Origin of the sequence: Bradyrhizobium sp. 170 (assembly GCF_023101085.1) — a bacterium.
Classification (GTDB): Bacteria; Pseudomonadota; Alphaproteobacteria; order Rhizobiales; family Xanthobacteraceae; genus Bradyrhizobium.
This window is the reverse complement of record NZ_CP064703.1, coordinates 6269163-6326833: the sequence shown is the minus strand read 5'-3', so window position 1 is coordinate 6326833 and position 57671 is coordinate 6269163. Positions and strand designations below refer to the sequence as shown.

Below are 57671 nucleotides of genomic sequence, written 5' to 3'. Positions count from 1 at the left end.
GAGTTCAGGGGCTGGCGGCGCAAGGTGATGGGTGGGCGGAGCTGGACTGAGCTGTTCTTTCTCGACGAGGCAACCGCATTCGCGGCCGGCCACCGCCCATGCTTCTTCTGCCGCCGCGACGATGCCAACCGGTTTCGCGCAGCGTGGGAGAAGGGCAATGGCGTTGCGGATATTCGCGCGCGGGAGATGGACAGTGTGTTGCATGGCGAGAGGCTGGAGCGCAGGAAGAAGCGGTTGCATCCACTGCCTGTACCGGTGGAGCGTTTGCCCGACGGCGCGATGGTGCAGCGAGGTGAGGAGAGCTTTCTGATGGTGCAGGGCAGGGCGTTGCAATGGTCGATGGGTGGCTATCAGATGGTGGATGGAGCGATCGAGGACGCGATGCTGCTGACGCCACCATCAACGCTGCGCGCACTGGGTGCAGGGTATCGACCGGTGCTGCATCCGAGTGTGGCGGGTTAGATTCTTTCGGTCGTCATTGCCTGCGACAAACGCGAAGCGTTGCGCAAGGGAGCGAAGCGACGAAGCAATCCATACCTCCGCAAGCGGCGATACGGATTGCTTCGCTTCGCTCGCAATGACGGAGCTACCCCAATCGCTCCCTCGCCAGCTTCGCGCCAGCACCCAGCGCCGCCAGCTTTGCTTCCGCGATATCGCGCCGCATCGGCGCCATGCCGCAATTCGTCGTCGCGACGATGTTGCTCTTCGGCACGAATTTCGACACCGCCTCAATGACCTTCACGACATCCTCGGCGGTCTCCACCGTGTCGCTGGCGACGTCGATGACGCCGGCCTGGACGACCTTGCCGGGGAGCAGCGCCAGCAAATCCAGCGGCACCTTCGAATTACGGCACTCGATCGCGACCTGCTGGATCGGGCTTTTCGCGATCGCCGGGAAAATATCCTCGTACTGCCGCCACTCGCTGCCGAGCGTTTCCTTCCAGTCGGTATTGGCCTTGATGCCGTAGCCGTAGCAGATGTGCACGGCGGTGGTGCAGGTCAGGCCTTCGGCGGCACGCTCCAGCGCCTTGATGCCCCAGTCGGAGACTTCATCCATGAACACGTTGAAGGCGGGTTCGTCGAACTGGATCACGTCGACGCCGTCGGCCTGCAGCGCCTTGGCTTCGTTGTTGAGCAACTCGGCGAAGGCGAACGCCATCTTGACCTTGTCGCCGTAATATTTGTCCGCGACGGTGTCGGCGATCGTCATCGGCCCGGGCAGGGTGAATTTCAGCTTGCGGGTGGTGTGGGTGCGGGCGACGCGGGCTTCATCGGCATGGACGCGGCCCTTCAGCGTCAACGGCGCGACCACTTGCGGCACCATCGCCTTGTAGCGGTCTTTCCTTATGCCCATCTCGACCTTGTGGGCGAAATCGATGCCCTCGACCTTCTCCAGAAAACCGTGGACGAAATGCTGCCGGGCCTGCTCGCCCTCGGTGACGATATCGACGCCGGCATCCTCCTGCAGCTTCACCGCCAGCATGGTGGCGTCGCGCTTGGCGCGGGCGAGCTCGTCGCCTTTGGATTTCCAGGGGGCCCAGAGCGTATTGGGCTCGGCCAGCCATTCCGGCTTCGGCAACGAGCCTGCGATGGTGGTTGGAAACAGCATGGGAGCCTCCCGGTCGGTTCTGATTGAGCGCCTGTCTGCCATGTCTTATGATCGAGGTACAGAACAACGAAAGTCGGCATTGTGGGGAATATTCCGCATCGGCAGCTAGGGGAGCCATGATCGACCTGCACTACGCGCCGACGCCCAACGGCTGGAAAATCTCGATCATGCTGGAGGAACTCGGGCTTCCCTATCAGGTCATTCCAGTCAACATCCGGGCCGGCGAGCAGTTCAGGCCGGAATTTTTGGCGATCAGCCCGAACAACCGCATTCCGGCCATCGTCGACCGCGCACCTGGCGATGGCGGCGAGCCGATCCCGGTGTTCGAGACCGGGGCGATCCTGATCTACCTCGCTGACAAGACCGGGCGCTTCCTGCCGAAGGAAACGCGGGGCCGCTCTCGCGTCATGGAATGGCTGATGTGGCAGATGAGTGGGCTCGGGCCCATGCTCGGCCAGCACGGCCATTTCGCGCTCTATGCGGCAGAGAAAATCCCGTACGCGATCGAGCGCTACCGCGACGAGGCGGTGCGGCTCTACCGCGTGCTCGATACCCAATTGGGCAAGACCGGCGCCTATGTCGCCGGCGATTATTCGATCGCCGACATCGCATGCTTCCCATGGACCATGACCCACAAGGCGCAGGGCTTTACGCTTGACGATTACCCGAACGTCAAGCGCTGGTACGCTGACGTGCGCGCGCGGCCGCAGGTGCAAGCGGGGCTCGCGATCGGCAAGTTCGTCAAGGAGCCGTTCGATGAGGAGGCGCGGAAGAATATGTTCGGGGCGCGCGCGAAGGAGTTGGCGGGAAGGAAGTAGAGTGCCGCCGCGTCGTCATTGCCTGCGACAAACGCGAAGCGTTTGCGCAAGGGGAGCGAAGCGACGAAGCAATCCATTCTTTCTTCGGGCGGAGCGATGGATTGCTTCGCTTCGCTCGCAATGACGGTGGAAACGTTAGTCGCAAGAATATAATTGCAATAACAAGGAAAACCCCATGCTCGAATTCTTCTTCGACTGCTCCAGTCCCTGGACCTATCTCGCCTTTCACAACATCCAGCCGCTCGCCAAGGAACTCGGCGTCGAGATCAATTGGCGGCCGATCCTGGTCGGCGGCATCTTCAATACCGTGAACCCGAGCGTCTACGCGCAGCGCGAGACGCCGGTGCCGCTGAAGGCGCGCTACATGAAAAAGGATCTCGCCGACTGGGCGCGCTCTGCGGGGCTTGCGATCAAGATGCCGCCGACGGTATTTCCGGTGAACAGCGTCAAGGCGATGCGCGGCTGCATCTGGCTCGGTAACGACATGGTGCCGTTCGCCACTGCGGTGTTCGAGGCCTATTGGGGTGGCGACAAGGACATCTCGCAGGATTCGGTGCTGACGGAGATATGCAAGAAGGCCGGCATCGACCACGTCAAATTCTTCGAGGGCATCGGCCAGCAGGCGATCAAGGACCAGCTCAAGGCCAATACGGATGAGGTGATGGCGCGCGGCGGCTTTGGTTCGCCGACGATCTTTGTCGACAAGACCGACATGTACTTCGGCAACGACCGCATGCTGCTGATCCGCGAAGCGCTGGAGCGCCTGAAAGCGCGGGCCGCCTGATGCCGAAGGCTGTCGTTTGCCGCGAGCTTGGGCCGCCCGAGAACCTGCGCCTGGAAACGTTTGACGCCGCACCCCTGGCGCCGGGCCAGGTGCGCATCGCCATCCGCGCCGCCGGGTTGAATTTCCCCGACGTTCTGATGGCGGCGGGCGAGTATCAACTCAAGCCGCCGCTGCCGTTTACGCCGGGTATGGAAGCCGCCGGCGATGTCGTCGAGGTCAACGCGGCCGAGGGCGTCGCTGTGGGTGACCGGGTGATCGTCAAGATGCGGCACGGTGCTTATTCCGATGAAGCGGTCGCTACGCCCTCGCAGCTCGTAAAACTGCCGTCGACGTTCGACTACGCCGAGGGCGCGACATTTCTGGCCGGCCACGGCACAGCCTATCATGCGCTGATCGATCGCGGCCGGCTTCAACCGGGCGAGGTGCTGCTGGTGCATGGCGCCGGTGGCGGCGTCGGGCTCGCCGCCGTCGAGATCGGCAAGATGCTGGGGGCGACGGTGATTGCGACGGCGTCAAGCGACGAAAAACTCGCGATTGCGAAAGCGAGGGGCGCCGATCATCTCGTGCGCTACGATCAGGAGCCGTTCCGCGATGCCGTCAAGCGCATCACCGACGGGCAGGGCGCGGACGTGGTGTTCGATCCCGTCGGTGGTGAGGTGTTCGAGAATTCGATGCGCTGCATCAACTGGGGCGCGCGGCTGCTGGTCATCGGCTTCACCGGCGGCATCGGTCTTGCCAAGACCAATCTTCTGATGATCAAGGGTGCGAGCGTGCTCGGTGTTCGTGCCGGTGAAGCGGTGCGGAGAAATCCCGCGCTCGGCGAGGTCAGGATCAAGGCGCTGACGGAATGGGCGGAAGCGGGAAAGGTGCGTCCGAATATCTCGCACCGGTTGCCGTTGGAAGATTACGCGAAAGCGATGCGGCTGCTGATCGATCGAAAGGCGATCGGGCGGGTGGCGCTGACGATGGGGTGAGGTCGCAGGGTGGGCAAAGGCGCGCTTGCGCCGTGCCCACCATTTCCGCGTTGTGCAAGATGGTGGGCACGCTTCGCTTTGCCCACCCTACGATCCAAACTTCCCGTCTTGAAGAAACGAAATCGTCTGCCCGATCGCAACTGAATTCCGCACCAGCCACGGATGCGACGCCCCGACCACGACATGATCCGCCATGCCGTTGAGTTTGGTATTCTCCACCGACACCCGTCCATCATGTGGCTTCGGCAGCATCGTCCCAGCCACTGGATCGATCGACCGGTTTCCGGCGATGATGCCGACGGGATAATCGACCGGAGGGAGCATTGCATCGTCCACTGCGCTCCGCTGCGTGCCAAGCTGCTGTCCGGCAGGTCCGAAAAAAGCGCGATAAGGCTTGAAATGCCTGAGGAGATCGGCGATCTCGCTGCCGCAGTTCGGCGTGCCGAGCATGACGACGCGGCCCAGGCGCTTGGGCCGATATCTGGCAATGTGGACCCGCGCCAACAATCCGCCCATGGAATGGCAAACGAAATGGATGGAGCCATCGATGCTATCCGCAAAACGCTGGATGGAGGGATGGATGTCCTCGGCCAGCGCTTCCAGCGCCTTGTGGCGGCTCGCATAGTCCAGATTGAGCGTTGCGAAACCTGTGCCTTCCAGCGCCGCCTGCATCTTTCGAAACGATCGCGCCGTCCTGCTGATGCCGTGCAGCAGGACGGCGCCGTCTTGCGCCGCGTTGGCCGATGCGGGCCGGCCGCTCACTTATACTCGCGCTCTGGCCACCACGGGAAATAGTCGGGCATGTCGCTGGAAACCTTGTTCTTGAACTCGGCCGGGCGCTTTTCCAGGAACGACACCACGCCTTCCTTGACGTCGTCGCTTCGTCCGCGCGCGTAGATGCCGCGGCTGTCGACCTTGTGGGCTTCCATCGGATCGTCGGCGCCCATCATGCGCCACATCATCTGCCGGATCAGCGCCACCGACACCGGCGCAGTCTTTCCGATGAATTCCTTGGCGAGCGCGCGCGCCGTCGGCGACAGATCATCCGGCGGCACCACCTTGCTGATGAGGCGGCCGGCCAGCGCTTCTTGGGCCGGGAACACGCGCCCCGAATAGCACCATTCCAGCGCCTGCGAGATGCCGACGATGCGCGGCAGGAACCAGCTCGAGGCGGCCTCGGGAACGATGCCGCGCTGGGAAAACACGAAACCGAAGCGCGCGGCTTCGGAGGCGATACGGATATCCATCGCAAGCTGCATGGTGACGCCGATGCCGACGGCGGGGCCGTTCACCGCCGCGATCACGGGCTTCAGGCACTTGAAGATCCGCAGGGTCACCTGGCCGCCGCCGTCGCGCACCATGGGATCGCTGTAGTCGACCGCGCCGCTGGCAAGCCGCTTTACCGGACCACGCCGCGCGTCGCGGTCGAAGGTATTGGCGCCAGACGAGAGGTCGGCGCCGGCGCAAAAGCCGCGGCCTGCGCCGGTGACGATGATGGCGCGGACATTGTCGTCCTTGTCGGCCGCGTCGAAGGCGTCGATCAGTTCCTGCTGCATCGTGCCGTTGAAGGCGTTGAGCTTGTCGGGCCGGTTCAGCGTGATGGTGAGAATCTGATCTTCGACCTCGTACTTGATGGTCTCATACGCCATGGGGTTGTTTCCTTCCTGTGTTCTTTTGTCGGTCATTTCTAACTCGTCATTCCGGGGCGCGCCACTTGGCGCGAACCCGGAATCCATGCATCCACGACTTCGATCGCATGTGTGTGCGCATGGATTCCGGGTTCGCCGCTTCGCGGCGCCCCGGAATGACGGATAGAGGTTACTTCTTCGGCGGCGACGGCCACGGCCGCTGCGGGCCGCGCAGGCCTTCGAACGCCTTGGCCATGCCGAGCACGCCGAGATCGTCGAAGCGGCGGCCGACGATCTGCACGCCGATCGGGAAACCCTTCGCGTCGTAACCGCCATTGAGCGAGATCGCGGGATTTTCGGACATATTCCACGGCACGGTAAAGCCGATGTGCTCGAACGGCTTGTCGGGGTCGTTGATCGGCGCGGCGAATTCGGCCGGGAAGTTCACCACCGGCGACACCGGCGAGATCACGTAGTCAAGGTCGCAGAACAGCTTTGCGGCCGCCGCGCGGATCGCCATCGTGGCGTTGAAGCCCCTGATGACGTCGACGCCGGAAAGTCTTGCTCCGGCTTCCGCCCATGTGTGGATGTAGGGCAGTACCTTGCCGCGTTCCTCGGGCGAAAGTTTTGAGAGATCATCCCACATTCGCGCCCGAAAGAAATTGTCGATCCCATCGAGCATCTCGCGCGTCAGGATGCCGTCGACCTCGGTGACGACGGCGCCGGCGGACTCGAACGCCTTGGCGGCTTTGACGGCAACGCTTCGCACGTCGCTTTCGAGCGCCTGGCCTGCACCGGCATCGAGCATCAGGCCAATGCGCAGCTTGCGCGGTGACTTGTCGAGTGTCTTCCAGTGAATGCTGCTGTCGGCCGGCAGGCTCATGCCGTCGCGGCGGTCCGGCTTCGACAATACGCACATCATCAGCGCCGCATCGTCGACGGTGCGGGTCATCGGCCCGGCGACGCGGCCGACATAGGGCGGATCGTACGGAACGCGCCCAAAACTCGGCTTCAGTGCGACGAGGCCGCACCACGAGGCCGGCAGCCGCACCGAGCCGCCGATGTCGGTGCCGAGATGCAACGGGCCGTAACCGGCCGCGCCTGCCGCGCCCGCGCCGGAAGAGGAGCCGCCGGGATTCTTGGCCAGGTCCCAGGGATTGCGGGTGAGGGGATGGAAACTGGAGAGGCCCGACGACAGCATGCCGTAGTCCGGCATCGTCGTTTTGGCGAAGATGATTGCGCCGGATTCACGCAGCCGCGCGGCGGGCGGCGCATCTTTCTCCGCCGGTACAAGCTTGACGCTGGCGGCACCCAGCGGGATCGGCTGACCTTTGGTGGCGATATTGTCCTTGATGGTGACGGGCACGCCGTCGAGCGTGCCGGTTGGTTCGCCCCTCTGCCAGCGATCGGTCGATACCTTTGCGGCGGCGCGCGCGGCGTCGGGATCGAACAAATAGAGCGCCTTGATGTGCGGTTCCCATGCCGCGACATGCTCAATCACTTCCTCCAGCACTTCCGATGGCGAGAACTGCTTGGCGCGATAGCCGGCGATCAGGTCGACGGCGGAAAGGTCATGCAGCGAGGTGATCTCTTCTTCGGCGGCTGGTTTATGCATGCGAACCTACCGGGAGACGGGTTTCGATGATGCGGGCGAACATGCTGGCGCCGATCGGCAGAATCTTGTCGTCGAGGACGTAGCCGGGATTGTGCACCGGCACCGAGCCGTCATGGCCGATCCAGAAATAGGCGCCGGGCACCACCTGCATCATGTCGGCGAAATCCTCGCTGCCCATTTTGGGCGTCGAGCGCGTCAACACATTGGCCGGATCGACGATCGTCTTCGCCACCTCCTCGACCACCTTGGACTGTTCTTCCTCGTTGACCAGCACGCTGAAACCATCGCGGATATCGACGGATATTTCGCACTGGAAGGTCGCGGCAATGCCGGCGCTGATCGTGCGCATGCGTTCACGGATCAGCGCGCGCACGCCGTCGTCGAACGCGCGCACCGTGCCGCACAGCTTGGCGTCGCCGGGGATTACATTATAGGCGGAGCCCGCGTGAATCTGGGTGATCGACATCACCGCCGCCTTCAAGGGATCGACGTTGCGGCTGACGATGGTCTGCAACGCCTGCGCCAGTGTCGTCGCGATCACCACCGCGTCCTTGGAGCGTTCCGGCATCGCGCCATGTGCGCCGTAGCCCTGGATAGTGATGTCGAAGAAATCGGCGCCGGCCATCGCAGGTCCCGGCAGGATCGCGATCTCGCCGTGGTTGAGGTCGGGCGCGTTGTGCAAGCCATAGACCTCGTCGCAGGGGAATTTCTGGAACAGGCCGTCCTTGATCATGGCGCGTGCACCGCCGAGGCCTTCCTCGGCGGGCTGGAAGATGAAATGCACGGTGCCGTCGAAATTCCTGGTCTCGGCCAGATAGCGCGCGGTGCCGAGCAGTATGGTGGTGTGGCCGTCATGGCCGCAGCCGTGGAAGCGGCCGGGAATGGTCGAACGCCATTTCAGGTTGGTATTCTCTTCCATCGGCAGCGCATCCATGTCGGCGCGCAGGCCGATGCGCTTGCCGCCACTGCCCTTGCCCTTGAGCACGCCGATCACGCCGGTGCCGCCGAGGCCGCGATGCACCTCGATGCCCCATCCCTTCAGCTTCTCCGCGACGATGCCGGAGGTACGCACTTCCTCGAAGCCGATCTCGGGATGGGCGTGCAGGTCGCGTCTGATGGCAGTGAGTTCCTCGGCATAGCCGTCGATGCGGTCGATGGTGGGCATGTCTGTTATCCCGTGACTTTAGATGTTGAGCGAGATGGAGCGGATGGGGTGAAGGCAGGGCCGTTCGGCTTGATGCGGATGCCCGGACGCAGCCGTGTCCAGGGCAGCGCCGCCGTATCGGCCGGCATCGCGCCGGGCGCGGCGCAGATCAGCAGTTTTTCGGCGATCGGTTCGAAATCGGCGCGGAAATGCACCGAGCTCTTGTTGACCAGGATTTTCTGTTCGGTCGGCTCGATGCCGACATAGCGGTACATCGACTGGTCCGCGAGCTGCGCCTTGTAGGAGCCGACGACCACTCTGATATCACCGATGCGCAGGCAGGCGGACAGTCCCATATCCATGTCGCGTCCGCGATAATAGGGGCCGGACGCCACGAATTTGCCGTCGGACAGTTTTTCGACGACGAAAGTTTCCCTGTACGGCGCGTCGCCGGGAATGCCGGACTTGCCGCCGAGATCCAGCGTAACCGTGGCGCCGACGCCGACCGCATGCGCAGCGATAGCCGACTCCGGATCGTAGATCACGCCGGTGGCTGCACCGATTGCCCTGTTGCGAACCAGCGCGCGCAGCATGCCCGTGGTGTCGGAATCGCCGCCGGCGCCGGGATTGTCCTGGGTGTCGGCGATGACGATCGGCTTACTTGCCGATTTCGCCAGATCCATCGCGAGGCGCACGCCATCATCGGGCGAATAGATGCGGCCGTCGAAATCGTCCTCGTGGCTCTCGACCAGCGCCACCAGTTTGTCGGCTGCGGCATCCGCATCGGCCTGCGTCCGGCCGTAGGCAAACACGCTCGGCCCGCAATCCCTGAAGTCCGCCGCCGGGAAGCCCGGCGCAAAGGACAGGGTCGGCACTGCGTCGCTCTCCAGCGCCGCGAGCTTCTGATAGATGCCCTTGGTCGGCTGGTCGTTGGTGCATTGCCAGGAGATCGGGATCAGGAACGGCAATTGCCGGAACGCTTTTGCAAAACGCTGCCCCGTCTTCAGCATCAGCGCGAGGTGTCTTGCACAGGCGCGGCCGGTGTCGGCCATGTCGATGTGGGGGTAGGTACGGTAGGCGATGAGTGCGTCGGCATGCTCCATCATCTCGGGCGAGACATTAGCATGGAGGTCGAGGCTCACGACCAGCGGCAGGTCCTTGCCGATCACCTTGCGCACGCGGGCAAGCGTTTCGCCTTCGCCGTCGTCGTAATGTTCGGTGACCATGGCGCCGTGCAGATCGAGATAGACGGCATCGATCGGTCCAGCCGCCGCGATGCCGTCGACCATCTCCTTCATGACGCGTTCGAAGGCATCGTTGGTGACATGCGCCGATGGGACCGCGGCCGCCGAGATCGTCGGGACCAGCTCCCAGCCATTGGCCTCGGCCTCCTCGACGAAGCCAGCGAGGCCGACATTGATCTTGCGCATGACCTTGAGGACATCGGCGCCATGCGCCATCGACGGCCAGCCGCCGCCATGGACGAAATCCTCGTATGTCGCCTTCGTCGGCGCAAAAGTGTTGGTCTCGTGCAGAAAGGCGCCAACGGCGATGCGGGTCATCAAGTCTCTCGGTCAATGCTTTTCGTTGGGGGGACGTTAAGCGTGACATCGTGGCAAGCGCAAGCTGCGAAGCAATTCCGTTTTGCATGCCGCCCCACCGTCATTGCGAGCGAAGCGACTCGTCCGCCGTAGCTCAATGAGCGAAGGCGGAAGCAATCTATGCTGCGTCTTGCGGTGCGTTAGATCACGTCAGCGTCGCCAGCAATCCGGCCATCAAACGGCCACGCTCGGCGAGGCTGTCGACCTCGATATGTTCGTTGAGCGTATGAGCGTCCGCGCCACGAACACCCAAGCCATCAAGGGTGGGGATGCCCATGGCGCCCGTAAAATTACCGTCGGAGCCGCCACCGGCGCTGCCATGCGGGAGCTCGACGCCCATTTGCCTGGCCACGTTGCGGGCGTGTTCGTAAAGCGCCATCGTGCCGGCATCGGGTTCCCACACCGGCCGGGTCACACCACGGGTGACCCTGAACGTGACATCGTTGCTGCTCCCGGAAAGCGCGAGCATCCGTTCGACGCCGCGATCGAGGTCGGCCTGTCGTTTGGCCATGCTGAGCGCCTCGCCGGTGCAGGTGGTGGCAACGCAATTGACCCATTGGCCGCCATGCACGATGCCGACCGAGAAAGTGCAATCTTCAGTCGTCATGCCGTCGATAGCGATAATCTGGCGTGCCATCTCGCGGATCGCGGAACGGCCGGCGGAGAGCGTGGCGCCGGCATGGCTCGGCTTGCCGACGGCTTCGAGATTGAAGCGCGCAATGGCGTAACGTCCGGTGACGACGCCGTTGTTGAGCCGGCCGGGTTCCGGCACCAGCACATATTTGTTGCGGGCGGCTTCGGCTTCGATGATGTCGCGGGTCGATGGCGTGCCAACCTCTTCGTCCGGCGTGAACAGCACGGTGATCGGCAGCGGCGTCGTGAACGCGGCGCGGGCCAGTTGCCGGATCGCTTCAAGGGTGAGGTAGTTGCCACCCTTCATGTCGAAGATGCCCGGGCCGTAGCATTTGTTGCCTTCGCGCCGCCATGCCAGCTTTTCCAGCGTGCCGACGGGATGGACGGTATCGAGATGGCCCGCGATCAGAATACCAGGCTCGCCCTGCTTCGGGTGAGGGAAGCGCGCGCGGACGCAGCCGGCAAAACCCTGCCGTCCGGCGATGCGTTCGATGGTCGCACCCATGATGGCCATTTCGCGCGCCGCAAGGTCGAGCATACGATCGACCGCACGCGCATCCCAGGTGGGGCTTTCGCATTCCACCCAGGCCCGCAACCCCTGCAGCATGGACTCGGAATCAAAGGGAAGGTTGGCAGGGTTCATATGGGTCCTCCCGGTTGGGCCGGAATGTTTGGGTTCGGTGTGGACCCGTTACGAGAAGGACCGGCGGCGGATTTGTAAAGGGAAAACATGGCACGTTCGGACCTTCCCGGTGCGCGGTAGGGGCAACGGTAATTCTGGCATCATTCTTGATTGTAGGTTTGCGAGAAGGCGTGTTGGCGGAGCTGAACCAGGGCAGCACTCCATCCAATGGCAGGCAGAGGCCGGCCACGGAGGGACCTGTCCGGAGGGCTGTCCTGATTTCTGCCTGAGCGCCGGCGTCACCAGTGTCGTCGGGTCAAAAGGGTGTTGTGAAGCTGAATATCGACCCTATAGTCCGGTCATAAACCGGGCAGGGGCCCGAACAATAGGCGTTCGGGCGTCGAGACGACAACGGAGGTGAAGGAATGAACGCGTTCAGAAAAGCAATTCTTGCTGCGACTTGCGTCGGCAGCTTGATGGTTGTTGCGGCAGCGCCTGCGCTTGCGCAGACCACGTTACGCGCCGTCATGCATTCGGATCTGAAGATCCTGGATCCGATCTGGACCACGGCCTACATCGTCCGCAACCACGGTTACATGATCTACGACACGCTGCTCGCACAGGATGAAAAGGGCGAGATCAAGCCGCAGATGGTGGAGAAGTACGAAGCCGCGGCTGATGGCAAGGGCTACACCTTTACGCTGCGCGACGGCTTGCTGTGGCATGACGGCAAGCCGGTGACGTCGGAAGACTGCATCGCCTCGATCAAGCGCTGGGCGGTCAAGGACTCGCTCGGTCAGAAGATGATGACCTTCGTCGACTCCATCGACGCGGTCGATGCCAAAACTTTCACCATCAAGCTCAAGGAACCGACCGGCCTCGTGTTGCTTGGCCTGTCAAAACCGTCGTCCAACGTGCCGTTCATGATGCCCAAGCGCGTCGCCGAGACGGATCCCAACAAGCAGATCGAGGATTTCACCGGCTCCGGCCCCTTCGTCTTCGTCAGGGATGAATGGAAGCCCGGCGACAAGACCGTCTACGTCAAGTTCGACAAGTACAAGCCGCGCGCCGAGCCGGCCTCGGGTCTTGCCGGCGGCAAGCTCGCCAAGGTGGATCGCGTCGAGTGGCGCGCCATTTCCGACGCGCAGCAGGCGATCAACGCGCTGAGCAAGGGCGAGATCGATTACATCGAGCAGCCCAGTCACGATCTCCTGGGGACTTTGAAGAAAGATCCCAACATCGCGATCGTCCAGGTACCGCAAATCAAGGCGCAGTACGTCTTCCGCCCCAACCACCTGCACAAGCCGTTCGACAATCCGAAAATCCGCCAGGCGCTCTGGTACGCCTTCAACCAGGAAGACTTCCTGATGGCGACCATCGGCGACGAGAATTACATCAAGGCGTGCAAGGCGTTGTTTATTTGCGACACACCGTTTGGCACGACCAAGGGAACAGACGGAATTCTCACCTCGAACGTGAAGAAGGCGCAGGAACTCCTTAAGGAAGCGGGTTACGACGGCACGCCGGTGTTGTTAATGCATTCGACGGACCTGAAGGCCCTGACCAACCTGGCGCCGGTGGCGAAGTCTTTGATGGAGAAGGCCGGCTTCAAGGTCGACATGCAGTCGATGGACTGGCAGACCTTGGTTGCGCGCCGCGCCAAAAAGGATCCGCCGAGCGCCGGCGGCTGGAATGCCTTTCTCACCGCCTGGGTCGTCGCAGACGTGATGAACCCGGTGTCCACCGCCTACGTGAACGCAGCCTGTGACAAGGCGTCGTTCGGCTGGCCGTGTGACGAGACGATGGAGAAGCTGCGCGACGACTTCGCGCGCACGACGGATCTGGCAAAGCAGAAGGACATCGCGGAAGCGGTCCAGAAGCGCAACATCGAGATCACGGCCGAGATTCCGGTGGGCGAGTACGTGCAGCCGATCGCCATCCGCAAGAACGTCAAGGGCTTGCTGATGGCGCCCGTGCCGGTGCATTGGAACATCGAAGTAACGAAGTGATGTGAAGGAAGCGGGCGGCTTCCCGCCGCCCGTTTCGTTTCGGGGATCGATCTATGTATGGCTATTTCTTCCGGCGATTGCTCGGCACGGTCCCCGTGATGCTGGTGGTCGCGGTCTTCATCTTCCTGATGCTGCGGCTGACCCCGTCCGACCCGGCGGCAGTCATCGCCGGCGACAATGCCACCACCGAGCAGGTGGTGCAGATCCGCAGCCAACTCGGCCTCGACCGGCCGATGATCGAGCAATTCGTGATCTGGTCGGGCAGGGTGCTGACCGGTAATTTCGGCGAAAGCTTCTTCTTCAAGAAGACGGTGGCCTCGCTGATCGGCGAGCGGATCGAGCCGACCCTGTCGCTCGCCTTGTTCACGATTCTGATTGCGGTGTTTGTCGCTGTTCCGCTCGGCGTGCTGGCGGCGCACCGGCACGGTTCGTGGATTGACCGCATCGTGATGGGCTTTTCGGTGCTTGGCTTTTCCGTGCCCGTGTTCGTGATCGGCTACCTCCTGATCTACCTGTTCGCGGTCTATTTGAACTGGCTGCCGGTGCAGGGCTATCAGCGAATCTCGGAGGGGGTTGGCGGCTGGGTGCAGCGGCTGATCCTGCCGTCCGTAACCCTGTCGGTGATTTATATCGCGCTGATTGCGCGCATGACCCGCACCAGCGTGCTCGAGGTGCTCTCGGAAGATTACATCCGCACCGCGCGCGCCAAGGGACAGTCCGAGCGAAAGGTGCTGTTCCGCCATGCGCTGCGCAATGCGGCGGTGCCGATCGTCACGGTGATCGGCCTCGGCGTGGCGCTCCTGATCGGCGGCGTCGTCGTGACCGAAAGCGTGTTCACGATCCCCGGCCTTGGCAGGCTCACGGTGGACGCGGTGCTGGCGCGCGATTATCCGACGATCCAGGCCGTGATCCTGCTGTTTTCATTCGTCTACGTCATGATCAACCTGGCGGTTGACATGATCTATACCGTGCTCGATCCCAGGATTCGCTACTGATGGTGGACACGACGATCCTCGAACCCGTGCTGCCGGCGAGCCCAACCAAGCCCGCCGCGTATCGCAAATTGCTGCGCAACCCCAGCGTGGTTTTTGGCGCCGCCGTCATTACGATCGTATTGCTGATGGGGCTATTCGCGTCCTGGCTCGGAACCATCGATCCGACGGCGATCAGCCCGATCGCACGAAACAAGATCCCCGGCGCGGAAATCACAATGCGGACGGACACCGGCGAACGCATCAAGATGATCGCCAAGTTCGGCACGGACAGCCTGGGACGTGACGTCTACAGCCGCGTGGTCTATGGCGCGCGCGTCTCGCTCTTTGTCGGCATCACGGTAGCACTGATCAGCGTCGCCTGCGGCCTGTTCATCGGTCTGCTCGCCGGCTTCTTCCGCTTTCTCGACGCCATCATCATGCGGATCATGGACGGGCTGATGGCGATCCCGGCCATCCTGCTGGCGATCGCCATGGTGTCGCTGTTCCGCTCCAGCGTGTGGACGGTGATCATCGCCATCACGGTTCCGCAGATTCCAGGCGTGGTCCGGCTCGTGCGCTCCATCGTGCTCAGCGTGCGCGAGGAACCCTATGTCGAGGCGGCGGTGACGCTCGGCACTTCGACCCCGAAACTGCTGTGGCGGCATGTGTTGCCCAACACGATCGCGCCCATGATCGTGCAGGGCACCTTCATCTGCGCGTCCGCCATCCTCATCGAGGCGATCCTGTCGTTCCTCGGCATCGGCGTGCCGCCGGAGGTGCCGACCTGGGGCAACATCATGGCCGAGGGCCGGCAGGTCTTCAGCCTGTATCCGCACAACATCATCTATCCCGGCGTGTGCCTTGCGCTCACGATCCTGGCCGTCAACGTTCTCGGCGACGGCTTGCGCGATACGCTCGATCCGAAGATGGCGAAGCGGGTGTGATGTGAGCAGCACTGTTCTCGAAGTCTCGAACCTTTCAGTCGCCATCAACGGAGGCGACAGGACGCATGCGGTGCAGGGCATCAACCTGACCGTCGGTGCCGACGAGATCGTCTGCGTCGTGGGCGAATCCGGTTCCGGCAAATCGGTGACGGCGCAGGCCGTCATGGGCCTGCTGCCGAAGGGGGCGATGCAGGTCGAGAACGGCTCGATCCGGCTGCAGGGCGATCAACTGCTCACCAAGTCCGACGCCGAGTTGCGCGCGATCCGCGGCACCCGCATGGCCATGGTATTCCAGGAACCGATGACCGCGCTCAATCCGGTCGAGCGGGTCGGCGACCAGATCCGCGAAGTGCTGGAGATCCACACCAGCCTCGACCAGAAGGAGCAGCGCGCGCGCGTGCTTGAGATCATGCGCGCGGTACATCTGCCCGATCCAGAACAGATGATCGACGCCTATCCGCACCAACTCTCCGGCGGCCAGCGCCAGCGGATCATGATCGCGGCGGCGCTGGTGCTCGACCCGGCCCTGCTGATTGCCGACGAGCCGACCACCGCGCTCGACGTCACCACGCAGGCGCAGATCCTCAAGCTGGTGCGGGAAATGCAGGGCCGCAAGAAAACCGGCGTTCTGTTCATCACCCATGATTTCGGCGTCGTCTCCGAGATCGCCGACCGCGTCGTGGTGATGCAGATGGGCCGGATCGTGGAGCAGGGCCCCTGCGAGGAGTTGCTGCGGAACCCGCGCGAGGACTATACGCGAATGCTGCTGGCCTCGGTGCCGAGCATGACGCCGCCGAAGCGGTCGCCGGTGATCGGACCGGTGGTTCTGGAGACCGAGAATCTTTTCAAGACCTATGGCAAGCGCTCGCTGTTCCAGCCGAAGGCGCGCGTGGTCGCCGCGGTCAAGGACGTCTCGCTGACGATCCGGCGCGGCGAAACGCTGGGCATCGTCGGCGAGTCCGGGTCCGGCAAGTCGACGGTGGCGCGCTGCGTCGCGCGGCTGGTCGATACGTCAGCCGGCGGCATCAAGATCGACGGCGTCGATATCGCGGCGATGCGGGAAGCAAAATTCCGCCCGATGCGCCGGCGTGTTCAGTTCATCTTCCAGGACCCGTATCGATCGCTCAATCCGCGTCGCACGGTCGGCGAGGCGATCATCGAGGGACCGATGAACTTTGGCCTCAGCCGCAAGGAGGCATTGCAGCGTGCGCGCGACCTGATGGCCGTGGTGCATCTGCCGCCGGCCGCGATCGATCGTTTCCCGCATCAATTCTCCGGCGGCCAACGCCAGCGGATCTGTATTGCGCGGGCGCTGGCGATGGAGCCTGAATTGCTGATCGGCGACGAGCCGGTATCGGCGCTCGACGTCTCCGTGCAGGATCAGGTACTGAAGCTGTTGGACGAGGTGCGCCGCAAGTTCAATCTGGCGGTGCTGTTCATCACCCACGATTTGAGGGTGGCCGCGCAAGTGTGCGACCGGATCGCGGTCATGCAGCGCGGGGTGATTGTCGAGCAGGGCGCCACGGCGGACGTTTTTGCCGCGCCCCAGCACGAATACACCAAGGCATTGTTCGACGCCGCGCCCGGCAGGCATCAGGAATTCGCTGCCAGCGCGTGATGGGTTTCTCAAACCCACTCTCTCGTCAATGCGAACGAAGCGACGTTGTCCGCCGCAGGTTGGGCTGCGGGGCGGACAAGTCGTGGCTTACGCTGGTGATAACGTGGACATCAGCAGTGGCTATCCCGCACCAGTTCCGGACCATCGTTCGCCAGCGGCGAGGGGATTTGCGGTTGTTGCGGCTGGGAGGGCCGCCGATCCGGGGGCGGTTTGCGCCCGGTTGCGGCGGGCTTGTCCGCGGGTTGTTCGCTGGCCATGTCGTCATACTCCTTTTTGTGCATGACAACATTTTTGCGGGCGTTGCGTTCCTCATCCCGGATGCGCGGCAAGATGTTCCAGCAGCAGTTGGCTCACACGTTCCGGCGCCTGATCCGCCGCAAAATGCCCGACGCCCGGAAGCACCTCGAAACGATAGGGGGCGGCGACGAAATCGACCGTGCCTTCGGCGGCGTTGCGGCCGACGGTGTCGTCGGCGTCGCCCCAGATATAAAGCGTCGGCACGCGGATCGGGCCGAGCGGCCCGCGGATCGCGCCGCGGGCGCGATACCACGCGAGCGCCGCTTCCATCGCATCCTTGTTGCCGAGCACGGCGAGATGCATCTCGATCGCGTCGGCAGGGACGCCATTGGCGGTCAGACGATCGCGCAGCCATTTGGCGTCGTCGGCCAGCACGACATCGGCGGCATCCGGTTCCAGAAACGCCTTGTGGTGCTTTGAGCGCTGGGCCTGCTCGCTGTCAGCCGTCAGCGCGCGATTGAATGCGTTCGGATGCGGCCGCGAGAGAATGCTAAGCGAGGCCAGCCGCGCGTGGTGGCGGTCGGCGATGCCCCAGGCGATGCTGCCGCCCCAGTCGTGGCCCACGAGATGGAAGCGGGCCTCGCCATAGCCCGCGACCGCCACGATCGCCATAGCGTCGTCCATCAGGCGGTCGATCAAATAGTGCGAAAACTCGCGCGGATCCGGCCGGGCGCCCGGTGAATAGCCGCGCTGGCTCGGCGCAATGGCGCGATAGCCCATGTCGCCGAGCGCCGTGACCTGGGCGCGCCAGCAATGCATCGATTCCGCAAAGCCGTGCAGCAGCAGCACCAGCGGCGCCCCTGGCGTGCCGGCGGTGATGGCATCGAAGACGAGATGCGGCGCGATGGCGATTTGTTCTGATGCCGGCATGAGGCGATCCTGGATGGGCAATCGGGCCGATCCGTGGTGAGACATATTTCAGTGGGGTGGCCGGAATTGTGCAACCCGGGAAAAGTGCTGTATTGGAAGCGGCATAGAGGCCCGAGGGGACGGACGTTTGCATTATCTGAGGTCTATATTATTCGATGCCGCCGTGGTGATCCTGACGGTCGTCGTTTCGCTATCGGTGCCGTTCATGGCGCTGTTCAATGCGAGCAGCGCGACCGTGCGCGCGGTCTCCCAGGTGTGGGCGAACGGCATCCTGTTCCTGATGAAGTACGTGGTGGGGCTGGATTATCGCGTCGAGGGGCGGGAGCACGTTCCCGATGGACCCTGCATCATCGCCTGCAATCATCAATCTCTGTGGGAGACCGCGGCGCTCTGCGTGATCTTCCCCGATGCCAGCATCGTCGCCAAGAAGGAGTTGAGGAAGCTGCCGCTCGTCGGCTGGTTTCTGGAGCGATACCCGATGATCCTGGTTGATCGGTCGGCGGGCCGCCAAGCGCTGCGTCAGATGGTCGATGAGGCGAGACGCGCGGTCGGCGAGGGGCGCAAGGCGCTGCTGTTTCCGCAAGGCACGCGGCAAGCGATCGACCAGCCCATGACGTTCCAGTCGGCCGGTATCTCCGCGCTCTACACCAACCTCGACGTCCCTGTGGTGCCGGCGGCGTGCAATTCCGGCCTGTTCTGGGGCAAGAAGACCCTGATGATGCATTCAGGCACCATCACCCTCTCTTTTCTTCCGCCGATCCCGCCGGGCCTGCCGCGCAAGGAGTTTCAGGAAAAGATGGAGCGGATGATTGCGGAGGAGGCCAGCCGGTTGCTCACGGTGAGCGAGGCGAAGGTGGCGCGCTAGGTAGCGCGGCGCGCGGCGAGCCAGCCCGCAAGCGGCGCGCCGAACGCCAGGCACCAAGTGAACTGCGCGACTTTCGGTGCGACGAAAGCCATGGCCGTGCCAAGCACGAACACGAACAGCGGAAACAGCGCAGTCGCCAGCAACTGCGGATTGCTCTGGCCCCGCAGCGCAAGGATCCACAACAGCGCGTTCAGCGCGGCGATCACGATCAGGTGGAATCCATAGAGCACCGCGATAACGCCATCGAGCCGATAGACGCCGTAGAGACCATTTGTCACCGGCAGGATGATGATCGCGAGCAGAAAAAACAGATTGAGAAACACTACGCCGCGGCCGCCCTCCGGCGCCACCGCAAGCCGCCGGTGGTGGCTGAACCAGAACAGGCCGGCGACGATGAAGCTGATCGTCAGCGCAATGACGGGTTGCGCGTAGACGTGAACCAGACCCATCCATGTCGGCGCTTGCGTGAAACTGCTGGCCTTCGGCAAATCATAGGCGAGCAGCGTCATGGCAACGCCAAAGATGGTGTTGCTCAGCATCTCCAGCCGGCGCATTTCGAAAAGATGGGTTTGCGGCAATGTGATTCCCCAGCCTCACCAGTCCGTCGTCGCCTTCGCTTCGCTCAGGCTATGCCGGACACGCTCAGACCTGGCGGTCTTCGCGTGGCTGCGCCACGCGTAGCCCGCCAGGGCGAAGCGTGGTGCGGGCGGTGGGACTCGAACCCACACGACGTTGCCATCGAGGGATTTTAAGTCCCTTGCGTCTACCAATTCCGCCACGTCCGCTTAGTCTCAGAAGATCAGATACTTAGCGCGTTTACCGGAGAAGTGGAATTGGGATAATCTCTGGCCAGAACGCTCCCCACCTTTAAGTGAGCGCGCCCGCCAAAGCAAAGCCTCAATGCGGACACTTGGGGTGTTTACCTGCGGCGAGCTTTAGGCAATCTCAACATAATCCACTTAACGAAGGTCCGATGTCCAACTCGCTGTCCTATCGCCGGTTATTCTCGCAGAGCCTTGCCGCGCTGGCGCTGGTTGCGCTCGGGGCCGGCCTGTCCAGCTGCGCCGGGATCAGCGACACCATTTCCCCGGCCTTTGCCGACCCCGCCAAGTACGATCTCTATGATTGCAAGCAGCTCGAACCGGAGCGCAAGAGCCTCGCGGCGCGCACCGCGGAATTGCAGGGGCTGATGACGAAGGCTGAAACCGGCGTTGCCGGTCCCGTGGTGGCGGAGATGGCCTATCGCAATGACTACATTGCGTTGCGCGGACAGTCGAAGCTGGCCGATGAAGCCTGGCAGAAAAACAGGTGCCAGGAATCGAAACCGGAAGCCAGGCCTGCGCCGGTCCCGCCATCGTTCGCGCCGGCTCCCGCCGCCAAGAGCGGCCGTTCGAAGGCCAGCAGCGCGGCGAATTAAGGGACCGTAGCCCGGATGAGCGAAGCGATATCCGGGGCAGTGGTGCTGTGGTCCCGGATGTCTCTTCGCTCATCCGGGCTACAGAATTCCCAGCTCACACCCGCCAATCATAAATCCAGTCCTGCCGCGCCAGCATGCGCTGCGGGCCCATCGCCTTGATGGCGAGGTCGCGCGCCAGCGCCAGCGGTCCGGTGAGATGATAGATCCGCCCCTGTTGCCGCGCGGCGCGCTGCACCCGCAGCACGCGGCCGCGCCGCTGCCGGCCGTAGCGCTTCAGCGCCGCCGGAATGCCCGCGATATTGTCGCCCGGGCTTTCGCTCAAGCATTTGGCGAGCATGGCGGCGTCCTCGATCGCCATTCCCGCGCCCTGCGCGGCAAACGGCAGCATCGCATGCGCGGCGTCACCGAGCAGCGCGATCGCGCCGTCCGTCCATTCGCCGAGATCGGGCAGGGTGAACAGCGCCCACCGCCGCCATTCGTCGACGGCGCCTATCAGCATCCGCGCGGTCGCGGGCCAGCGCTGCGAGGCGAACGCGTTCTTCAGTTCATTGGCGTCGCCCGGTGCGCTCCAGCCCGGCCTGTTCCAGGTTCCCGGCACGATCGCGACCACGTTGATCTGCCGCGCCGCCGAGATCGGGTAGGCGACCAGATGCGCGTCCGGCCCCATCCAGAGCTGGACCCGCGGTGCAGTATGTTCGCGCGGCAGCGTCGTCGCATCGAGGGTTCCGCGCCAGGCGATCAGGCCGGAAAATTGCGGTTGCACCTCCGGGAACAAATGGTTCCGCACCGTGGACCAGATGCCGTCGGCGCCGATCAGCGCCACCGCCAGCTCCTGTTGTCGCGCGTTGCCACGGCGCTGGACCACGGTCAGCCCCTTGGCGTGCGAGGTCACGTCCTCGAACTGGCAGCCGAGCCTGAGATCAATGTCCGGATGGTCATTGACCTGGGCTTGCAGGGCGCCTTGCAGATCGGCGCGGTGCATCACCCAGTAGGGCGCGCCGGCGCGAAGGCTGGCGGCTTCGCCGAGCGGCAGGCGGGCGATCTCGCCGCCCGCTCGGGCGCTCATGATGGCGACGGCCTCGGGCGTCACGGCGCGCGACACAAGCCGCGGCCGCAGGCCGAGGTCGACCAGGATTCGGCTGGCGTTGGGCGAAAGCTGCAGGCCGGCGCCGGCTTCCTCCAGCCGTTCGGCCTTCTCCAGAACGATGACGCGAAAGCCTTTGGCTGCGAGCGAAAGCGCAGCCGTCAGTCCCCCGATCCCGGCACCAGCAACGATGATGGTGCGCGCGGCAGCCACCGAAAGGTCAGGCGACCTTGTCCTTCAGGACGCATTCCGGCGGGCGGGCCTCACCTGCGGCCAGGTCGGCGGCAAAGCGGTACAGCGTGGAGCAATAGGGGCATATGATCTCGTTGTCGTTGCCGAGGTCGAGAAACACGTGCGGATGGTCGAACGGCGGATTGGCGCCCACGCACATGAATTCCTGCGAGCCGATCTCGATCACCGAGACTCCGGCGTCGTTATGGAAATGCGGAACGACATGGTCGGACATCAGTTTCACCTTGGATAGCAACGACGGGCGCACGCAATCAACGCGACGCGGCAATTCCGAAATGCCGCGCACCATCCATAATGGCGGGTGCCGATGATTCCTAGAGCCGATTCGGGAGGTCCCCGCCGCACATTTGCTCATGCAAATTCGACACAATCTTGTCGTGGGAGAAAAGCCCTTCTTTCGTCGGGGCAGTTGTGTCTTAAAAACGGCATACCATCTTGAGAAAGACGAAAACATTGGGCTTTTTGGGATGAGGCGGTTGCGGCTCGGTTCGGCGCTGGCAGGGGCTTTAGGGTGCATGGCGCTCAGCGTGGCGGTGTGCGCGGCGCTGTGGCCGCACGCCCGCGAGGCCACAGCCATTCTGGCGGCACAGGACGACCCTGCGGCGCTGTCCGATATCCACATCAATTCTGCCCTGAGGAGCAATCAGGCGCTGGTCGCCGACCATATCGAGGCCGCGCTCGCAGCTGACGATTCCGATCTCGCCAACAGCTTCGTCGAACTCGCCCGTGACAAGGGCATTGCCGTCAGCGACGAACTGTCGAAGCGCGTCAGCGATGCCGTTACTGACGCGGGTTCGGCGTCGCATTTTGCCAAGCGCTTTGCCACGGGTCTGGTGACCGGCAACGCCGACGACGTTGCGAGCCTGTCGGGCACGGTCGCGGGCGATCTGTTCGTGTTCGGCGACATCAGGGACGTGGTGCGCGAGGGCAAGCACCTGGCGACGGGCGAGGAGGTTGACCGGCTGGTGCTGGGTCTTGCGACGGTGGGCCTCGCGGTGACCGCCGCGACCTATGTATCCGTTGGAGGCATGGGGCCGGTGCGCGCCGGTCTTTCCATGGTCAAGGATGCCCGCAAGGTCGGGCGGCTGGGCGAGGGGCTGACGCAATGGGCCGGCCGCTCGGCGCGCGAGGTCGTCGATACGCCCGTCCTGCAGCAGGCGGTCGCGAAGGGTTCGGTGTTGCGGCCCGGCGAGACCATCAGCGCGATCAAGGCGGCGTTCCGCGCCGAGAAGGCCGGCGCGCTGGTGCGGCTGGCGAAAGACGTCGGACGCGTCGGCGAAAAGGCCGGCACGCGCGGGGCGCTCGATACGCTGCGCATCGCGCAAGGGCCGAAGGACGTCGCGCGCGCCGCACGGCTTGCCGAATCCAAGGGCGGTCAGACCCGCGCGATTCTGAAAGTGCTCGGCCGCGGCGCGCTGCTGCTGGCAACCGGCGCCTTTAATCTGACGATGTGGGTGTTCGGTGCGCTGTTGGCGCTGTTCGGTTTTCTGTCGTCGATCAAGGCGACCACCGAGCGGGCCACTGAAGCATGGCTGCGTCGCAGCAAGGCGCGGCGGTTACGAAAGCAGGCGGCGGCAGGCTTGCCGTCCGGCCCGGCTCTGGCGGGCGCTGTCGCGCAAGGCTAGACTTGCGGTTATTGCAAGCTTGCCCATTCCGATCCCCAAAACATGGAACTGATGATGCCGAGTTTTCACAACGGCGCTGTCGAAATTGCCTATCTCGACGAAGGCGAGGGTGATCCGATCGTTCTCGTGCACGGCTTTGCCTCCAGCAAGAATGTCAACTGGGTCTATCCGACCTGGGTTTCCGATCTGAGGAAAGATGGCCGCCGCGTGATCGCCCTCGATAATCGCGGCCACGGCGAGTCCGAAAAGCTCTACGATTCCGCTGATTACGAAATTGCGATCATGGCAAGCGACGTCATTGCGCTGCTGGATCATCTGGGAATCGAACGCGCCGACATCATGGGCTATTCGCTGGGATCGCGAATGACGGCGATCCTGGCACGCGAGCAGCCGCAGCGGCTGCGCTCGGCGATCCTCGGCGGCATCGGGATCGGGCTGATCGAGGGCGGCGGCCCCGGCGAGAACGTGGCCACAGCGCTGGAGGCGCCGTCGCTGGAGGATGTCACCGATCCGGTCGGTCGGACGTTCCGCGCCTTCGCCGACCAGACCCGCTCCGACCGCCGCGCGCTTGCCGCCTGCCTGCGCGGTTCGCGGCGGCTGATGACATCGGAGGAGGCCGCCGGGATCGGCGTGCCGGTCCTGATCGCGGTCGGCACCAAAGACGAGATCGCGGGCTCAGCCGCGGCGCTCGGGAAAATCATTCCGGGTGCCGAGGTGCTCGACATTCCGAACCGCGATCATATGCGCGCCGTCGGCGACAAGGTCTACAAGGTCGGCGTCACCGACTTCCTGTCGCGGCAGCAATGAGCGCTCGCGCGCGTCACCGGTGAAATGCCTGATAGCCGCGATCAGCACCACCGTGGTCGCAAGCCACGCCATGCGTGCGCCATAGCGATCATGCGGGCCTGATATCACGGCGCAGATGAACGCGTTGCCGAGCAGGGCTGACGTGACCGTGCCGGCGAGCAAAGTGAGATCGTCGAACGGCCGGCGCAGCACGCCATGGCCGAACAGGATCGCGGCCAGCAGCATCGACGCCAGCGCGACGGGAACGTGAATCCGGTTGATTGCGGTGAAATCGAAATGCCAGCGCTGCTGCTGCGCCGCGCGCATCGGCTTCATTTGTGCGGGAAGAAAGCGCTCGACGATGCCGTAGGTATGGCCGAGCCAGACCCCGATGCCTTCACCGGTGGCGACCTGCACCAGTTGCTGCGCAGTTCCCGTCAGTGCCGCCTTGGCCTGCCAGGCCGGATATTCGGCCAGCGAATGCAGCACGATAAAGCCCATCTCGTCGTTCAACCCTCGAAAGCGGCCGAGCGTGTTGAACATGCTGTTGCCCCACAGGAACTGGTCGGCGGTGGCGGGAAGCTGATCGCGATAGGGGCAGAGCTTGAAGCTCTGCTTCGGACAATGATCGCGCAAATACTGCGCGACGATGCCATCCTGCAGCATCCGTCCGAAGGCTACGCCAAAACCGCCGGGCGTCCACGCCAGTTTTCCGGACAATGCGAAATTGGTCGACAGCAATAACGCAGCCCCGGCGACGATGGTGAGGCTGCCCTGCGTCAGTCCGGAAACGGAAATCCGCCCGCGCAGAAAGGGACGCGCGATCCAGCCGATACAGCACAGTCCGAGCAGCACGGCGAGCGTTGCGCTGTGCGTTGCGGCGGCGAAAGCGGTGAGACCGAACAGCAGGCATTTTTCCGGGATCGATGTCCGCTCGGCATGCGCTGCCAAGATGAAGAGTGCCAGCATGGACAGGCCGGCGAAAATGTCGGTCAGCAGCGTGCTGGCGAGCCACGGCAGCGAGGTGGTCAGAACCAGCACGAGGCTCATGGCCAGGAGCCGCGACGGCTGGGACTGGCCTAGCACGCGCAGCGTCAACTGCAGGATCCACAACGTCGCCAGCGCGTTGACCCCGAGGTTGATCCAGAAGCTCGAATCCTCGCCGAAATGAAGATAGAGGCCGAACGTGGTGGAGCGGCTCGGCACCAAATAGCCTTCATACCACCTTGCCAGGTAGCCGCCGGTATCCCATTGGAGCAGGGGATAGCCATTCCACAGGGCGGGGGCCAGCAACATCAATGGGATGGCGATGGCGGCGATCCAGGCCGACCGCGAGTCCGCAGCGGTGCGCGCCCGCAATACCTGCGTGCTGGTGTGGCTTTCCCCCATCAGGGCAGCACCCGTCGAATGGTGGGTCCGCCGAAATTCACCAATAGTCGGACGCCGGCCGGCTTGATTTCCCGAAATCGCTGACCACCTTGAACTGACCCCAGGGGGCATTCGGCGGGGGCTTACTTTTGCCGAAGCCTGCCGGGGACAGCCGTCCGCCCGCCGTGCTATAATATCAACGAAACCAGTGAATTTGCGAGAGCAATCATGGCAGTGCATCAGGTCAATCCGCAAGGTTCGAAGCTCGCCGCACTCGATCCGATCTGGGACCGCGTCCGGGGCGAGGCGGAGGACATCGTCCGCCGCGAGCCCGAACTCGCTTCCTTCATCTATTCGACGGTGCTGCATCACGAACGCCTCGAAGATGCGGTGGTGCATCGTCTCGCCGAGCGGCTCGATCATTCGGCGCTGTCGGGCGACTTGATCCGCCAGACCTATGACGAGGCGCTGCGCGACGAACCCGATCTCGGCAACGCGTTCCGCGCCGACCTGGTCGCGGTCTACGACCGCGATCCCGCAACCTCGCGCTTCATCGATCCGTTACTCTACTTCAAGGGTTTTCACGCGCTGCAGACCCATCGCCTGGCGCACTGGCTCTATCAAAAGGGCCGCAAGGATTTCGCCTACTATCTGCAGAGCCGGTCGTCGGCGGTGTTTCAGACCGACATCAATCCCGCTGCCAAAATCGGCCGCGGCATTTTCCTCGATCACGCGACCGGCTTCGTCTGCGGCGAGACCGCCGTGATCGACGACGACGTTTCGATCCTGCACGGCGTCACGCTGGGCGGCACCGGCAAGGAGAACGAGGACCGTCATCCGAAGATCAGGCGCGGCGTGCTGATCGGGGCGGGCGCAAAGATTCTCGGCAATATCGAGATCGGCCATTGCGCGCGCATCGCCGCGGGCTCGGTGGTGGTCAAGCCGGTGCCTCACAACGTCACGGTGGCCGGCGTCCCCGCAAAGATCGTCGGCGAGGCCGGCTGTGCGGAGCCGTCGCGCACCATGGATCAGATGCTCGGCGCGATCGGCCTTTGATTTTCCACACTTTCTGGCAGCCGTATTTGTGAAGTTACGGCTGGTAGTCTGCGCCGTCTCGTCCTAAAAACCTCCCGGAAATTCAAAGAATCCGATTGGAGACCGCCGTGGACGTTCAGGAAGTCAGGAAGCTCGACGCCTATCTCAAGCGCGTATTCGGCAATCCCAAGATCCGCGTCGTGCCGCGGCCGAAAAAGGACGACTCCGCCGAGGTCTATATCGGCGAGGAGTTCATCGGCGTGCTGTTCGTCGATGACGAGGACGACGATCGCTCGTTCCAGTTTCAGATGGCGATCCTCGAGGAAGATCTGGCCGACGTCGGGTGAGGCGCGCATTCGCGCCACAACGCCGTAACCGCAGTGCTGTAGGGTGGGCAAAGCGAAGCGTGCCCACCATTTCGAAGCGCGATCGGTGATAGATGGTGGGCACGGCGCTTTCGCGCCTTTGCCCACCCTACGGGGCCGGGCCTAACCCTTCGGCCCGCGCATCTGCGCGGTCAGGCGGTCCATCGCATTCGCAACGTCACGCCATTGCGCCAGCCAGCTCCGCGGAAAGCGGAACGTCAGGTCGGCGCCGTCGACGCGGCGCTCGCTCAGGCACATGCCGGGCGTCTGACCGTCGCGCGAGCAGCGCGCATTGAGGCCCGGCGTCGCGGCGGAGAACAGGTCCTCATTGGCGTAGGGCGAGCCGTCGCGAAACGTGCGCATCGTCAATCCGTCTTCCACCAACGTTGAGGCCGGTTCGAGATAGCGCGGATAGATGGTGCGCACCCGCATGTCGGGCGCCAGCGAGTCGTGATGGGCTGATATCGATACGAAGACCCGGTCGATCGGCTGCACCTTCTCCTCGATCGTATCGGCGCTGACGTGCTTCGGCGCATCCGGCGGTTCCAGCGACGGGAAGACGAAGCTCAGATCGACCCGCTCCTGCGGCCCGGAGTGGCGCTGGATCTTCCGGCGGATCGCCGCCGTCGGCACGTTGAAGAGCGTGGCGCCGACGCTGACCGGCAACCGTTCCGGAGCGCTGGCAGGCCGCGCCACCCAGGTCGGCCACAGCAAATAGGCGACCAGCGCAACGGCGCCCGCGGTGATGATTACCGCGACCATGATCAGGACCATGTGCGAGCGCGGGTCCCTGCGGGTGTCGCGGGCGAGGTGCTGGGCCGTCGAAAGCAGGGTCATGAACGAAGGATCGGTCGAGGAAGGAGCCAGGCGAATCATCCGGCGAATATGCCATGGGGCGCGTGATTTCCTCATGATTTCGCGGGGAGTCCGGCCCCGACAGCCATGCGCAAACGAGGTCCCTGCGGCCCGTTGTTAACCCTTCCTTAAGGATGCTGTGGCGGCCGCCGCCCAATTTTGCGAAAGCAGGGCGCGGTTTTTCGAGTAGGGGAAGTTGCCATGTCGCCCGATGCGTTGAATTCCCTGTTCTCCCTGTGCATCGGCTTTGCGTTCGCAGGCGCGCTCGCCAGCGGCTATCAGGCGATGGCGGCGCGGCCGGCCGGGTTCGGGCTGCTTGGCGAAGGCGTGGCGCCGAAGACGTTTGCGGCCGTGCCGTTTCTGGTTTTCGCCGCACCCTTCATCATCATGCGCAACACGTTGCGCGGCGCAAAGATCGAGCGCCGCCGCTTCGAATTCGTGATGATGGCGACCGTGCTTTCAGGCTTCTGGAGCTTGATGTCCGGCACGTTTTTCCTGATGACGCTGCGTGCCACCGGCGTGCTGGCCTGAGGCTTGCGGCCTGCTCGCTTGATCCCGCGCCAGCGGCTGTGCAAAGGTCTCCGCTAGAGCCATTTCCGTTCTGATTGAATCAGAACGGAGCTCTAGCCTTTTGTTTTGACGCGTTTTCTTCACGCGAACCGGGAGCCACTTCGCTCGAAAACGCTCTAACGGAGACCTTTCTGCTATGGCGATCTACGAACTCGACGGACAGGGGCCTGAACTCCCCGGAGACGGAAGCTATTTCATCGCAGATACCGCGGTCGTGATCGGCAAGGTGCGCCTTCTGAATTCGGCCAGCGTGTGGTTCGGCGCGGTGCTGCGCGGCGACAATGAGTGGATCGAGATCGGCGAAGGCTCCAACGTGCAGGACAATTCCACCTGCCACACCGACCGCGGCTTCCCCCTGACGATCGGCAAGAACTGCACCGTCGGTCATAATGTCATCCTGCACGGCTGCACGCTCGAAGACGACGCGCTGGTCGGAATGGGCTCGATCGTCATGAACGGCGCCAGGATCCGCCGCGGCAGCATTGTCGGCGCGGGATCGGTCATCACCGAAGGCAAGGAATATCCCGAATATTCCCTGATCATCGGCTCGCCCGCGCGCGTGGTCCGCACGCTGACGCCGGAGCAGGTAACGGCGATGGGAAGTGCTGCGAAATTCTACGCGCTCAACGGGCCGCGATTCAAAAACGGGTTGAAGAAGATCGGCTGAAGGCGGCAGCCGCTTTCCGGCTCAGTCGCCTTCGCTCTCGTTCGCCTCGCGCGCGCCGGCGATTTTTTCATGGCCGGCGGCCCAGAGCGCATGCTCGTCGCTGCCATCCTGATACGGATTGGCTTCCGCCGGAATGTTCTGGCGTGCGGCGTGCTGGCCCTGCTCGAAAGGGTCCGGGTCGGAATTCATGATGGCGCCTTTCCGGTTTTCGATCTTGCATTCTTCGGCGTCGCGCCCTTCGACAGTCCCGCACTTTTTCGCAGCGCATCCTTGAGGTCGATGGGAATGCCGTGCTTCTTGAGCAGGTCCGCAAAGGCTTCGTCGGCCAGCTCCTGAAACGTCGCCATCCGGTCGCGTGCAAGCTGGGTGAGCTTGTCGAGCGTGTCATCGTCAAAGGCGATCAATTTGCGCAAGCGTAACCACTCCGGGCGTCGAGCGGATGTGAATGAATGATCTGGCGGCGGAATCGTTCCGGCAGGAACAAGGGCCGGGGCGCTGTCGTTGCTCCGAAAAGGAGATTTCCGATGAAGCTGGTATCTGCGGCCGCCGCAGTTGCGGCAATCACAATCCTGATATCCCCGGTCGCTTCGTTTGCCCAGAGCGCAGGCGGATCTGCGGGCGGATCGTCTGCCGGCAGCAGCAGCGGTAGCGCCGCCGGCTCGCCGAGCGCAGGCTCTGCCGGTGCCGGTTCGCAAGGCATCAGCGGCGTTCCTCCCGGACCCGCCGCACCAGGCGGATTGAACAATGCCGGTGAAGATCCGAGTGGCGCGGCGAACCAGTCAAGGCGCGCGTCGCCGCCGGCGCCGGGCACCAACACCGCCGGCACCGCGCAATCGTCAGGCGGCGGTGTCAATACCGGCAGCGGCGTAACCACGGGGTCGGGAAGATCGGCAAAGGACGTCGACACCGAAATCGCCGAAGAGAACAAGACGATCGATCGCAAGATCAAGAGTATTTGCCGCGGCTGCTGATGCCGATTCCGCACGACGTCCGGTCGCGCAGAAGTGAGTAAAATTGCCCAGCCGCTTCCGAGAAGTCGTCCTAGAGTTACTCCACGATCTCTGAGGATCCGACGCCGAGAGCGTCGAGCCTTCGAACTCAAGATCACGGAGGATGTGTCATGTTACGGAAAATGATGGTCGCCTTTTTCGTGACCGCCTCAGCCGCCATGCTGGTCCCGGATACCGCTTCGGCCCGTTTTGGTGGCGGTGGGGGCGGCGGTTTCCGCGGCGGCGGTGGTTTTTCCGGCGGCGGATTCCGCGGCGGCGGCATGGGAATGGGTGGCGGCGGCTTCCGCGGCGGCGCGATCGGAATAGGTGGCGGTGGCTTCCGCGGTGGCACGATCGGAACAGGTGGCGCGGGCTTCCGCGGTGGCGGGATTGGAGTGGGCGGAGCTGGCTTCCGCACTGCCGCGATCGGAGGACCTGGCTTCCGCACTGCCGCGATCGGCGGCGGTTTCCGTTCGGCCGTTTTGCCAGCAGCCGGATTTCGCGGCGGCACCTTCGCCGTCAACCGCTTCCGGGGCGGCTTCCATCCCGGATTCCGGCATCGCAGATTTCCGGTGGTAGCGGTCGGCCTTGGCCTGGGCTACGGGCTCTACGGACCCTATGGTTATTACAGCGACTATGATTACGGCTATGACGATTCCTATTATTACGACGATAGCGGCTGCTACATCGTTCGCCGGAGTGTGCTTACTCCATATGGCTGGCGCATTCGGCCCGTTCAGGTATGCGGCTGACCTGGGACGTCCGGTCGCATGACGGGAGCAAAATAGGCAAAGTCAACTCCGAGAACTCGTTCTAGACTTAACCCGGGATCTGCGAGGATCCGACGCCCGAAAGCGTCGAGCACTTCGAGGGCGAGATCACAGCGGCATGAATAGCGCGACCTCGGTGTTTTCATCACCGAGGCTGTGGTTTTTATTCCGTTTGCTGATGCGCCGTTTGCATCTGATCAGGGATGTTGAACATGCTCACAGCCCCGGCATTGACGTTGCTATTTCTGATTATCGTGATTTGTCTGGGTGCGGCCTTCGTCTGGATGTTCTGGGAAATCGAGCAGAGGACGTCCAGGCCGCATCGGATTCCCAAGCCATACCGCAAGAGCGATCACGTCGGATAGGCGGTCTCGACCAGCGTCGTGCGCTATCGCGTACTGCGCGCGATGCTTGGCGTTTGCCGTCACCTGCCATCATTCGCAATTTTCCGAAAAATTGCGACTATTAGTTGATGCATCCTTAGATGGTCGCATGGAACTTTGCCGCGCGTGCATAGAACCGTCGCATGTCCGGCAAAGAATTTGTGGAGGCGGGAAACTTGTAGTGCCGCGACCTGTCGCGGATGGTGGTTCGATTGATCGTCTCATCCACGTCGGATCTCTCGTCGGCCCTCAAATCGTGCACACGAGAGTTTCGAACTTCCGTCAGCTTGATCGCGCTCGTGTGGGGCCTGGGTTGCGCGCAACCGTCGATGGCGCAATCGCTGCCGACCGGCGGAACGGTGGCGAGCGGAAACGTTTCGATCAGCTCGACGTCGCCGACCAGCCTCACGATCAGCCAATCGAGCCGCACCGGGATCGTCAACTGGTCGAGCTTTTCAATCGGGCAAGGCCATCAGGTCCAGTTCAATAACGGCAGCGGCGCGACGCTCAACCGCGTGACGGGCAATGTGCCGTCGTCGATCAACGGCGTCCTGTCAGCGACCGGCTCGGTCTACCTCGTCAATCCGTCGGGAGTGGTCGTGGGACCGACCGGCGTGATCAATACCGGCGGTAGCTTCGTGGCCTCGACGCTGGACGTCAAGGATGCGGAGTTCCGCGCCGGAGGATCGCTGACTTTCAGCGGCAACAGCAATGCCTCGGTTGTAAATCTCGGCAAGATCGGCTCGTCGAAGGGTGACGTCGTCCTGATCGCGCGCCAGGTTCGTAACAACGGCGCGCTGACGGCGCGCAACGGCACCGCCGCGATGGCGTCCGGCAGCGAGGTGGTGTTGAGCGACGGCTCGCTCGGCAATGGCAAGGTGCTGGTGCGGCGTCCGGCGCAGGATGGCGAGATCCGCAACAGCGGTGCGATCCGCGCCGCCGAGATAGAACTGCGCGCCAATGGCGGCAACATCTATGCGCTCGCCGGCAACACCGGGCGGGCCATTACGGCCACGGGCGTCGCCAGCAAGGGCGGACGAATTTTTCTCACGGCCGAGGGCGGTTCGGTCAACGTGACGCAGAAGGTCATCGCGCGGCGCGTCCAAGCAAACGTGGCGCGAACCGCCGGTCTGCGCGGCCCGTTCACCGGCGGCCACGTCTTCGTCAGCGCCGACAAAGTCGTGATCGGCAGCGCGATCGTGGCAAAGGGCAATGCCGGCGCCGGCGGCACCGTGGTGGTGACGGGCACGGACGTCACCTTGACCTCGGGCGCTACGATCGATGCCAGCGGGACATCGGGCGGCACCGTGCTGATCGGCGGCGACCGGGCCGGCGGGTCGGACGCCGCGCTGAAGTTTCTGCCGCAGACCATCGCCAATGCGCAGAACACGACGATCGAGGCGGGCGCGACGATCACGGCCGACGGCACGTCCGGCGCCGGCGGCAATGTGGTGGTGTGGTCGGATGGCACGACCTCGTTTGCCGGCGCCATCAGCACCCAAGGGCTGCGCGGCGGCTTCATCGAGACCTCGGGGCATATCTTCAATTTCACCGGCGGCAGCGTCAATGCCGGCAGGGGCGGCGCATGGCTGCTCGATCCCGTGGATCTGACGATCAATGCGACGCTCGCCGGCACCATCGCGACCGCGCTCAACGGCGGCAGCAACGTCACCCAGCAGACCACCGCGACCGGCACCGGCGGCAACGGCGACATCACGGTGGCAAGCGGCATCAGCTGGTCGAGCGATGCGACGCTGACGCTCAGCGCCTATCGCCACATCGCGGTCAACGCCAACATCGCGAGCACCGGCGGCGGCGGTGTCGTGCTGCGCGCCGACAACGCCGGCACGGGTACCGGTACCGTAACGTTCGGCGGCGGCCAGGTATCGACCGCGGGGACCGTCTCGATCTTCTACAATCCGACCGGCGACAATTCGACCGTCAATCCGGCCAAATACTCGGCCGGTACGCAGACGAACTTCAGCGGCAACGTCACCGGCGGCGCCACGCTCGACACGTACATGCTGGTCAACAATGTCTGTGACCTGCAGAACATGCAGAACTACCTATCGGGCACCTATGCGCTCGGCCGCGACATCGACGCCGCCGCGACGTCCGGTTGGAACGGCGGCGCCGGGTTCTTGCCGGTCGGCGGCAGCAGCAGCCCCTTCACCGGAACCTTCGACGGTCAGGGCCGCGTGATCTCAGGTCTCTTCGTCAATCGGCCAACGTCCGAGTTCGTCGGAATGTTCGGTTACAACGGCGCCGCCGCAACGGTAAGGAACGTTGGGCTCGTGGGCGTTTCCATTACCGGGTACACGGCGGTCGGCGGCATCGTCGGTGAAAACATGGGTGCCATCTCCGGAGTTTACACCTCCGGATCGGTCACCGGCACCGATTTCGGTGCTGGCGGTATCGTTGGTTTCAATGACGGGGCGCTGTCGAATGTCTATTCGAACAGCACCGTGAGTGCGCCGGGGGGGCTTGTCGGCGGAATCGCCGGATTGAGTTTCGGCAGCATATCGCAGGCCTATGCGACCGGGGCTGTGAGCGGCCAGAGCGATGTGGGCGGGCTGGTCGGATACAATGGCGGCTCCATCACGCTGTCCTACGCGACCGGCGCGGTGAGCGCCACGTCCAATGTCGGCGGTCTGGCCGGCTATAATGACGGCTCGATCACGCAGTCCTATTGGGACAGCTACACCACAGGTCGGGCCGCCGGAATCGGCGACGGCACCGCGCCGATCGGCCTGACTGAAGTGACCAGCGATCCGGCGCAGTCGGCCGCTGCAAACTATGCGTACAAGCAGAGCGCCTATGCCGGTTTCGACTTCACCGCCGGCAACAGCGCCACCGGCTGGTTCTCGATCGATGGCCGGACCCGCCCGTTCGGCCAGTGGGAATATTCGACCAATATCGCGAACGCACATCAGCTTCAACTAATGGCGATGGACCTCGGTGCGAGCTATCAGCTCACATCCAACATCGATTTTGCGAGCGGTCTTGCTGCCGGAGGCAAGTATCCCGGGATGTGGTCGTCGGCCGGCTTCTCGCCGATTGGTGATTTCTCCTACCTGTTCACCGGAAGCTTCGACGGGCAGGGCCATGTGATCTCAAACCTAATGATCAATCGGCCGTCCACTAACCATGTCGGACTTTTCGGATATGCCGGAGCCGGAGCTGCGCTGAGCAATGTCAGCTTGCAGGCCGCAACTGTCGCTGGGGCGGCGCGCGTCGGCATCCTGGTCGGTCTGTCGAGGGGGACTATCAGCAATGCCTCCGCGACGGGCACGGTCACGGCCGGTAGTTATGGCGGCGGACTGGCAGGAGAATCCCTGGGCAGCGTTGCCAGTAGCTGGGCGGCCGTCACGGTCGCCGGAACAACCACCACCAGTTCGTCCATGGGCGGCCTCGTCGGTTGGAACAACGGGATCGGCACCATCCAGGACAGCTACGCGACCGGCAACGTGACCGCCGGTACCGGGGCCACGCGCGCCGGTGGCCTCACCGCTCAGAGCAACGGAAGCATCCTCAGGAGCTATGCCACTGGAGCGGTGAGCGGCGGCAGCCAGGGAGTCGGCGGCCTGGTCGGTCTCAACACCGGCGCAACCATCGTCGATTCCTATGCGACCGGATCCGTGACTGCCACAGCCTTCGCAGGCGGCCTGGTCGGTTACAACAACAGTGGCGCAACCATCGTCAATTCTCATGCGACCGGAGCCGTGACCACAGAATCGTTCGGCGGTGGACTGGTCGGCACCAACGCCGTGGGAGCTTCCGTCGACAGGTCTTATGCGACTGGAGCGGTCGACGTCACGTCGTCGACCATCGCCACATTGACAGGGGGTGGACTGGTCGCCAGCAACTCCGGAGCCATCACCAAGTCCTATGCGACCGGGGCCGTCAACGTTACGTCCACGTATGCAGCGGCCACGGCCACGTCTGCGGGCGGACTGATCGGCACCAACGGCAGCACGGCTACGCTCACACAGTCCTACGCGACCGGTGCGGCCAGCGCCATCTCGGCTGCCGGCGTCTCAATGTCGGGTGGATTGCTCGGCAGGAATATCGGCGCAGCTACCGTTATGCAGTCCTACGCGACCGGTGCTGCTAGCGCCACGGCCAACGCCGCGACCGGTACGGCAATGGCGGGCGGACTGATTGGCAGCCACGCCAGCACGGGCACGGTCGCACAGACCTACGCGGCCGGAGCGGTCAGCGCGATCTCGCCTGGCGCCGCAGCAGCCGGCGGCCTGATTGGATCGGCCACCGGCACCGGGGCCATCACGTCGTCATACTGGGACACCGATACGTCCGGGCGAACGAATGCCGTTGGCAGCGGCGCCAGCACCGGCATCACGGGTCTCACCACCGCCCAGATGCAAAATCCCGCAAACTATGCGTCGACCTACGCGGGCTGGGATTTCGCCACCGTCTGGTCCGCGCCGAGCGCCGGTTACTATCCGCAGCTCTATGGGGTCAATTACGTGCTGCGCGTCGATCCGGCCAACGCGTCGCGGGTTTACGGTGAGGCCAACCCGGCGTTCACCTATTCGATCTACGGCCCGCATGCCGGCGACACATCCGGGATCATCACCGGTCTCTCGGTGTCGACGGCGGCGACGTCATTATCGAACGTCGGCAGCTACGCGATCACGGCGAGCGGCAGCGCCGTCAGCGTCTCCGGGCAGGCCTATCGCTTTATCGATGCACCGGGTGCGCTGACCGTCACGCCGCGCTCGATCACTGTCACGGCCGACGCCGCGAGCCGCGTCTATGGCTACGCCAATCCTGTTCTCACCTATCAGGTCGGCGGCTCCGGCCTGGTCAATGGCGATACACTGTCAGGCGCGCTGGCGACATCGGCGACAACAGCCAGCAACATCGGCGTCTACGGCATTACGCAGGGCACGCTCGCGGCCTCGACCAACTACACGGTGTCTTCATTTGCAGGCGCCAATCTCACCGTCACGCCGCGCGCGATCACGGTCACGGCCGATGCGAAGAGCCGCGCCTATGGTGACGCCAACCCTGTTCTGACCTGGCGGGTCGGCGGCTCGGGCCTCGCCAACGGCGACACGCTATCGGGTGCGCTCGCGACGTCGGCGACAGCAGCCAGCAATGCCGGCGTCTACGGCATCACGCAAGGCTCGCTGGCGGCCTCATCGAATTACGCCTTCACCTTTGTTGGAGCGAACCTCACGATCACGCCAGCGGCCCCTCAAGTGCCGACCGAAAGGCTCGGGTCCTACGCGAGGTCGTCAGTGCGGGCGCCCGCGCCGCAGCCGCCCGGGCAGAAGTTCGAGTCCGAAGGCATCGAGGAATCGTCTGCGGCAATGATCTGCAAATCCGAGCAATGCCTCCGGCTTCCTCATCCCGACAACCGGCGAATTGGCACCAGGGCCAGATTCGTCGGCACGATGACCGATCGCAATCGGCTGCCGGCCTCTCTCGATAATTGATCTTGATCGCGTGAGCCACGGCCGTCGTGCGCGGCCGTCCGCGCGAAACTTCGGCGTCGTCCTCGACTTGTTTTCCTTTGCCGGCGACGCCTGCCGTCTCTTTGAGCGCAAGCGACTGCACAGATCATCTGCTTCGATGCGCGCATCGGATGTCCAAGCCGTATCGCGAACGCGATCGCGTCGGATAGGCGATCTCGACAGCATCGTGCGCTTTTGCGCTGTCACGTATTGCGCGCGATGCTGGCGTCTGCCGTCACCGGCGATCATTCGCAATTTTCCGAAAACTTGCGACTATTGGTTGGTACATCCTTAGATGGTCTCGTGGAACTTTGCCGCGCGTGCATCGAACCATTGCAAATCTGACAAAGAATTTGTGGAGGCGGGAAGTTCGTGGTGCCGCGATCTGTAGCGGATGGTGGTTCGATTGATAGTTTCATCCATGTCGGGTCTTTTATCGGCCAGGGAGCTTCGGGCCTCTGTCAGCGTGATCGCGCTTTTGTGGAGTTTGGGCTACATTCAACCAGCGATTGCACAATCCCTGCCCGCCGGCGGAACGGTGGCGAGCGGAAACGTTTCGATCAGTTCGACTTCGCCGACCAGCCTCACGATCAGCCAATCGAGCCGCACCGGGATCGTCAACTGGTCGAGCTTTTCAATCGGGCAAGGCAATCAGGTCCAGTTCAATAACGGCAGCGGCGCGACGCTCAACCGCGTGACCGGCAATGTGCCGTCGTCGATCAACGGCGTCGTGTCGGCAACCGGCTCGGTTTATCTCGTCAATCCGTCGGGGGTAGTCGTCGGGCCGAACGGCGTGATCAAGACCGGGGGCAGTTTCGTCGCCTCGACGCTGGATGTGAAGGACGCCGATTTCCGGGCCGGAGGCGCGCTGACCTTCAGCGGCAACAGCAACGCCTCGGTCGTTAATCTCGGCAAGATCGGCTCATCGAAGGGCGACGTCGTGCTGATCGCGCGCCAGGTTCGCAACGACGGCTCGCTGACCGCGCGCAACGGCACCGCCGCGATGGCGTCGAGCAGCGAGGTGATGCTGAGCGACGGCTCGCTCGGCAACGGCAAGGTGCTGGTGCGGCGTCCGGCGCAGGATGGCGAGATCCGCAACAGCGGTGCGATCCGCGCCACGGAAGTGGAGTTGCGCGCCAATGGCGGCAACATCTATGCGCTTGCCGGCAATACCGGTGGCGCCATTTCGGCAACCGGTGTTGCCAACAAGGGCGGGCGGGTTTTCCTCACCTCCGAGGGCGGTTCGGTCAATGTAACGCAGAAAGTGGTGGCGCGGCGCATCCAGGCGGACGCCCCAACCGCGCCGGTGCGTTCAGGCGAACCGCGCGCGTTCACCGGCGGCGACGTCGTCGTCAGCGGCGACAAGGTCGTGGTCGGCGGCGCCATCACCGCTAAAGGCAGCAGCGGCACCGGCGGCACCGTGGTGGTGACCGGCAAGGACGTCACTCTGACGTCAGGCGCAAAGATCGACGCCAGCGGGACATCGGGCGGCACCGTGCTGATCGGCGGCGACCGCGCCGGCGGATCGGACGCCGCGCGGAAGTTTCTGCCGCAGGCCATCGCCAATGCGCAGAACACGACGATCGAGACGGGCGCGACGATCACGGCGGACGGCACCTCCGGCGCCGGCGGCAATGTGGTGGTGTGGTCGGACGACACGACGTCGTTTGGCGGCGCGATCAGCGCCACCGGGCTGCGCGGCGGCTTCATCGAGACCTCGGGGCATACGTTCGACTTCGCGGGCGGCAGCGTCAATGCCGGTCCCGGCGGCACCTGGCTGCTCGATCCGGTGGATCTGACGATCAACTCAACGCTCGCCGGCACCATCGCGAGCGCGCTCAACGGCGGCAGCAACGTCATCCAGGAGACGAACGCGGCCGGCAGCGGCGGCAGTGGCGACATCACGGTGGCCAGCGGGATCAGCTGGTCGACCAACGCGACGCTGACGCTCAGCGCCTATCGCAACATCGCGGTCAACGCCAACATCACGAGCACCGGCGGCGGCGGTGTCGTGCTGCGCGCCGACAATGCCGGCACGGGCACCGGCACCGTGACGTTCGGCGGCGGGCAGGTGTCGACCGCGGGAACGGTCTCGATCTACTACAATCCGACCGGCAGCAACTCGACGGTCAACACCACCAAATATACGGCACCGACGCAGACGACTTTCAGCGGCAACGTCACGGGCGGCGCCACGCTCAAGACGAACATGCTAGTCAACAATGTCTTTGACCTGCAAAACATGAAGAACAACCTGTCCGGCACCTATGCGCTCGGCCGCGACATCGATGCCGGCGTTACATCCGGCTGGAATAGCGGCGCCGGGTTCGAGCCGATCGGCAGCGGGACCAGCTTCAGCGGAAACTTGAACGGCCAGGGCCACACGATTTCCGGGCTCTTCATCAATCGGCTGTCAGTCCAAAACATCGGGCTGATCGGCTATCTCGGCGCCGGCGGCACGGTAAGCAACGTTGGCGTCATCGGTGCGACCGTCACCGGCTGGGAGATTGTCGGCGGGATCGTCGGCACGAACTACGGGACGGTCAGCAACGTCTATTCGAGCGGATCGGTCACCGCCACCAGTGCCGGCGCCGGCGGTCTCATCGGCTACAACTTTCAGACCGTGTCGAATGGCTATTCGAGCAGCACCGTGAGCGGACCGCTCTACGTTGGCGGTGCCATCGGGTTGAATAACTGTGGCAGTTCCGGCTGCGCTACTAACCCCGGCTCGGTATCACAGGTCTATGCAACGGGCGCCGTGACAGGCACCGGCGCTAGCCCGAGCGCTGTCGGCGGGCTGATCGGCTTCAACGGCGGCTCCATCACGGCGTCCTACTGGGACACCTACACGAGCGGAAAGACGTCCGCCATCGGCACCGGTTCGGGCAGCGCGACGGCCGTGACCAGCGACCCGGCGCAGTCAGCCGCCGCCAACTACGCCTTCAAGCAAAGCGCCTATAGCAGCTTCAGCTTTCCGGGAGCGGGCACGGCCGGTTGGTTCATGGTCGACGGCCAAACCCGGCCGTTCGGCCGCTGGGAACATCAAACCACCATCACCAACGCGCACCAGCTTCAGTTGATGGCGATGAATCTCGGCGCGAGCTATACGCTGGCCGGCAATATCGACCTCAGCTCCAGCCTGGCGGCCGTCAACGGCAAATATCCCGGCATGTGGTCGTCGGCGGGCTTCTCCCCGATCGGCAGCACCACCACGAAATTCACCGGAGCGTTCAACGGCCAAGGCTACACCATTGCCAACCTGACCATCAATCGGCCGACCACCGATGATGTCGGACTGTTTGGGTATGTCGGCGCGGGCGTAACGGTGCAGGACGTGGGTCTACTGGGTGCCGCAGTGACCGGCAGCAACCATGTCGGCGGGCTGGCAGGCACCAATGCCGGCACCATCACGCGGTCCTATGCGACTGGCGTGGTGAACGGCACAGGCGGATATATCGGCGGGCTGGTCGGGTACAACGTTGGTACGGGCAGCAACGTCACGCAATCCTATGCCAGCGCGACGGTCGGCAGCCCTAATTTTTATGTCGGCGGGCTTGTCGGCTACAATGACGGCGCGATCGCACAGGCCTACGCCGTCGGCGCGGTCAGCGGCCAGTACGCCGGAGGTCTTGCCGGCAACAATAGCGGCACCATCACCCAGGCCTACGTCGCCGGGGCGGTGAGCGGCTCTACCCTCGGCGGGCTGGTCGGCAATAACGGTGGCACGATCACCCAATCCTATTTTGACACGGTGACGACAGGCCAGAACGCCGCCATCGGAAACGGAACCGTCAACGGCGGGATCGGCCTGACGACCAGCCAGATGCAGAATCCTGCCAACTACGCGACCACGTACGCCGGCTGGGACTTCGCCAACGTGTGGTCGGCGCCGAGCGCCGGTTATTATCCGCAGCTCTACGGCGTCAACTATGTCCTGCGCGTCGATCCCGCCAATGCGTCGCGGACCTACGGCGATGCCAACCCGGCTTTCACCTATACGTCCTATGGCCTGCACACCGGCGACACATCAGCCATTCTCGGCGGCCTCTCGCTGTCGACGACGGCGACGACGACGTCCAATGTTGGCAGCTACGCGATCACAGCGGGCGGCAGCGTCACCAGCACCACCGGACAGGCCTATCGCCTGATCCAAACGCCAGCCGCGCTGACGGTCACGTCGCGCGCGATCACCGTCACGGCCGATGCCAAGAGTCGGGCCTATGGCGATGTCAATCCAGCGCTGACCTGGCAGGTCGGCGGCTCCGGCCTGGTCAACGGCGATACGTTGTTGGGTGCGCTGGCGACATCGGCGACGACAGCCAGCAATGCCGGCCTCTATGGCATCACCCAGGGCACGCTGGCCGCCTCGAGCAACTACACACTGTCTTCATTTACAGGCGCCAATCTCACCGTCACGCCGCGTGCGATCACGGTAACGGCCGACGCCAAGAGCCGGGCCTATGGCGACGCCAATCCGACGCTGACCTACCAGGTCGGCGGCTCCGGGCTGGTCAATGGCGATACGTTGTCGGGTGCGCTGGCAACGTCGGCGACAACAGCCAGCAATGTCGGCCTCTACGGCATCACGCAAGGCACGCTGGCCGCCTCGAGCAACTACACACTGTCTTCATTCACAGGCGCCAACCTCACCGTCACCCAGCGCGCACTCACGGTGACGGCCGATGCGAAGAGCCGGGCCTATGGCGATGCCAATCCTGCGCTCACCTATCAGGTCGGCGGTTCGGGCCTGGTCAACGGCGACACGCTGTCGGGTGCGCTGGTGACGTCAGCGACGACAGCCAGCAATGTCGGCACCTACGGGATCGGGCAGGGAACGCTGGTGGCTTCGGGCAACTATGCGCTGAACTATACGGGCAACAACCTCACCGTCACCCAGCGCGCGATCACGGTGACGGCCGATGCCAAGAGCCGGGCCTATGGCGATGCCAATCCGGCGCTCACCTATCAAGTCGGCGGCCCCGGGCTAGTTAACGGCGACACGCTGTCGGGTGCGCTGGTGACGTCGGCGACGACAGCCAGCAATGTCGGCACCTACGGGATCGGGCAGGGCACGCTGGCGGCCTCGGGCAACTACGCGCTGAACTATACGAGCAACAACCTCACCGTCACCCAGCGCGCGATCACGGTGACGGCCGACGCCAAGAGCCGCGCCTATGGCGACGTCAATCCGGCGCTGACCTATCAGGTTGGCGGTTCCGGCCTGGTCAATGGTGACACGCTGTCGGGTGCGCTGGTGACGTCGGCGACGACAGCCAGCAATGTCGGCACCTACGGGATCGGGCAGGGGACGCTGGTGGCTTCGGGCAACTATGCGCTGAACTATACGGGCAACAACCTCACCGTCACCCAGCGCGCGATCACCGTGACGGCCGATGCCAAGAGCCGCGCCTATGGCGACGTCAATCCGGCGCTGACCTATCAGGTTGGCGGCTTGGTCAATGGTGACACGCTGTCGGGCGCGCTGGCGACGTCGGCGACAACTTCGAGCAATGTCGGCATTTACGGGATCGGGCAGGGTAGCTTGGCGGCCTCGGGCAACTACGCGCTGAACTATACGAGTAACGACCTCACCGTCACCCAGCGGGCGATCACCGTGACGGCTGACGCGAAGAGCCGTGCCTATGGCGATGCCAATCCAGCGCTGACCTATCAGGTCGGCGGTTCGGGCCTGGTCAACGGCGATACATTGTCGGGTGCGCTGGTGACGTCAGCGACGACAGCCAGCAATGTCGGTATTTACGGGATCGGGCAGGGAAGCCTCGCGGCCTCGGGCAATTACGCGCTGAACTATGCGAGCGCTGATTTGACCGTCACCCAGCGCGCGCTCACCGTCACGGCCGATGCGAAGAGCCGTGCCTATGGCGATGTCAATCCAGCGCTGACCTATCAGGTTGGCGGCTTGGTCAATGGTGACACGCTGTCAGGTGCGCTGGCGACATCTGCGACAATTCCGAGCAATGTCGGCACCTACGGCATCACGCAGGGTAGCTTGGCGGCCTCGGGCAATTATGCGCTGAACTATGCGAGCGCTGATCTGACCGTCACCCAACGCGCGCTCACCGTGACGGCCGATGCCAAGAGCCGCGCCTATGGTGACGTCAATCCAGCGCTGACCTATCAGGTCGGCGGCTCGGGCCTGGTCAATGGCGATACATTGTCGGGCGCGTTGGCGACATCGGCAACGACAGCCAGCAATGTCGGCGCCTACGGGATCGGGCAGGGTAGCTTGGCGGCCTCGGGCAATTATGCGCTGAACTATGCGAGTGCCAATCTCACAGTCACGCCGCGGGCGATCACTGTGACGGCGGATACCCAGAGCCGCGCCTATGGTGATGCCAACCCGGCCTTGACCTATCAGGTTGGCGGCTCGGGCCTGGCCAATGGCGATACGCTGTCTGGCGCATTGGCAACATCAGCGACAGCAGCCAGCAATGTCGGCGTCTACGGCATCGGGCAGGGGACGCTGGTGGCCTCGGGCAACTACGCGCTGAACTATGCGAGTGCCAATCTGACCGTCACCCAGCGCGCGCTCACCGTCACGGCGGATGCGAAGAGCCGCGCCTATGGCGACGTCAATCCGGCGCTGACCTATCAGGTTGGCGGCTTGGTCAATGGCGATACATTGTCGGGTGCGCTGGCGACATCGGCGACAACAGCCAGCAATGTCGGCACCTACGGGATCGGGCAGGGGACGCTGGCGGCCTCGGGCAACTATGCGCTGAATTATGCGAGCAACAACCTCACCGTCACCCAGCGGGCGATCACGGTGACGGCGGACGCCCAGAGCCGCGCCTATGGTGATGTCAATCCAGCGCTGACCTATCAGGTCGGCGGCTCGGGCCTGGTCAATGGCGATACATTGTCGGGCGCGTTGGCGACATCGGCAACGACAGCCAGCAATGTCGGCACCTACGGGATCGGGCAGGGAACGTTGGCGGCCTCGGGCAACTATGCGCTGAACTATACGAGCAACAACCTGACGGTCACCCAGCGGGCGCTCACGGTGACGGCCGACGCCAAGAGCCGCGCCTATGGCGACGTCAATCCGGCGCTGACCTGGCAGGTTGGCGGCTTGGTCAATGGCGATACATTGTCGGGTGCGCTGGCGACATCTGCGACAATTTCGAGCAATGTCGGCACCTACGGGATCGGGCAGGGCACGCTGGCGGCCTCGGGCAACTATGCGCTGAACTATACGAGCAACAACCTGACGGTCACCCAGCGGGCGCTCACGGTGACGGCCGACGCCAAGAGCCGCGCCTATGGCGACGTCAATCCGGCGCTGACCTGGCAGGTTGGCGGCTTGGTCAATGGCGATACATTGTCGGGTGCGCTGGCGACATCTGCGACAATTTCGAGCAATGTCGGCACCTACGGGATCGGGCAGGGCACGCTGGCGGCCTCGGGCAACTATGCGCTGAACTATACGAGCAACAACCTGACGGTCACCCAGCGGGCGCTCACGGTGACGGCCGACGCCAAGAGCCGCGCCTATGGCGACGTCAATCCGGCGCTGACCTGGCAGGTTGGCGGCTTGGTCAATGGCGATACATTGTCGGGTGCGCTGGCGACATCTGCGACAATTTCGAGCAATGTCGGCACCTACGGCATCGGGCAGGGCACGCTGGTGGCCTCGGGCAACTACGCGCTGAACTATGCAAGCGCCAATCTGACCGTCACGCCGCGCGCGATCACCGTCACGGCGGATACCCAGAGCCGCACCTATGGCGAAGCCAATCCTGCGCTGACCTATCAGGTTGGCGGCTCGGGCCTGGTCAATGGCGATACGCTGTCGGGCGCGCTGGCGACGTCGGCGACGACTTCCAGCGAAGCCGGCGTGTACGGCATCACGCTGGGGACGCTGGCGGCCTCCTCGAACTACGCCTTCGCCTTTGTTGGAGCGAACCTCACGGTCACGCCAGCGGCGGCTCCTCGCGTACCGACCGCAGAACTCGGAGCTTACGTGAAGTCGCGGGTGGCTTTGCCCGCGCCGCAGCCGCCCGAGCAGATGCGCGAGCCCGTGAGCATCGAGCAAGCGTCTCCCGCAATCATCTGCAAATCCAGGCAATGCCTCGAGCTTCCTCATCCGCACAATCGGCGGATTGGCGAACGCGCCAGATTCGTCGACACGATGATCACTCGCGATCGGCTGCCAGCCTTTGCCGACAATTGACGTTGATTGCGTGAGGCCACGGCAGGCGGCCACACACACATTCCGGTGTGTTGATGCACGCGTAAGTTGGTGTGAGCGGATTCGTTTCAACCGTTCACGCAGCAGTTATGTCACACACGGAACTCAACCTTAAGCCGTTCTTAATCCATAAACCATATTGGTCGACTTATTCATTGTTCGCCGTGTGCGACAGAACGTCGGAACGTGCAGCTCATGCGGACTCACACGTCGATACCGCGAAGCCTTCGCAGGCTGCGGACGTCATGATGCTAGCGCTTTCAGGACATTTCGGATCGCGCATGACACAACGGGCGCGAACATCCGCGCGTCATGGAAGCGGAATCGGCACCTGTTGCGCGCTGATCATGACCTGCGCCGTTGCGATCGCGCCTGATGGCATCGCGCAGGCGCAAGTGGTGGAGCGCAATCTGCCGCCGGAGCCGCCGCGCCGCGCGTCGGCGATCAACATCGATACCAACGATCTGCTCAAGAGCGATGACGCAACGCCGCTCGGCGTGAATGTTCAAGGCATCGTCCTGATTGGAGCAAACGCCGGCGCGAAGCCGATCAGCGGCGTGAAGGGTGTCGATGTAAGTCAGGTCAGCGGAATCGACACCGCAGTACTCCGCGAGCAACTCACGCCATTCGTCGATCGGCCGCTCAGCCGCAAGCTGATTGCCGAAGTGCAGGCGGCGGTGGCCGCGGCTTACCGCGAGGCCGGGCGACCATTCGTGTCGGTCACGCTGCCGCCGCAGGAAGTATCGTCCGGCGTGCTCCAGTTGCGCGTGATCGTCTTCAAGGTCGCCGGCATCAAGGTCACGGGAGCCGCACCCGAGAGCTATCCGCAAAGCCGCATCCGCCTCGTCCCCAGACAGGAAATCGATGCGCGTAAACTCGAGACCGATCTCGACTGGGCCAACCGCAATCCCTTTCGGCAGGTCGAAGCGGTGTTCGGTCCCGGCAAGGATCTCGGCCTGACCGACGTCAACATCCAGGTGACGGACCGCAAGCCGTGGCAGGTGTACGCCGGCTATGCCAACAGCGGCACGCTCCTGACCGACCGCAATCGCTATTATGTCGGCGCCAGCGGGGCGCCGTCCGCCGATATCTTCGCGTCCTATCAGCTCACCGGCAGCGGGAATTTCTGGATGGACGACGGGCTGTTCAGCCGGCCCGACGACGCGAAGTATGTCAGTCAGGCGGGACGGTTGCTCACGCCGCTCGGATTGCGCACAAGTCTCGAAGTCGTGGGCGATCACGTGCTGACCAATGAGCGGCCCAACAATCTGTTCCGCATCAAGACTCAAACCAGCCAGGCCTCGGCAATCGTTCGGACCGCGCTGTCCGGTCTGGTGCCCCCGGCGATCGGCGATCTCCTCGGCGGCGTCGAACTCAAGCATCAGCTACGCACGACCATCTTCGATGGTACGCCTGTCGCGGAGGGCAGCGCCGATGTTGCCCAATTGGTGGTCGGATGGAACGGGCGCTGGTCGGACAATCTGGGCGCCAACACCCTCGACGTCCGGTTCAAGTCCAACCCCGGCGGCATCCTGTCCGGCAACAATTCGCTCGCCTGGAATGCCTTCACCAATGGACGCATCACCGACGTGCGGACCAATCTCGTCACCCTCGAGTTTGGCCGCGTGACGCCGCTGCCGAAGGGCCTGTCGCTGAAATCAGAAGTGTCCGTGCTGGCATCGTCCAAGCCGCTTCCGGACACCGAACGCATCGGGCTCGGCGGGATCCACGCGGTGCGCGGTTATGTGACCGAAGACGGTGCGGTCGACCAGGCCATGATCCTGCGCAACTCGCTCTACGTCTCGATGCCCAGCATGCCTTCCTGGATGCCGGGCACGCTGGCGCCGTTCCTCTTGGCCGACGTCGGCTGGGGGCGGGATCTGTTTTTCCGGCGCGACTCCACGCTGTCGTCGGTCGGGGCCGGACTAGACTTTGCGGCCGGGTCGAACTTCAATTCCAAATTGCTGGCGGCCAGGGCAATGACCGACGGGCTGCACACCCCGGCCGGATCCTGGCGCGTATCGCTGCAGGCGTCGGTAAGCTACTGAGGTTCTTGCACGCCGCGGCGGTTAAAGGGGCGCAAAAAAACAAGGCCGTCGACGCAGTATACCGTCAACGACCTTGCCAGCCCCGGATATTGAAATCGGCTCACGCCATCCGGTGAATTTCAGGATGCCCGGGATTCCTGCGGGGATATGTGAACCAGTTCACAAAGGCGGAAAAAAGTTGCGGCAAGACGTGCCGTAACGGTGGAAAATATCCCGTCGCCCGGCCGCATGATGGCGTGGCCCGGATCGGACCGCCTCTCAAGGTACCTGCAATGACGGTCGTTGTGAGGCGGCTGGACAGGTGAGGGGCCGGACGTGCGTCAGCCCGCTGAGCGGGCTTCATCGCCAAGCGCCGTTCATACCGATCAGCCGCGCGCCTTGGCGCGGCTGCGGTTCGCGCTCCGGTTTGAGCGGGGCTTTGCCTTGGCTGACCGCGTGCGCGGCGCGGGAGCCGCGGCGGGTTCGGAGGCTTGCGTGCTGGCAAAGGATTGCCGCAAGCCGTCGATCGCTTCGGTGAGCGTTCCGACCTGCTCGGAAAGCTTTTTGTTGTCGGCCTGCTGCGCGGCGAGCAGGCGGCGTACGGTCAGCAGCTGATCCTGCACCACCTGCAGCTGATCGATCGATTCCTGCTGCGTCGCCTCCAGACCCTTGGTCTTCTCGACCAATTGTTCGGACGCCTGTGCGGCGCGCGCCTGCAACTGCCGGGTCGCGGCCACGCGTTCGGTCTCGGGGGCGCTGCCGGTATAGGCACGCCAGAGGGTGATAGAGGTTACGCCAACCACAACAATGACGAGGGCTGCAGCGGCGATCGCAATCGGCTGTCCGCCGAAACGCGCGATGGGGCTGGCACTCCGGGGGGCGAGTTCGATCATGCGACTCCAAATCCGGACGTGATTCAATGTTCCCGAATAGCACAGGCCAGGCGGCGCTAAAACCCGGGATTTGCCTGGAAGCCGCGGGATTCCGGGCAAAACCCCGCAAGATCAGGGTTTTGGGCTACAGGAACGGCCCTTGGCTAACGGATATTCGTCCGGATGAACTGGCCGGCGTACGCCAGCGCGCGTCGGCCGTCCTCGAGATTCGCATTCCAGACCGGCCATGCATGGATCATGTGCGGCCAGATTTGCAGCGTCACATCGACATCGGTCGCCCCTGCGGCCTCGGCGAGCCGCGTCGCGTCCGCGAGTAGCGTCTCGGCCGATCCGACCTGAATCAGGACCGGCGGAAAACCCGTGAGATCGGCAAACAGGGGCGAGACCAGCGGATCGCGGCGATCGATCGATGGCGGCGCGTAGGCATCCGCGAGTTCAGCGAGGTAGGCTTTGTGAATCAGCGGATCAATGGCGTCCTTGGTCGCGAGCGTGCTGCCTGACATGGTGAGGTCGGTCCACGGCGAAATCAGCCAGGCGCAGGCGGGCAGCGGCTCTCCCGCCGCGCGCAGCCGGTTGATCAGCCCGAGCGTCAGGTTGCCGCCGGCGCTGTCGCCGCCGACGGCGATCCGCGTCGCTGCAATACCGTGCCGGCGCAGAAAGCGCCATGCCGTGAGCGCGTCGTCAAGCGCGGCAGGGTAGGGATGTTCAGGGGAAAGCCGATAGTCGATCGCAAGCGTGCGTGTGCGTGCCGCGCGCCCGGCCTCCGTCACCAGCCGGCGGTGGCTCACAATCGAGCCGGAGCAATATCCGCCGCCGTGGAAATACAGCAGCACGCGCGAAGGCTCGCTGCCCGGAACGATCGACCATTCACCGGCGACGCCGTCGCAATCGACCGCCTCGCATTTTACGTCGGACGCCACCGGCCAGGTCGATCCGACCTCGTCGAGGCGCTGCCGCCGCTCCGACCAGCCAACCGGCCGCGGCTTCGAGCCCAGCAATGCGCGGATGGCGTCGATCTCGCTGTGGGCCAAGGTGCGTTCTCCCGAGGCCGTCCATCATGGCACATCGTTCGTGCAGTGCAAAAAATAACGGAGACGAGCCAACAGGGAGCCAAAAATTTTTATTGGCCCCCTTGAAACCAAATGGCGGTTTTCTGATTTTTTTGCTGCCGCCGCAGGGCGGTCCGGGCGCCTGATGGGCCCGGCCTTGAGACGGGCACCGGCCGTGTCCGGTGCCGCTCGTATCCAACTTGCTCTATGGAGGATTTGGCTATGCGCACATACGACTTCACCCCCCTCTGGCGTTCGACCATCGGCTTCGACCGCCTTTTCGACCTCGTCGAAACCGCGCAACGCGCCGGCGAGGATAACTACCCTCCCTACAACATCGAGCGGCTGGGCGAAGACCGCTATCAGATTTCGCTCGCCGTCGCCGGCTTCTCGGCCGACGAGATTGCCGTTACTGCCGAGCAGAACACGGTGACGATCGAAGGCTGCAAGGCCGAGATGGGCCAGCGCGAATATCTCTACCAGGGCATCTCCGCGCGCCCCTTCAAGCGCCAGTTCAGCCTTGCCGACCATGTGCAGGTGAAGAGCGCGTCATTCGAGGACGGCCTGTTGCGGATCGAGCTGTTCCGGGAAGTGCCGGAGGCAATGAAACCGCGCCGCATCGCGATCAACGGCACGGCGCCGGGCAACGTTCAGCAGATCGAGGCGAAGGCGGCTTAAGCCCGTCACGCTTCGCGAAGGGACCGAAGGCTTTCCGCCCGACCATTGCGGCGGGAAGCGTTTTCTACCTTTGGGAGGACAACCCGATGATCGACCAGACAGATAATGTATTTGATCTGAATGCCGTGCTGCATCCGGCGACCGCGTTCGATCACCCGCGCGACGTGGTTGCTGACGTGACGCTTTCGTTAAGCGAAAAGCGCGCGATCCTCGCGTCCTGGGCCTCGGATGCGGCGGCGGTGACGTCGAATCCCGCGCTGCGCGAGCTGGCAGGCACAAGACGTATCGTAACAATCGATGAGGTTCTCGAGGCGCTTTCGATGCTGGACCACCAACCGTCCGGACCGCCCGGCGGCAAGCCGATGCGGCAAAAATCCACCTCGCGCGTGGCGCTGGCGGCGTAGGCTTCGAGCTACCCTTATTCCAAAAAAGGTGCGGCCAGCCTTTGGGGGAAGGCTGGCCGCGCGCGAACCGGTCTGGGACGGGGAGGGGTGGGGATGTGACCGGGTCGCGGGTTCGTAAAATCCTTCTGTGTTATCGATCGCGTGACGAGGCGGTAGCGACCGCAGGGCGGTTGTCACCGAGCGAGACCCACACATTGGGATCGCTCTGCGACTGACGCTTGACGAAGCGGTAGCCGGTATCGGCCCAGGCCAGGACGGTCTCGTTCTGGTTGTCGAGAACGAACTCGCCCTTGTCGGTCTTCACGGTCAGCACCGCGTGGCCTTCGCCCTTCTTGTCGCGCACCACCGTGATCAGCAGCGCTTCGCGCGGCCATCCGGCATCGATCAGCATCTTGCGCTTCAGAAGCACATAGTCCTCGCAGTCACCGTATCCGTCCGTCGGCAACGACCATTTCTCGATCACACCCCAATGATCCATGTCGGTGATCGGCTTGATGGTCTCGTTGACCCACTTGTTGACCCGCAGCAAATCCCGCCACGCCGTCTGCGACATCACGATGTCGCGCGGCTGTGATGCGCCGCCGCGGCAATCGCCGGGATTCTCGGCACAAAATTCGACCCAGCCGATCGGCGAACGCGCGGTCTCGCCAAGGCTGGCATAGAGAGCCTCGCCGGCTTTCGCCGGGACGCTCATTGAAGCGTTTAACCCCAAAAGGACGGCGATGACCGCCAGTCCTTTCCCCTGTCCCCTGAACAACATTGTGGCCCCCGTTTCTTGTTGGGACCATGTTTCGCACAAAGGATTTGCGCTGCCGCTAAGTCAGGCAAGTACATTTGACGTGAATACAAGTAAAGCTAGCGGCTAATTCGATCTATACTTGAATCGAATTCGACTAAAATTTGAAACAACTGCAATTGATTCAAATTTTATACATTAACGCGCGCAGCGCTGCGCCAGCGACGGATCAGCGCGCGAAAGCCCGCCGCGTTAACCGCGTTTTGCACGCCTCAGACGCGGCAAAGGCGGCATCCGTGGTGCGGATACCGCCTCTTGAGGTCGGAAAAGCAGGGATTTTCGGCGGCTGGCGCTTTACCGCGCGGTAACCGCTTCTTCGAGCGCCTCGCCAACTTGCTCGTGGACGAACTCGAGCGCGAAGCCTTCCTCGAGATTTCGCACCACACGGGACTGCACCTTGCCCAGCATGACCAGCGATTTCAGCGGCGGGCGGTTTTCTGCGGCGATGGCGGCGCCCGACAGCGAGAGGTCGATGATGCGGCAGGTCATCTTGCTGCCGTCCTCGAGCGTGAGCAGGGCGATCGGGTTGCGCGGCACGATACGGTCGTGGCGGCGGTCTTCCGGCAGATTGAGGATATCGCGGTTGGCCAGCCAGGTGAGCTGGGCGGCGAGCTTGTCGCGCTTGCGCGCGGTGGCGCCGACAGTCATGGCAAAGCCGTTGTCGATGATGCGGGTGATTTTGCCCTCGACCCGGCCGATATGGTCGAGATAGGCGATCACGCGGTCGCCGACATTGCCGATGCCGGGCGCCAGCAGGGCCAGTCCGCCCGGCGACATGTTAATAATCTGGCAAGGAAATTCGCGGCGGTCCGGCAGCATGTAGCGGCCAAGCAGGTGGACTTTGACGCGCTGAAAGCGCCGTCGCTCCTGGGCAGACGGTACAGTGGTTGTTTTCTTTTGCGCAAACGACATCTTCGCCACCAGACAGCCGGTCCTTCGGCGTCGGGAAGACCCTAAGGCCGACAGGGTTAACGATGTGTTAGCAGCGGTTGCATGAAGTGCGGGCCTTTACGCGGCCTGCGGTCGCGGCGCAACAATCCGGTTGTATCCCCATAATAATGCTGGACAGGCAAGCAGGGCCGCCGTCCCGAAGTCGAGGGCCGCCGCCACACTGCCTGTCGATTTTGCAATGGCGCCCGCAACCGCCGGCCCCAGCATCATCGCGGCGTAGTAGACGGTGTAGAAGATGCCCATCCCGACGGCGCGCGTCTGCGGCTGCAATACGCGCGCGGGCAGGCTCATGATCGGCCCCGAGGGCAGGGCGCTGATCAAGCCGATCGCGATCACGAGAGGGATCACCGCCGGGCTGCGTGGCAGTGTCATCATCAATAGCGCGAACATGATGCATCCAACGACAAGCACCGATTGCGGCCTTTTGGTCCAATCGGCCAGAAATCCGCCGGCCATTCCGCCGAACGCCGCGAGCCACAATACGATGCTGATGGCCGAGCCCGCCGCCGTGATCGACCAGCCACGTTCGACCAGCAGGGTGGGGCCGAAACTGAAAATCATCGCGAAGCCGATGTTGTAAACGCCCCAGATCAAACCCGCGACGATGACGGCGAACAGGGTGTTGCGGTCGAGCCGTGATGCGGCAGAAGATGCGGCTGTAGTATCCGGCGGCGATCGATAGCCAACGACAAGAAGCAGGATGCCGAGGCCAACCAGCGTGGCAACCGAAAGATAGACCGCGCTGACGCCATAGGCGGTGCCGATCGCCGGCAAGGTCAACAGCGAGATGGCGACGCCGGCCGGCCACGAATTGACGAAGATCGCCATTGCGGTTGCGATTTCCTTGCCGGCAAACCAGTCGGTGACCATTTTCGACATCAGCACATTGAGCAGAACGCCGCCACCGCCGGCGATCAGCCGTCCTGCAATTTGCCAGCCCCAGGAATCAGAGGCCACCATGGCGAGTTGACCGATCAACATCAGCAGCAGCGCGCCTGCCACTGTGGCCTTGTCTCCATGCCTTTTTCCGATCGCGCCCCCCGGTAACGACAACGCGACGCCAGGCGTGAAATAGAGGCCGATCAGGAGTCCGATATCGGCAAGACTGGCATCGAATTTGGTGCCGAGCAGCGGCGCAACCGCAGCAACGCTCTGAAACTGGAACGCCATGGTCAGCCGCACGGCGAACAGAACGGCCAGAATGCCCCAGCGATTGCTCAACGCTCGCTCCTCCACCGGGTAGACCGACACGGCGCCGATGCTGGCGCAGTGATTGCGGGTCGCCTATTTCTGCACCAGTTGATTGAGGTCCTGCTTGATCGTGTTCAGCAGCGACGCCAGCCGTTCCTGCCGGAACGGCGGTTGCGCAGGCGCGGCTTCAACGGGGCGTTCGGGCGGCGTGGACCGAACCGGGCGCTTCGGGAATACAGGGCGAACAGATTCTTCGGCAGGCGGCTCGCTTTCAACGAACTCGCCATGCAGCACGTCCTCGCGACGTCCCATCAGCCACAGCACGGCCCAATAGGCCACCGCCAGAAAAATTACGCAGAAAATAACGATCTCAAACATAACTCACGTCCAATCGGTCAAGTATCTCTGGGAACCGCGATTTCGGTCAAGTCTGCGAGAGGCGATTGTTGCGCGCGGTGGCATTAGGGTTACTCTCGCGCCCGGCCGGGCCGGCCAAGCATGCGTGCGAACGGAGGTTGCGAAATGCCGGGTGTGAAGCGGGAGCGCGATGACAGCGTCGGCGTGCTGACACTGGATGAGCCTGCGACGCTCAACGCGATGACGCCCGACCTGTTGGGCGATCTCGCGACTGCGATTGGCGAGATGAATGAGGATCCGCAGGTGAGAGCGCTGGTGCTGACCGGCGCCGGCCGTGGCTTTTGCTCGGGGCAAAATCTCAAGGCCGCGCAAATTCTCGGCGACGACATCGCCGCCGGCGTGATGAAGTATTACTGGCCGACGTTCAAGGCGATGCGCGAGTGCCGCGTCCCGATCGTGGTGGCGGTCAACGGCGTGGCGGCCGGCGGAGGCTTCAGCCTTGCGATGGCGGGCGACATGATCGTTGCCGCGCGTTCGGCGCGCTTCATTCAGGTGTTCAGCCGCATCGCGCTGGTCCCCGATCTCGGTTCGACCTGGCTGTTGCCGCGTCTCGTCGGCCGGCAGCGCGCGCTCGAATTGATGATGACCAACGAGCCGCTCACGGCCGATCAAGCGAAAGAGTGGGGATTGGTCCGCGAGGTGTTCGACGATGCGGCGCTTCGCGACGGCGCGCTTGATCTGGCGCGCAAGCTCGCGAGCGGGCCGACACGCGCGCTCGTCGCGACGCGCCGCCTGATCGACGAGAGCGAACACGCCAGCTATGCCGATCAGTTCCGCCGCGAGATCGAAACGCAGGCGGAAATCCGTCTCAGTGCCGATGCGGTGGAAGGGCGCAACGCCTTCCTCGAGAAACGTGCGGTTCACCGGACGCTGAGCAAGGGATCATGCAACATGAAGATCGACAATGTCGCAGACCTTATCGCGGAGACATTGGCCCAGGCCGGCGTCAAGCGCATCTTCGGCGCGGTCGGCGACAGCCTCAACGGCCTCACCGACGCGTTGCTGTCGCGCTAGGCGGTGTACTCGGGTGCAGCCTTTGATTCGGCTGGATGGCTGTTCAGTGTGCTAAACACCAGGGCTCTATGTCCAAATGGCTTAAACAGTTTCTGTTTGGAGTTTGGGGTCTACTGCTGATCCCGTTGATCACGCCTATCCTCAAAAAATGGTTGGAGGAAAACGTCTTCTCCGATCCTGACGATGTGGCCACGACGGTTTTTCGTAACGCTGTGGCCACGGCCGCCTTTGATAACCTTCTCGCACTGGGCCAACAGCGTTGGTTTAAATTTGCGGTGGTCTTTTTGACCGGAGTCGTACTTGGCGTCTCAATAGAATGGTTGAACCGGAAGTCGAATGAGAAAAAAGCTTCCGAACTCCGGAGTCTCGGTTCTAAGTTTCGCAGTCTTTCAGATAGCCTCAAAATTCGGAGCGCGTCGTCAGGATGGCCGGACAATATGCGGGATCTTAAACCTGCAATCATGTCTGCATTTGGCTCCGCCAGGAAATTTCATCTATGGGTCCCGGATGAGCACGTGTACCAATTGCCCGATGCGTCATTCCTTTGTGAATACTTCAGATGTGTCGGTAAGCTTTTAGAGGATGGACAATTTGACAAGGCCAACAGTGAGGCGCTCTCCTGGAAGCCGTTCCTCGATAACGTGACGCTGTCTTGAGTTTCCGCGCTGGTTCAACCAAACTTGGGCCGCCGTGCTGCGTGCGTAATGAGTCCACGCCTAGGCTAGTGCTCTGAATCTACTTCTGCTTTCGACTGAACAGCGGACAAGGCCGGGCTTGCCATTGGTTGGCCCCGGTCGCGAATGAACCCAAAGCGGACGTTGCGCGCCCAAGGCAGGAACTGTGGTATCCTCCGTCAAACGCGATGGGGCTGTTCAATGAAGCGGCGGCCCTCAAGTGGCCCCTGCCGCTCGTGCTGAGCGTCCTCGTGTCCTGCGATTGCACAACGGATCTGAAGATAACTCTCCCGGATCTCAAGGAGGACCAAGTCGTGAAGCGGGACTTCGACCTCATCGTCTATGGCGCAACGGGTTACACTGGTCGTCTCATCGTCGAGTATCTGGCGACGTCCTATCGCGGCGACGATGCTCCATCCTGGGCGATCGCGGGACGCTCGACCGACAAGCTCAAGAAGGTGCGTGCCGACATCGGCGCACCCGACGATTTGCCTTTGGTCAAGGCGGATGCCGCCGAGCCGGCCAGCCTGCGTTCGATGTGCGAGCGTGCGGCCGTGATCATCACGGCGGTCGGGCCTTATCAGCTCCGCGGTCCCGAGCTTGTGGCGGCCTGCGCGGCCACGGGCACGGCCTATGTTGATCTGTGCGGCGAACCGGCCTGGATGCGGCGCATGATCGACGCCCATCACGAAGAGGCGAAACGGACCGGCGCGCGCATCGTCTTCTCCTGCGGCTTCGATTCCATTCCGTTCGATCTCGGCGTGCTCACGTTGCAGGAGAAGGCGCGCGAGAAATTCGGACGCCCGGCGCGGCGGGTCAAGGCTCGCCTGCGCAAGGTGAAAGGCGGTATGTCTGGCGGCACCGCAGCGAGCGCCCAAGCGACATTGGCCGCCACCGTGCGCGACCCGGCCCTGATCCGGCTGCTGACCGATCCCTTCGCGTTGACGCCGGGGTTCACCGGGCCGTCTCAGCCGTCGGGCCTTGTTCCTGAATACGACCCGAGCCTGAACGTGTTGCTTGTCCCGTTCCCAATGGCGCCTATCAACACCAAGAACGTGCACCGCACGAATTTCCTGTTGGGTCATCCCTATGGCACGGACTTCGTTTACGACGAGATGATGGTCGCGCCGGGATTTGGGGAAATCGCTGGTGTGGCGACGGAGACGTTCGCCACGATGGTTTCCTTGCTCGGGACCGGAGGTCTCAAGCGCGGCGCAGGCCCTTCGAGGGAAGAGCGCGAGAACGGCTTCTACGACATCCTCTTCCTGGGCGAGCTGCCGGATGGCGGACGGGTCGAGGCGGTAGTCACGGGCGACCGCGATCCAGGCTACGGCTCGGCCAGCAAGATGATCGCCGAGAGCGCTCTCTGCCTTGTGCGCGACGTGCAGGGCGATGGCGGTATCTGGACGCCGGGCGCACTGATGGGTCCGGCGTTGCGCAAGCGTCTGAAGGAGCGCGCCGGCCTCACCTTCAGCGCGCGTTGAGGTAACGCTCAGAACTGCAGCGGCGCGCCGGATGCCGCGGCGATCTCGGAAATCGCAGACAGAAAAATGCAGGGAGGATGCCATGAGCGGTGGAAGGCTAAAACATTACGGCTGGGGCCGCGAAGACGAAGGCATGACTGCCGAGGAGCAGGCTTTCGTGCTCGGCCGTTATCACGCGAGATTCGCGCGCGATGCGTTTGAGACAAAAGCCGTGCCGCGTCTCGAGGACCTGGCACTGCGCGCGCCGCGTGTTGCCTTGCCGAGCTCACTTGCCGCTTTCTGTACGAGCGAACGCTACGACCGGGTCGCGCACACCTACGGCAAATCCTATCCGGACTACGTGCGAGCCATGCTCGGCGACTACGACAGCGCGCCCGACGTGGTCGCATATCCACGCAACGAAGCAGAGATTTCCGCTGTGATGGACTGGGCCGGTGGTGTCAGCGCCTCGCTGACGCCGTTCGGGGGCGGGTCGAGCGTCTGCGGCGGCGTCGAGCCGCGAATAGATGGGCTTCGCTATAAGGCGGCCGTCACACTTGACCTGCGCAATCTCGGCAAGGTTGTCGAGGTAGATCAGATATCGCGCGCCGCACTGATCGAAGGCGGCGCCTTTGGTCCATCGCTGGAGAATCAGCTTAAGCCGCACGGCGTCACGTTGCGGCATTTTCCGCAGAGTTTCGAATATTCAACCCTTGGCGGCTGGATCGCGACGCGATCGGGTGGTCATTTCGCCAGTCTCTACACGCATATAGATGATTTCGTCGAAAGCCTGCGCGTCGTGACGCCGCGCGGCATACTCGAAACGCGTCGGTTGCCGGGATCGGGTGCTGGACCGAGCCCCGACCGCATGTTCATAGGCTCGGAAGGCACGCTCGGCGTGATTTCGCGCGCCTGGATGCGATTGCAGCCACGTCCGAAATTCCGCGCCGGCACATCGGTTCGTTTTCATTCGTTCTTCGGTGCGGCACGCGCATTGCGCGCCATCGCACAGGCCGGCCTCTATCCATCGAACTGTCGCATCCTTGACGCGCAAGAGGCGTTCAACACCGGTGCGGCCGACGGCAGTGTCGCGATCATGGTGCTCGGCTTTGAATCCGGCGACCATTCGCCGGATGCCTGGATGGCACGTGCGCTCGAATGCTGCGCCGACCATGGCGGGACGCCGGAGGCCGCAAAAGGCAGCGATGCACATCTCGAAGGCGCAGCAGGAATCTGGCGGAACGCATTTAT

48 protein-coding genes, 1 tRNA gene and 1 pseudogene (2 of these 50 cut by a window edge) are annotated in these 57671 nt (G+C 63.5%); 28 read left to right on the top strand and 22 right to left on the bottom strand.

Going from position 1 to position 57671, the window contains the following annotated elements:
* Nucleotides 1–462 carry the 3' portion of a hypothetical protein gene (locus tag IVB05_RS29535; protein WP_247779463.1) on the top strand. It extends 156 nt beyond the left edge of the window, so 462 of the gene's 618 nt are visible here — the last part of the coding sequence; its start codon lies off the left edge, out of view; its stop codon occupies nucleotides 460–462.
* Between the two features lie 124 nt (nucleotides 463–586).
* On the opposite strand, the gene IVB05_RS29530 is transcribed toward IVB05_RS29535, so the two are convergent.
* Nucleotides 587–1609 carry a methionine synthase gene (locus IVB05_RS29530; RefSeq protein WP_247779461.1) on the bottom strand — a complete coding sequence of 341 codons (1023 nt, stop codon included), beginning with the start codon at nucleotides 1607–1609 and terminating at the stop codon, nucleotides 587–589.
* 116 nt (nucleotides 1610–1725) lie between these two features.
* On the opposite strand from IVB05_RS29530, the gene IVB05_RS29525 reads away from it, so the two are divergent.
* The 3 genes from IVB05_RS29525 (at nucleotide 1726) to IVB05_RS29515 (ending at nucleotide 4185) form a co-directional block, all read left to right on the top strand.
* Complete coding sequence (locus tag IVB05_RS29525) at nucleotides 1726–2427, top strand: glutathione S-transferase N-terminal domain-containing protein (RefSeq protein ID WP_247779460.1); 702 nt, start codon at nucleotides 1726–1728, stop codon at nucleotides 2425–2427.
* A gap of 175 nt (nucleotides 2428–2602) precedes the next feature.
* Entirely contained in the window at nucleotides 2603–3211 is a 609-nt protein-coding gene (locus IVB05_RS29520; RefSeq protein WP_247779458.1) for a 2-hydroxychromene-2-carboxylate isomerase, read from the top strand.
* Complete coding sequence (locus IVB05_RS29515; RefSeq protein WP_247779457.1) at nucleotides 3211–4185, top strand: NADPH:quinone oxidoreductase family protein; 975 nt, start codon at nucleotides 3211–3213, stop codon at nucleotides 4183–4185. The genes IVB05_RS29520 and IVB05_RS29515 overlap by 1 nt, the downstream gene beginning before the upstream one ends.
* Nucleotides 4186–4272: 87 nt before the next feature.
* On the opposite strand, the gene IVB05_RS29510 is transcribed toward IVB05_RS29515, so the two are convergent.
* From IVB05_RS29510 to IVB05_RS29485, 6 genes are all read right to left on the bottom strand, one after another.
* On the bottom strand, nucleotides 4273–4947 hold the full coding sequence (locus IVB05_RS29510; protein ID WP_247779456.1) for an alpha/beta fold hydrolase: 675 nt from the start codon (nucleotides 4945–4947) through the stop codon (nucleotides 4273–4275).
* Complete coding sequence (locus tag IVB05_RS29505; protein ID WP_247787086.1) at nucleotides 4944–5834, bottom strand: crotonase/enoyl-CoA hydratase family protein; 891 nt, start codon at nucleotides 5832–5834, stop codon at nucleotides 4944–4946. Before IVB05_RS29505 ends, IVB05_RS29510 begins: the two co-directional genes overlap by 4 nt.
* Nucleotides 5835–6003: 169 nt before the next feature.
* Nucleotides 6004–7428 (bottom strand): amidase, encoded by a 1425-nt coding sequence (locus tag IVB05_RS29500; RefSeq protein WP_247779455.1) that lies wholly within the window; start codon nucleotides 7426–7428, stop codon nucleotides 6004–6006.
* Nucleotides 7421–8593 carry a M20 aminoacylase family protein gene (locus IVB05_RS29495; protein ID WP_247779454.1) on the bottom strand — a complete coding sequence of 391 codons (1173 nt, stop codon included), beginning with the start codon at nucleotides 8591–8593 and terminating at the stop codon, nucleotides 7421–7423. Before IVB05_RS29495 ends, IVB05_RS29500 begins: the two co-directional genes overlap by 8 nt.
* Nucleotides 8594–8598: 5 nt before the next feature.
* A complete protein-coding gene (locus IVB05_RS29490; RefSeq protein WP_247779452.1) occupies nucleotides 8599–10134 on the bottom strand; it encodes a M81 family metallopeptidase in 1536 nt (511 codons plus the stop codon).
* 184 nt (nucleotides 10135–10318) lie between these two features.
* Nucleotides 10319–11449, bottom strand: a complete 1131-nt coding sequence (locus tag IVB05_RS29485; RefSeq protein WP_247779450.1) for a M20/M25/M40 family metallo-hydrolase — start codon at nucleotides 11447–11449, stop codon at nucleotides 10319–10321.
* 404 nt (nucleotides 11450–11853) lie between these two features.
* Between IVB05_RS29485 and IVB05_RS29480 the strand changes: the two genes are divergently transcribed.
* The 4 genes from IVB05_RS29480 to IVB05_RS29465 are packed head-to-tail and all read left to right on the top strand — an operon-like array spanning nucleotide 11854 to nucleotide 16973.
* On the top strand, nucleotides 11854–13437 hold the full coding sequence (locus IVB05_RS29480) for an ABC transporter substrate-binding protein (RefSeq protein ID WP_247779449.1): 1584 nt from the start codon (nucleotides 11854–11856) through the stop codon (nucleotides 13435–13437).
* A 53-nt stretch (nucleotides 13438–13490) separates the two neighbouring features.
* Entirely contained in the window at nucleotides 13491–14432 is a 942-nt protein-coding gene (locus IVB05_RS29475; RefSeq protein ID WP_247779448.1) for an ABC transporter permease, read from the top strand.
* Nucleotides 14432–15355, top strand: coding sequence for an ABC transporter permease (locus IVB05_RS29470; protein WP_247779447.1), 924 nt, complete (start codon nucleotides 14432–14434; stop codon nucleotides 15353–15355). Before IVB05_RS29475 ends, IVB05_RS29470 begins: the two co-directional genes overlap by 1 nt.
* Before the next feature lies 1 nt (nucleotide 15356).
* On the top strand, nucleotides 15357–16973 hold the full coding sequence (locus IVB05_RS29465) for an ABC transporter ATP-binding protein (protein ID WP_247779445.1): 1617 nt from the start codon (nucleotides 15357–15359) through the stop codon (nucleotides 16971–16973).
* Nucleotides 16974–17282: 309 nt separating this feature from the next.
* Here the strand turns inward: IVB05_RS29465 and IVB05_RS29460 are convergent, their stop codons facing one another.
* Nucleotides 17283–18140: an alpha/beta hydrolase gene (locus IVB05_RS29460; RefSeq protein WP_276578718.1), complete on the bottom strand. Its 858-nt coding sequence runs from the start codon at nucleotides 18138–18140 to the stop codon at nucleotides 17283–17285.
* 127 nt (nucleotides 18141–18267) lie between these two features.
* Here IVB05_RS29460 and IVB05_RS29455 point away from each other — a divergent pair, with 127 nt between their 5' ends.
* Nucleotides 18268–19005: a lysophospholipid acyltransferase family protein gene (locus IVB05_RS29455; RefSeq protein WP_247779443.1), complete on the top strand. Its 738-nt coding sequence runs from the start codon at nucleotides 18268–18270 to the stop codon at nucleotides 19003–19005.
* Here IVB05_RS29455 and IVB05_RS29450 read toward each other — a convergent pair.
* On the bottom strand, nucleotides 19002–19589 hold the full coding sequence (locus IVB05_RS29450) for a TMEM175 family protein (protein WP_247787083.1): 588 nt from the start codon (nucleotides 19587–19589) through the stop codon (nucleotides 19002–19004). The genes IVB05_RS29455 and IVB05_RS29450 overlap by 4 nt on opposite strands.
* A 114-nt stretch (nucleotides 19590–19703) precedes the next feature.
* Nucleotides 19704–19790, bottom strand: a tRNA-Leu gene (locus IVB05_RS29445).
* Between the two features lie 188 nt (nucleotides 19791–19978).
* On the opposite strand from IVB05_RS29445, the gene IVB05_RS29440 reads away from it, so the two are divergent.
* Nucleotides 19979–20422 carry a twin-arginine translocation pathway signal gene (locus IVB05_RS29440; RefSeq protein ID WP_247779441.1) on the top strand — a complete coding sequence of 148 codons (444 nt, stop codon included), beginning with the start codon at nucleotides 19979–19981 and terminating at the stop codon, nucleotides 20420–20422.
* A 94-nt stretch (nucleotides 20423–20516) separates the two neighbouring features.
* Here the strand turns inward: IVB05_RS29440 and IVB05_RS29435 are convergent, their stop codons facing one another.
* Nucleotides 20517–21719, bottom strand: coding sequence for an FAD-dependent monooxygenase (locus tag IVB05_RS29435; RefSeq protein WP_247779439.1), 1203 nt, complete (start codon nucleotides 21717–21719; stop codon nucleotides 20517–20519).
* Nucleotides 21720–21726: 7 nt separating this feature from the next.
* Complete coding sequence (locus tag IVB05_RS29430; RefSeq protein ID WP_025590194.1) at nucleotides 21727–21972, bottom strand: zinc-finger domain-containing protein; 246 nt, start codon at nucleotides 21970–21972, stop codon at nucleotides 21727–21729.
* A 253-nt stretch (nucleotides 21973–22225) separates the two neighbouring features.
* On the opposite strand from IVB05_RS29430, the gene IVB05_RS29425 reads away from it, so the two are divergent.
* Together IVB05_RS29425 and IVB05_RS29420 are read left to right on the top strand one after the other, a co-directional pair.
* On the top strand, nucleotides 22226–23383 hold the full coding sequence (locus IVB05_RS29425; protein WP_247779437.1) for a hypothetical protein: 1158 nt from the start codon (nucleotides 22226–22228) through the stop codon (nucleotides 23381–23383).
* A gap of 54 nt (nucleotides 23384–23437) precedes the next feature.
* A complete protein-coding gene (locus tag IVB05_RS29420; protein WP_346771792.1) occupies nucleotides 23438–24190 on the top strand; it encodes an alpha/beta hydrolase in 753 nt (250 codons plus the stop codon).
* A gap of 36 nt (nucleotides 24191–24226) precedes the next feature.
* Here IVB05_RS29420 and IVB05_RS29415 read toward each other — a convergent pair.
* Nucleotides 24227–25558, bottom strand: a pseudogene (locus IVB05_RS29415) (hypothetical protein); the annotation flags it as partial.
* A 207-nt stretch (nucleotides 25559–25765) separates the two neighbouring features.
* Here IVB05_RS29415 and cysE point away from each other — a divergent pair.
* Both cysE and IVB05_RS29405 read left to right on the top strand, forming a co-directional pair.
* A complete protein-coding gene (gene cysE / locus IVB05_RS29410; protein WP_247779433.1) occupies nucleotides 25766–26593 on the top strand; it encodes a serine O-acetyltransferase in 828 nt (275 codons plus the stop codon).
* A gap of 107 nt (nucleotides 26594–26700) precedes the next feature.
* Nucleotides 26701–26919: a DUF3126 family protein gene (locus IVB05_RS29405; RefSeq protein ID WP_025590201.1), complete on the top strand. Its 219-nt coding sequence runs from the start codon at nucleotides 26701–26703 to the stop codon at nucleotides 26917–26919.
* Nucleotides 26920–27060: 141 nt separating this feature from the next.
* On the opposite strand, the gene IVB05_RS29400 is transcribed toward IVB05_RS29405, so the two are convergent.
* The gene (locus tag IVB05_RS29400) at nucleotides 27061–27774 is read right to left on the bottom strand and encodes a hypothetical protein (protein WP_247779431.1); all 714 of its coding nucleotides are present in this window, start codon (nucleotides 27772–27774) and stop codon (nucleotides 27061–27063) included.
* A 219-nt stretch (nucleotides 27775–27993) separates the two neighbouring features.
* On the opposite strand from IVB05_RS29400, the gene IVB05_RS29395 reads away from it, so the two are divergent.
* Nucleotides 27994–28323: a hypothetical protein gene (locus tag IVB05_RS29395; RefSeq protein ID WP_247779430.1), complete on the top strand. Its 330-nt coding sequence runs from the start codon at nucleotides 27994–27996 to the stop codon at nucleotides 28321–28323.
* A gap of 175 nt (nucleotides 28324–28498) precedes the next feature.
* Nucleotides 28499–29029, top strand: a complete 531-nt coding sequence (locus IVB05_RS29390; protein ID WP_247779428.1) for a gamma carbonic anhydrase family protein — start codon at nucleotides 28499–28501, stop codon at nucleotides 29027–29029.
* A 21-nt stretch (nucleotides 29030–29050) separates the two neighbouring features.
* On the opposite strand, the gene IVB05_RS29385 is transcribed toward IVB05_RS29390, so the two are convergent.
* Together IVB05_RS29385 and IVB05_RS29380 are read right to left on the bottom strand one after the other, a co-directional pair.
* Nucleotides 29051–29218: a hypothetical protein gene (locus IVB05_RS29385; RefSeq protein ID WP_247779427.1), complete on the bottom strand. Its 168-nt coding sequence runs from the start codon at nucleotides 29216–29218 to the stop codon at nucleotides 29051–29053.
* Nucleotides 29215–29442 carry a hypothetical protein gene (locus IVB05_RS29380; RefSeq protein WP_247779425.1) on the bottom strand — a complete coding sequence of 76 codons (228 nt, stop codon included), beginning with the start codon at nucleotides 29440–29442 and terminating at the stop codon, nucleotides 29215–29217. Before IVB05_RS29380 ends, IVB05_RS29385 begins: the two co-directional genes overlap by 4 nt.
* Before the next feature lie 111 nt (nucleotides 29443–29553).
* Between IVB05_RS29380 and IVB05_RS29375 the strand changes: the two genes are divergently transcribed.
* From IVB05_RS29375 to IVB05_RS29350, 6 genes are all read left to right on the top strand, one after another.
* Nucleotides 29554–30000, top strand: coding sequence for a hypothetical protein (locus tag IVB05_RS29375; RefSeq protein ID WP_247779424.1), 447 nt, complete (start codon nucleotides 29554–29556; stop codon nucleotides 29998–30000).
* A gap of 149 nt (nucleotides 30001–30149) precedes the next feature.
* Complete coding sequence (locus IVB05_RS29370) at nucleotides 30150–30770, top strand: hypothetical protein (protein ID WP_247779423.1); 621 nt, start codon at nucleotides 30150–30152, stop codon at nucleotides 30768–30770.
* Between the two features lie 136 nt (nucleotides 30771–30906).
* Entirely contained in the window at nucleotides 30907–31257 is a 351-nt protein-coding gene (locus tag IVB05_RS29365) for a hypothetical protein (RefSeq protein ID WP_247779422.1), read from the top strand.
* Nucleotides 31258–31500: 243 nt separating this feature from the next.
* Nucleotides 31501–36633, top strand: a complete 5133-nt coding sequence (locus tag IVB05_RS29360; RefSeq protein ID WP_247779420.1) for an MBG domain-containing protein — start codon at nucleotides 31501–31503, stop codon at nucleotides 36631–36633.
* Nucleotides 36634–37072: 439 nt separating this feature from the next.
* Nucleotides 37073–44845, top strand: coding sequence for an MBG domain-containing protein (locus IVB05_RS29355; RefSeq protein ID WP_247779418.1), 7773 nt, complete (start codon nucleotides 37073–37075; stop codon nucleotides 44843–44845).
* Nucleotides 44846–45210: 365 nt separating this feature from the next.
* Nucleotides 45211–46911, top strand: a complete 1701-nt coding sequence (locus IVB05_RS29350) for a ShlB/FhaC/HecB family hemolysin secretion/activation protein (protein WP_247779416.1) — start codon at nucleotides 45211–45213, stop codon at nucleotides 46909–46911.
* 365 nt (nucleotides 46912–47276) lie between these two features.
* Here IVB05_RS29350 and IVB05_RS29345 read toward each other — a convergent pair whose 3' ends face one another.
* Together IVB05_RS29345 and IVB05_RS29340 are read right to left on the bottom strand one after the other, a co-directional pair.
* Nucleotides 47277–47783 (bottom strand): hypothetical protein, encoded by a 507-nt coding sequence (locus tag IVB05_RS29345; protein WP_247779414.1) that lies wholly within the window; start codon nucleotides 47781–47783, stop codon nucleotides 47277–47279.
* 143 nt (nucleotides 47784–47926) lie between these two features.
* Nucleotides 47927–48814: an alpha/beta hydrolase gene (locus IVB05_RS29340; RefSeq protein WP_247779412.1), complete on the bottom strand. Its 888-nt coding sequence runs from the start codon at nucleotides 48812–48814 to the stop codon at nucleotides 47927–47929.
* Nucleotides 48815–49054: 240 nt separating this feature from the next.
* Here IVB05_RS29340 and IVB05_RS29335 point away from each other — a divergent pair, with 240 nt between their 5' ends.
* Both IVB05_RS29335 and IVB05_RS29330 read left to right on the top strand, forming a co-directional pair.
* Entirely contained in the window at nucleotides 49055–49510 is a 456-nt protein-coding gene (locus IVB05_RS29335) for an Hsp20 family protein (RefSeq protein WP_247779411.1), read from the top strand.
* An 86-nt stretch (nucleotides 49511–49596) separates the two neighbouring features.
* Nucleotides 49597–49914, top strand: coding sequence for a hypothetical protein (locus IVB05_RS29330; RefSeq protein ID WP_247779410.1), 318 nt, complete (start codon nucleotides 49597–49599; stop codon nucleotides 49912–49914).
* A gap of 130 nt (nucleotides 49915–50044) precedes the next feature.
* Here the strand turns inward: IVB05_RS29330 and IVB05_RS29325 are convergent, their stop codons facing one another.
* The 4 genes from IVB05_RS29325 to IVB05_RS29310 form a co-directional block, all read right to left on the bottom strand.
* Nucleotides 50045–50674 (bottom strand): transglutaminase-like cysteine peptidase, encoded by a 630-nt coding sequence (locus IVB05_RS29325; protein ID WP_247779409.1) that lies wholly within the window; start codon nucleotides 50672–50674, stop codon nucleotides 50045–50047.
* A 330-nt stretch (nucleotides 50675–51004) separates the two neighbouring features.
* Nucleotides 51005–51622 carry a PilZ domain-containing protein gene (locus IVB05_RS29320; RefSeq protein WP_212422063.1) on the bottom strand — a complete coding sequence of 206 codons (618 nt, stop codon included), beginning with the start codon at nucleotides 51620–51622 and terminating at the stop codon, nucleotides 51005–51007.
* Nucleotides 51623–51718: 96 nt separating this feature from the next.
* The gene (locus IVB05_RS29315; RefSeq protein ID WP_247779408.1) at nucleotides 51719–52882 is read right to left on the bottom strand and encodes an MFS transporter; all 1164 of its coding nucleotides are present in this window, start codon (nucleotides 52880–52882) and stop codon (nucleotides 51719–51721) included.
* A 63-nt stretch (nucleotides 52883–52945) separates the two neighbouring features.
* Entirely contained in the window at nucleotides 52946–53230 is a 285-nt protein-coding gene (locus IVB05_RS29310; RefSeq protein WP_247779406.1) for a hypothetical protein, read from the bottom strand.
* Between the two features lie 144 nt (nucleotides 53231–53374).
* Here IVB05_RS29310 and IVB05_RS29305 point away from each other — a divergent pair, with 144 nt between their 5' ends.
* From IVB05_RS29305 to IVB05_RS29290, 4 genes are all read left to right on the top strand, one after another.
* Nucleotides 53375–54283 carry an enoyl-CoA hydratase-related protein gene (locus IVB05_RS29305; protein ID WP_247779404.1) on the top strand — a complete coding sequence of 303 codons (909 nt, stop codon included), beginning with the start codon at nucleotides 53375–53377 and terminating at the stop codon, nucleotides 54281–54283.
* Between the two features lie 68 nt (nucleotides 54284–54351).
* Nucleotides 54352–54939, top strand: a complete 588-nt coding sequence (locus tag IVB05_RS29300; protein WP_247779402.1) for a hypothetical protein — start codon at nucleotides 54352–54354, stop codon at nucleotides 54937–54939.
* 332 nt (nucleotides 54940–55271) lie between these two features.
* Entirely contained in the window at nucleotides 55272–56441 is a 1170-nt protein-coding gene (locus tag IVB05_RS29295; RefSeq protein ID WP_247779400.1) for a saccharopine dehydrogenase NADP-binding domain-containing protein, read from the top strand.
* A gap of 82 nt (nucleotides 56442–56523) precedes the next feature.
* On the top strand, nucleotides 56524–57671 hold the 5' portion of the coding sequence (locus IVB05_RS29290; RefSeq protein WP_247779399.1) for an FAD-binding oxidoreductase. Its footprint extends 451 nt past the window's final position; the window shows 1148 of its 1599 coding nt (coding positions 1–1148); its start codon is at nucleotides 56524–56526; its stop codon lies beyond the right edge, outside the window.

What these genes read in the sequence shown, in the direction of transcription:
- IVB05_RS29320 (WP_212422063.1), bottom strand. Translation starts at nt 51,622, where the DNA reads ATGTCGTTTGCGCAAAAGAAAACAACCACTGTACCGTCTGCCCAGGAG.
- IVB05_RS29300 (WP_247779402.1), top strand. Translation starts at nt 54,352, where the DNA reads ATGTCCAAATGGCTTAAACAGTTTCTGTTTGGAGTTTGGGGTCTACTG.
- IVB05_RS29335 (WP_247779411.1), top strand. Translation starts at nt 49,055, where the DNA reads ATGCGCACATACGACTTCACCCCCCTCTGGCGTTCGACCATCGGCTTC.
- IVB05_RS29370 (WP_247779423.1), top strand. Translation starts at nt 30,150, where the DNA reads ATGTTACGGAAAATGATGGTCGCCTTTTTCGTGACCGCCTCAGCCGCC.
- IVB05_RS29475 (WP_247779448.1), top strand. Translation starts at nt 13,491, where the DNA reads ATGTATGGCTATTTCTTCCGGCGATTGCTCGGCACGGTCCCCGTGATG.
- IVB05_RS29325 (WP_247779409.1), bottom strand. Translation starts at nt 50,674, where the DNA reads ATGTTGTTCAGGGGACAGGGGAAAGGACTGGCGGTCATCGCCGTCCTT.
- IVB05_RS29395 (WP_247779430.1), top strand. Translation starts at nt 27,994, where the DNA reads ATGTCGCCCGATGCGTTGAATTCCCTGTTCTCCCTGTGCATCGGCTTT.
- IVB05_RS29355 (WP_247779418.1), top strand. Translation starts at nt 37,073, where the DNA reads ATGTCGGGTCTTTTATCGGCCAGGGAGCTTCGGGCCTCTGTCAGCGTG.
- IVB05_RS29350 (WP_247779416.1), top strand. Translation starts at nt 45,211, where the DNA reads ATGACCTGCGCCGTTGCGATCGCGCCTGATGGCATCGCGCAGGCGCAA.
- cysE (WP_247779433.1), top strand. Translation starts at nt 25,766, where the DNA reads ATGGCAGTGCATCAGGTCAATCCGCAAGGTTCGAAGCTCGCCGCACTC.
- IVB05_RS29400 (WP_247779431.1), bottom strand. Translation starts at nt 27,774, where the DNA reads ATGACCCTGCTTTCGACGGCCCAGCACCTCGCCCGCGACACCCGCAGG.
- IVB05_RS29385 (WP_247779427.1), bottom strand. Translation starts at nt 29,218, where the DNA reads ATGAATTCCGACCCGGACCCTTTCGAGCAGGGCCAGCACGCCGCACGC.
- IVB05_RS29330 (WP_247779410.1), top strand. Translation starts at nt 49,597, where the DNA reads ATGATCGACCAGACAGATAATGTATTTGATCTGAATGCCGTGCTGCAT.
- IVB05_RS29360 (WP_247779420.1), top strand. Translation starts at nt 31,501, where the DNA reads ATGGCGCAATCGCTGCCGACCGGCGGAACGGTGGCGAGCGGAAACGTT.
- IVB05_RS29515 (WP_247779457.1), top strand. Translation starts at nt 3,211, where the DNA reads ATGCCGAAGGCTGTCGTTTGCCGCGAGCTTGGGCCGCCCGAGAACCTG.
- IVB05_RS29375 (WP_247779424.1), top strand. Translation starts at nt 29,554, where the DNA reads ATGAAGCTGGTATCTGCGGCCGCCGCAGTTGCGGCAATCACAATCCTG.
- IVB05_RS29420 (WP_346771792.1), top strand. Translation starts at nt 23,438, where the DNA reads ATGCCGAGTTTTCACAACGGCGCTGTCGAAATTGCCTATCTCGACGAA.
- IVB05_RS29505 (WP_247787086.1), bottom strand. Translation starts at nt 5,834, where the DNA reads ATGGCGTATGAGACCATCAAGTACGAGGTCGAAGATCAGATTCTCACC.
- IVB05_RS29460 (WP_276578718.1), bottom strand. Translation starts at nt 18,140, where the DNA reads ATGCCGGCATCAGAACAAATCGCCATCGCGCCGCATCTCGTCTTCGAT.
- IVB05_RS29485 (WP_247779450.1), bottom strand. Translation starts at nt 11,449, where the DNA reads ATGAACCCTGCCAACCTTCCCTTTGATTCCGAGTCCATGCTGCAGGGG.
- IVB05_RS29365 (WP_247779422.1), top strand. Translation starts at nt 30,907, where the DNA reads ATGAATAGCGCGACCTCGGTGTTTTCATCACCGAGGCTGTGGTTTTTA.
- IVB05_RS29470 (WP_247779447.1), top strand. Translation starts at nt 14,432, where the DNA reads ATGGTGGACACGACGATCCTCGAACCCGTGCTGCCGGCGAGCCCAACC.
- IVB05_RS29490 (WP_247779452.1), bottom strand. Translation starts at nt 10,134, where the DNA reads ATGACCCGCATCGCCGTTGGCGCCTTTCTGCACGAGACCAACACTTTT.
- IVB05_RS29440 (WP_247779441.1), top strand. Translation starts at nt 19,979, where the DNA reads ATGTCCAACTCGCTGTCCTATCGCCGGTTATTCTCGCAGAGCCTTGCC.
- IVB05_RS29425 (WP_247779437.1), top strand. Translation starts at nt 22,226, where the DNA reads ATGAGGCGGTTGCGGCTCGGTTCGGCGCTGGCAGGGGCTTTAGGGTGC.
- IVB05_RS29390 (WP_247779428.1), top strand. Translation starts at nt 28,499, where the DNA reads ATGGCGATCTACGAACTCGACGGACAGGGGCCTGAACTCCCCGGAGAC.
- IVB05_RS29495 (WP_247779454.1), bottom strand. Translation starts at nt 8,593, where the DNA reads ATGCCCACCATCGACCGCATCGACGGCTATGCCGAGGAACTCACTGCC.
- IVB05_RS29345 (WP_247779414.1), bottom strand. Translation starts at nt 47,783, where the DNA reads ATGATCGAACTCGCCCCCCGGAGTGCCAGCCCCATCGCGCGTTTCGGC.
- IVB05_RS29305 (WP_247779404.1), top strand. Translation starts at nt 53,375, where the DNA reads ATGCCGGGTGTGAAGCGGGAGCGCGATGACAGCGTCGGCGTGCTGACA.
- IVB05_RS29310 (WP_247779406.1), bottom strand. Translation starts at nt 53,230, where the DNA reads ATGTTTGAGATCGTTATTTTCTGCGTAATTTTTCTGGCGGTGGCCTAT.
- IVB05_RS29480 (WP_247779449.1), top strand. Translation starts at nt 11,854, where the DNA reads ATGAACGCGTTCAGAAAAGCAATTCTTGCTGCGACTTGCGTCGGCAGC.
- IVB05_RS29530 (WP_247779461.1), bottom strand. Translation starts at nt 1,609, where the DNA reads ATGCTGTTTCCAACCACCATCGCAGGCTCGTTGCCGAAGCCGGAATGG.
- IVB05_RS29500 (WP_247779455.1), bottom strand. Translation starts at nt 7,428, where the DNA reads ATGCATAAACCAGCCGCCGAAGAAGAGATCACCTCGCTGCATGACCTT.
- IVB05_RS29430 (WP_025590194.1), bottom strand. Translation starts at nt 21,972, where the DNA reads ATGTCCGACCATGTCGTTCCGCATTTCCATAACGACGCCGGAGTCTCG.
- IVB05_RS29520 (WP_247779458.1), top strand. Translation starts at nt 2,603, where the DNA reads ATGCTCGAATTCTTCTTCGACTGCTCCAGTCCCTGGACCTATCTCGCC.
- IVB05_RS29525 (WP_247779460.1), top strand. Translation starts at nt 1,726, where the DNA reads ATGATCGACCTGCACTACGCGCCGACGCCCAACGGCTGGAAAATCTCG.